Origin of the sequence: Peribacillus sp. TH14 (assembly GCF_016651145.1) — a bacterium.
GTDB lineage: Bacteria > Bacillota > Bacilli > Bacillales > DSM-1321 > Peribacillus > Peribacillus butanolivorans.
The window spans coordinates 5437616-5495286 of the sequence record NZ_JAEKEK010000001.1 but is presented as its reverse complement, the minus strand read 5'-3'; the positions used below and the strand labels follow the sequence as shown (position 1 = coordinate 5495286).

Here is a 57671-nt window from a genome sequence, read left to right as displayed (position 1 = left end):
TTTAACTTTTCTCGTATGGATGATCTGGGTTAATCCTGGTGAATTTACACCAGCTTTTGAAGCGATGATTGCGGTACTTGTAATAGCTTGCCCGTGTGCTTTAGGTTTGGCTACTCCAACATCAATCATGGCCGGGTCAGGGCGTGCCGCAGAGTTCGGTATTTTATTTAAAGGCGGAGAACACCTGGAAACTACTCACCATATTGATACGGTTATTTTAGACAAAACGGGAACTGTTACTAATGGTACACCAGTGTTAACCGATGTCCTCATCGAAAATGGAATGGGTGAACAACACTTTTTATCTCTTATCGGGGCCGCTGAAAAACAATCTGAACACCCACTTGCACAATCAATTGTTCAAGGAATTCAAGAAAGAAAAATATCACTTGGATTGGTTCAGGAGTTCGAAGCTATTCCAGGTTACGGGGTAAAAGCTGTAGTGGATCAAAAAGTGTTACTGGTGGGAACACGGAAATTAATGAAGCAAAATAACGTGGATATTACAAATGCACTACCGGCCATGGAAGACCTTGAAGGGCAAGGTAAAACCGCGATGCTGGCTAGCATTGATGGTGAATATGCAGGTCTTATTGCTGTGGCGGATACCATAAAAGATACTTCTCAAACAGCCATAAAAAGGTTAAAAGAGATGGATATTCTGGTCATCATGATAACGGGTGATAATCAAAGGACTGCTCATGCCATAGGAAACCAAGTTGGCATTGACCAGGTCATTGCGGAAGTACTTCCTGAAGGGAAAGCGGAAGAAGTGAAAAAACTTCAAGCAGCTGGAAAGAAAGTGGCTATGGTTGGAGATGGAATCAATGATGCACCAGCACTTGCCCTAGCTGATATTGGTATGGCTATCGGGACGGGGACAGACGTGGCCATGGAAGCTGCGGATATTACTTTAATTCGTGGGGATTTAAACAGCATTGCAGATGCTATTCACATGAGTAGAAAAACCATGCGAAATATTAAACAAAACCTGTTCTGGGCCTTTGCCTATAACGTAATAGGAATACCGATTGCGGCTATTGGGCTACTTGCCCCTTGGTTAGCAGGTGCTGCCATGGCATTTAGTTCTGTATCCGTTGTAATAAATGCACTTCGACTGCAAAGGGTAAAGCTTAAAAGATAAAATTAATATTTTGGAGAAGCATTGGTACTCGTATCAATGCTTTTTTTAGTCTCTGTTAAATAGTTCTGTTGATATTTATAGTTGCTTGTTTTCCACTAATTTGACTTACAAGACACAGCATACTTACTTAGTGGAGAAGCACCCTTACATCTTATTGAAGGCCTATTGGAGTTAGCGACTCCTGTTCATGCACAAGTATATTCAAGAGTTTATCAAGTTCTTGGCTCAAATATAATGTTTTTGGTGAGGTGAATCCATGTTTCAGGGCTGTATTTATTAATTCTTTCCTCATTGTCTCTATTTTATTATGTAGCAGTTCCATACTTTCCAACGAAAATCCCCTCAAAACCTTTCCTTTATTGTAGTATATTTATTATTACATAAATTAGGATGATTTTAAATATTATAGTAAGTACTTACTTATTAAAAGTAAACAAATTCTGGCGGGAGCAATACAAATCTTCCTCACTATCATTCGATATATGTAATTACAGATAACTATTCATATAAAATTATTACTTCCATACATAACGAGCCGTTAAAAAACATCAGGACTTTAATTTGATATAGCATAAATTTGCAATAAAGAATATAATTTGTATTAGGTAAACTTTTTTTGATTTTATTTTCATATAGTGAATATCTCCATTTTGAGTGAGTTGTATTCGTAAAACTGTATAATTTAGGAGAATTTAATATTTGTTGAATTTTAAAGAGAACCTGTTTATTCTCCTTTTTACTAACTGTATTTCGTTTATTGCTAGATGGATAGGATTAGTAGCTGGGTTTATCAAAAATTACTTAGAGATGAAACTAATAAAGTGTTAAGAAGTAACAAATGGTTTCGACAAAATAATTTTAGGATAGACAAGCTCTATTATTTACTATGAAGATGAAGGAAAATTTCATATAGTATTGGAATGGGTATATTCGTTTAAAAGCGAATATTTAAAAGGGAAGCCGGTGCAAAATCCGGCACGGTCCCGCCGCTGTAATGGTGAGTCCTATGCAAGAAAGTCACTGGATAATATCCGGGAAGACGCATGGAGATGATGAACCTAAGTCAGAAAACCTGCCCGTTCTAAAAATGCTGTTAAACCTACGGGAGATAGGGAGGTGTTAGAGTGCTAGAAGACGAATTTGTTCTTAAACTATAAGCATTTCTGACCGTTAAATCTGGTTGGAAATGCTTTTTTATATTTCGTAATTTTTCAAATAGATAAAATTCCATAATTGAAGGTGGGAAAACATGTTTTTAAAACGGTCTAATTTATTCCATTCTTTTGTTGGACTACTAGTAATTTTCACAATTTTTGTTACTGGTTGCAGCAACACAACAATAGATCAAGAAAATACATCAAATAAAGATAAACAAAAAGTTGTTACTTTTTCATGGCCTGGGGATATAGGTGACTTAAATCCACACACATATTTTCCGAATGAGTTTTTTTCCCAGGCTATGGTATATGAATCCCTAGTTTATTACGGTGAAGGCGGAGAAATTCAGCCTTGGCTTGCAGAGAGCTGGGATATATCGAAAGATGGAAAAGAATATATATTCCATCTGAGGAAAGATGTTAAATTTTCCGATGGTTCCCTCTTTAATGCTGCAATCGTTAAGAAAAACTTTGATACCATTTTAGATAATCGCAAACAACATGAATGGGTGGAATTAATTAACCAAATCAAAGGTACTGAAATAATAGATGAATATACATTTAAACTTATTTTGAACAACGCGTATTATCCAACTCTTCAAGAACTAACTTACATCAGACCGTTGAGATTTGTAGGAGAAGCTGCTTTTCCTGACAGTCAAAACACATTTAAGGACGGACTCAAGTCTCCGATTGGCACAGGACCGTGGGTATTGAGCGAATATAAGAAAAATGAGTTTGCAGTTTTTAAAAGGAATGAACAGTATTGGGGTACTAAACCTAAAGTAGATAAGGTGGTTGTTAAAGTCATTACTGACGGTGAGTCAAGAGTATTAGCTTTTGAGAAAAAAGAACTCGACTTTATTTTTGGAAACGGAGTCATAAGCCAAGATTCATTCCAATTTTTGAAGAATTCAGGGCAATATGAAACCAAATTGTCAGAACCTACAGCTACAAGAACGCTTCTTCTTAATTCAAACAGAGAAGCGACTAAAGACCTTAAAGTTCGGTTAGCTCTCCAACATGCTTTTAATAAACAGGCTGTTATTGATAAGATCTTTTATGGTATGGAAAAAAAGGCTGATACTTTGTTTCCACCTACTTTGCCATACACGAAAATTAATATAAAGCCATATGAATATGATGCAGAAAAAGCAAAACAGTTATTGGATGAAGCCGGATGGAAACAAGTGAAGGGGAAACCATTTAGAGAAAAAGACGGAAAAGAATTGCAATTGGAATTACTGTTTAATAGTACAGACAACATCCAAAAGTCAATCGCAGAATTTACCCAAGGTGATTTTAGAAAGCTAGGAATAGATGTTAAGTTGACTAGTCAAGAAACTAATACTTTTTGGACAAATGCATTTCAAGGTCAATTTGATTTATTATTTACATCTACTTGGGCTGTACCATTTGATCCACATTCCTATTTAGCTTCTATGACGACAAATACGGAAAATGGTGGTCCAGATTATAACGCTCAATTAGGGTTGCCAGTAAAAAAAGAAATAGACCAGAAAATTAAGAAAGTATTATTAACTACAGACGAAGAAGAGAGAAAAATACTGTATTCAGAAATATTAACGACATTGCACGAACAAGCAATTTATTTACCGATATCTTATCAGTCTAATATAGCAGTGTATCAAAAAAACATTAGTGGAGTAGATTTTTTACCTCAAGAAGCTGAGGTCCCTTTAACTTCAATTGACGTTAATTGAAGTGGGGATACTTAAAAACAACTTAAGGAGTGCTACATGAGTTGGTTTATTTTTAAACGTCTCACAAGTTTAATTCCAATTTTATTAGGAATTTCGCTCATCACTTTTATCTTGCTTCACTTAATTCCTGGAGATCCGGCAGTAGCTTACTTAAGGGCGTCACATATACCTCCTACGGATGAGACAGTGGCAGCCCTTCGAGTTGAGCTTGGATTAAACAAGCCTTTATATGTCCAGTATTTTGAGTGGCTGGGAAAAGTGTTGCAATTGGATTTAGGGATGTCTTATGTGTCCAATAACTCTGTATGGGAAGAAATTGTGGTACATTTCTTCCCAACAGTTCAATTAACAATTGCTTCGCTTATCTTTATTGTTTTTATTAGTTTACCCTTAGGAATGATTTCTGCTATTTACAAGGGGAAATTTGTTGATCAGTTTAGCAGAATACTAGCCTTTGTAAGTGTCTCTATGCCAACCTTTTGGCTTGGCTTTCTCTTGATCTATTTTTTATCAGTAAAGTTAGATTTATTTCCTGTATTGGGAAGGGGGACTTTGGCTCATCTAGTGCTTCCTTCCTTGACATTGGCTTTTGCGTATATAGGTACGTATATGCGATTGCTTCGGGCTAGCATGCTGGGAAATTTGAATGAGCCATTTGTTGTTTATGCTAGAGCGAGAGGGTTGCGTCAAAGACTAATCGTTATCAGGCATGTCTTAAAAAAGTCCTTACTACCTGTGGTAACTGGACTTGGCATGAGCTTCGGTAACATGCTAAGCGGAGCGGTTATTGTTGAAACAATTTTTGCTTGGCCCGGCATGGGACAGTTATTTGTCACATCTATATTAAATCAAGATTATCCGATGATTCAGGGGTGTGTATTATTTATGGGCGTGATCTTTGTGGTCTGTAATCTTCTTGTGGATCTTACATATTCTTTCCTGGATCCTCGTATACGCTGGGAGGGAGAGAAATAAGAGTGGTGCAAAACGTGAAACGAAAGCTGATGACACATAAGCTCATGATGATCAGCATCATGATTATTTCCTTCCTGACAGTATTGGCTCTTTTTGCTCCTTTTTTGGCTCCTAATGATCCGAACTTGATTGATATCGTTCAGAAGCTGCAAGGGCCCTCCTCTCAGTTTCCATTGGGGACTGATCATTTAGGGAGATGTATTTTGTCCCGATTAATCTATGGAACACGAACCTCGTTGGGAACAGCTTTCCTTGTCATGGGATTAATGATAATTATTAGTATCCCACTTGGTATTTATGCAGGCTTTATAGGGGGTAAGGTTGATTATCTCTTCATGAGAATGTGTGACATACTCATGGCATTCCCAAGCTTTCTTCTGTCCCTTGCTTTAGTCGGAATTTTAGGACCGAGTCTTGGCAATCTGATTTTGGCGATGGTGCTTGTCCAATGGGTTTTTTATGCACGCGTCATTCGAGGTATGGTACTTAGTGTAAAGGAGCAAAACTTTGTCTTAGCAGCCAAAATATGCGGGACACCAAGGAGTAGCATTATCATCAAACATATCTTACCTGCCATCATCTCTCAAGTTGTTGTATTAATCTTTATGGACATCGGAGGAGTTATTTTGGCAATTTCTGGTCTCTCTTTTCTAGGTCTTGGCATACAGCCTCCAGATGCAGAGTGGGGAATGATGATCAATGATAGTAAGCCATTTTTTAGAGAAACCCCTTCATTGATGCTGTACCCTGGGATGATGATCTTCATCGTTGTGATTGCTTTTAACTTGTTTGGCGAAGCTTTGAGGGATGCTCTAGACCTAAAAAAGGAATAGAAGGGAGGATGGAAGATGGGACAAGACCCCATTCTAACTGTAGACAAATTGAATGTTATTGTAACGACACCGTATGGAGTGACTCAAACTGTCCATGATGTCAGTTTTAAGCTGGAGGCTGGGAAAGTGTTGGGCCTTGTCGGAGAAAGTGGATCAGGGAAAACGATGACATGCATGTCTTTGTTAAATCTTTTACCTGAAAAGGCAAAGGTGGTACAAGGGAGTATCAAGTTTAAAAATATTGATCTTTTAAATGTTTCCACAGAAGACTTAAGGAAAGTACGGGGTAGTGAGATCGCTATGATTATGCAAAACCCTATGATCGCCTTTAATCCTGTGAGGACGATAGGGCGGCATTTTATTGAAACACTTAGAACTCATTTGCCCATAACGAAGCAGCAAGCGCGGAAAATGGCTGTGGAGTATTTAGAAAAAACGGACCTGCCTAATCCAGAGAATGTCTTGAAGCAATATCCGTTTCAGCTAAGCGGCGGGATGCTGCAACGGGTTATGATTGCGATTACCATGTCTTTAAGTCCATCTATCATCATTGCTGATGAGCCGACGACTGCACTTGATTCGACAAACCAACTCCAGGTTTTGAAACAGTTGGATAAGTTAAGGAAAGAATACAATACATGCATTTTATTAGTATCACATGATTTAGGGGTGATTGCTCAGTTAGCTGACGAAGTAGCTGTAATGTATGGCGGCTATATCGTTGAGAAAGCACCAGTGTTGAAGTTGTTAAATCGCCCAATGCACCCGTATACCAAAGTCTTGTTAGAATCCAGACTTGGATTAACAAGAAGAAAGATAAAGATTGAAAAACGTGCCAGCGTTTCGCGCCCCTATTTAATAAATAGTGAAAAAACATGCCCTTTTTTAGAACGATGTGAGGACGCAGATTATACATGTTCTAGTTATAATCTTGAATTTAAAGAGTATGAAAAAGACCATCTAGTACGATGTGTAAAATCAAGATAAAGAGTTAGGTGGATGAAGAGTGAGCTTGCTTGAGTTGAAAGGAATAAAGAAAACATACTTGTTGGGGAACCCTATTTTTGGGAAGCGTAAATCTGTTGAAGCCATTAAGAGCATCTCTCTAACTATGGAAGAAGGAGTATGTTTAGGCCTTGTTGGAGAAAGTGGATCTGGAAAGAGTACCCTGGGCAAAATTATTCTGGGACTGGAAAAGCCGGATCAGGGAGAGGTATGGTTTCAGGGGAAGAGCCTTTATTGTTTAAAGGCAAAAGAATTAAAGGAGTTACGGCGAAATCTGCAAGTTGTCTTTCAAGATTGTTATAGCGCTGTTAACCCAAGACTAACGGTAGGGGAGATCATTGCTGAGCCGTTAAGAAATTACGAAAGGCTTACGTCTGTTCAAGAGAAAAAGAAAGTACAGGAGCTTTTGGAGATCGTTGGGTTATGCCCGGAAGATATTCGTAAATACCCACACCAGTTCAGTGGAGGACAGCTACAAAGAATCAATATCGCAAGAGCGATTGCCTTAAAGCCAAAGTTAATTATTCTTGATGAGGCTGTAAGTGCTTTAGATGTTCTTGTTCAAGTACAAATATTAAATCTTTTGGCACAATTAAAAGAAGAGTTTCAACTTTCATATCTCTTTATTTCCCATGATTTACAGGCAGTCAATTACATCGCAGACCGTCTAGCGGTAATGTACAATGGTGAGGTTGTTGAATGGTTAGATGATTTGGAACAAATTGAACGATTAAAACATCCTGTTTCAAAAAAGTTATTGTCATCTGTGCTGCCTCCATATCCGGGAATATTGTGATGCGTTAATTATAGGTTTGTGATGTGGGAAATTAGGTTAGTAACGGAATATCTGAAAAATCAAGTGTTTAAGCTCCGGTGTAAAGCCATTCCATCTCTTATACTGGTACATCTATATGGGATTCCGTTCTCCGTTGTTTTTATCAATAATATAAGTGCCGATTTATTCTTTAATGGGGTCTAAAGTGAAAAACGCGATAGCGTATAATATCTGTGTTTTGTCGGCAGAATCTATCACCATCAAGTTAAAATTTTATGAAGACTATAAACCAGTACCTTATTCGAATAAAACAAAGCCACCTATCATTAGAAGGTGGCTAGAATTTTTTAGAGTTTTCTCCAATAATAAGTAACCACTATTAACAATCTTTATTCAAAAACAACAGCTTATTCGGTTTGGTATAACGGTACTTCATTAAAAACGTTCAGCAATATACTGTTCAGCTTTTTTTCAGTCTTTATATAAGGGGTCTCGGCAGTTTTTTTGCGGGAAAAATGCGCTAAGCAAATTCTAGAATAAAAAAGTGACATTTATTATACTTTAGGACCATTTTTTATGAAACAAAACTATTTTTCAACGTAATTATTCCTCAAAAACCTTTTTGCCTAAAACAAACCAGACATTATTGACGCCTTGTCCATTTATATCACCGGCCTGCTTATCTTTCACAAAGTAATAAAGTGGATGCCCTTTATAAGTTGTTTGCTTTTGTCCGTCATCTCTTATGATAGTATTAAACTCTTTTTTGTTGAATCCTTTAGCGGAGATAATGTTATCTGCATGGAAAGGTGGCCAAATTTCACTACATTGACCTTTGCAATTACTGACGGTAGAATCATCTTTTGTGAAATAATAAAGGGTCATTCCTTCTTGGTCTGCTAAATATGTCCCTACTTTGTCTGATCTTAGCCTTTTAAGCTTGTACTTTTTTGACTCATTCTGAATTATATCCGTGATGGAGAAGGTCTTAACATTCACACGTGCAATAGAGAGATCCCGATTTAATACATAAGCCCGGTCCCCGTCGTGGCTAAAGACAATTGCTTGTCTGGGTTCATTGAAACCGTCAATTGTTTTAACTACGCGGTGATCAGCGACATTGATTACGTCAATCGTATTGCAGCTTTATTACTTGCAAAAAGGAGCTTGTTATCAGGCGAAAGAGAAGCACCATATGGCTCACGACCCACTTTGATTTCACTCTTTATATTGCCGTCAAGTGTATCAACTGCGGAAATGCTGTTGCGTCCGCTGTTCGCGGCATACAATGTACCTCCATCAGCAGTGATCGAAATTCCGCGAATCATAGAGAAACCTGATATTTCACGAATGATTTTCTGTGTTGCGGCATCAACGATGGATACTTTATCTCCTTGAAAGTTCGTGACAAAGATGTATTTTCCATCTGGAGAGACTTTTATGCCTTGTCTTGGTTGGGCGAAACCGGTAATGACGGCCATCGGTTTTCGTTTTTCCAAATCCACGAAAGTGACAGAATTGTGTGCTTGATTGTTCACATACAATATCTTTCCATCAGGGCTGACAGCAGTCCCGAATGCACCTGGACCAACGACGACTTCATCTTTCAAGGTGAAGTTTTTTGTGCTGTAAAAACGAAGCGTACCGAGCGTGCTGTCTGAGACGACAAACTCGGAGCCGCCATCAATAAACACGATGTTTCTCGGTGAACCAAAGCCGTCGATCTTTTTGCGCAGCTTGCCTTTTGTAAGATCATAGACTAGGACGGATTGTTCACGGCTATCTGAGACAACTGCTATTTGCTCATCCGGACTTACGGCAAGGGAATTGTTGGTGATGTGGGTGTCAAAGCCTGTCTCTGACACTGGAATTTTACTTTTAGTAGAAGAAGCACCAATTACATTTGGTAGAATAACCACAGTTAGTAAGGCTATAATCCATACACTTATAAACTTCATTTTTTTCAACATTTCTTCACCCCGTGAAATTATTTTCTTGATAAATGTTAAAATACGATCCTTTAAGACTTAAGCCAGATTGATAAGCAGGAGAATTAAATATATGTCAATTTGCGACAGATTCTTAACCACCTTCCTTCGAAATTTTTTAATCGAGCTGTAATTTTGCTCCCTTTACTATAAATAAACGTATAGAGGAGGATATTGGTTTGATTATTATTAAAAAATTTATGATTCATGTTTAGAGTGAATTGTATTGGATCCAGTTTAATTGCGATTTTGATATGTTGATAGACTCTTTCAGGAAACGTTTTCTTCTACACTTATCTGGAAGGGGAAAATAAAGTCACGTACATTTGACCTAAAAATGATATGTGAGCCTGCAATTCTGGACATGGACTTAAGTTAATGTCATTAAGCGAAATAAAGAAAAGCAGAAAGCTCAGATTTTGTCGTTTGGGGTGCGAAAATGATTTGCAGATCGAGGGGAATGAAACTTCAAAGACGACAGTATCCTTCGGTTTTTGAGATACGATTATCACATAATATGAAGTATTAATAGATGCAACCTAATCGAACTGAAACCTATTTGTAACGATTAAATAAAGGATTTATAAAGAAAATTAGGAAAAAAGACTGTCAACTTATGTAGAATATTATGGAAATTGATTAATGAATGGTTAAGTCATATTGTTTTTTTGTTTATGGGGTTCCAAAGTCCCGTATCTAAATACCTGATTTAAAAATTAGTGATTTACATTCCTTAATATGTCTTTTAAAAAGTCCCCCTATACTAAAACCAGATTCAAAGAATTATATAGGAGGGGAAAGATCAATGAAGAATGAAAAAGCTATGGATGAATTGATTAAGAATTGGAGCGAAGAAAGCTTAGGCAAAAATATGGACCGCCGGAATTTTATTCAGGGAGCGAGTAAGCTTGCCGGACTTTCATTGGGTCTTGCCCTTGCGCAATCAATGGGAGGGATTGAGGTAAATGCTGCCCCAAAATTCAGCGATTATCCATTTACTCTTGGTGTATCATCTGGTGATCCACTCTCAGATAGTGTTGTTTTATGGACAAGGTTGGCTCCAGATCCGTTGAATGGCGGGGGAATGCCTCATGAAGCTGTTTCAGTTAAATGGGAAATTGCAAAGGATGAGCATTTTAGAAAAATTGTAAAGAATGGCAAGGAAATAGCCAGGCCAGAACTGGGTCACTCTGTCCATGTGGAAGTAAGCGGGTTAAAACCTGACAAGGTTTATTTTTACCGTTTTAAAAGTGGAGGGGAAGTAAGCCAGACAGGGAAAACGAAAACACTTCCGTTATTAGGTTCCAGTGTTTCTAGTCTGACATTCGCTTTTGTTTCATGCCAACAATTTGAACATGGCTATTATACAGCTTATAAACATTTGGCAAAAGAAGATCTTGATCTTGTCTTTCACCTTGGAGATTACATATATGAGTACGGTCCAAATGAATATGTTTCATCTACGGGTAATGTCCGTGTACATAACAGTCCGGAGATTATTACACTTGAGGACTATCGAAACAGATACGCTCAATACCGTTCTGATATACATTTAAAAGCAGCGCATGCTGCATTCCCATGGGTCGTGACATGGGATGACCATGAAGTTGAAAACAACTATGCAAATGTAATTCCGGAAAAGGGACAATCAGTGGAGGCATTTATCAAACGCAGGGCAGCTGCTTATCAGGCTTACTACGAGCATATGCCACTTCGTAAATCGTCATTGCCAAAGGGGGCTGATATGCGTTTATACCGGAATTTCTCATATGGTGACCTGGCTTCTTTCTTTGTACTTGATTCACGTCAATACCGTGATGATCAGGCAAACGGAGATGGTAGCTCACCGCAAACGCCAGAGTCTCTTGATCCGAAGCGTTCATTACTCGGACCAGAGCAGGAGCAGTGGCTAACTGAGAATCTTTCGAATTCAAAAACAAAGTGGAATGTGCTTCCTCAGCAGATATTCTTTGCACAGCGGAATTATGGAACACCTACTGCTCCAAAATATAGTATGGATTCTTGGGATGGTTATCCGGCTGCACGCGACCGTTTGATAGATGTAGTAAAAAGCAAAAACATTGAAAATCTGGTCGTATTGACCGGTGATGTACATGCTAGCTGGGCTTCCAATTTAAAAACTGATTTCAATGATCCAAACTCAAAGACTTTCGGTGTGGAATTTGTCGGTACATCCATCACATCTGGTGGAAACGGGGCAGACAAACGAGCAGATACTGACAAAATATTAAGCCAAAATCCACATATTAAATTCTTCAATGATTACCGTGGGTACGTCCGATGCAAGGTAACACCAGAGCAATGGAGGGCGGATTACCGTGTGGTTCCATTCGTAACAGAGCCTGGGGCAGATATTTCAACAAGAGCATCCTTTGTTTTTGATAAAGATCAAGCTGGACTCAGAAAAGTATCATCAGCCATAGTTGCTGAAGGAGTTCAAAAAACTAATGAAGTCGAAGAAGATCGTACGCGCGCCCATAATCGTGCACATGAAAAACAAAGGGTGAACAAGCGGGGGAAAGTCACTAATTAATAGTTATCCAGAGTGATACTTGAAGGTTAATAATAGTTAACATATATAAAATGGAAAAGTATCTAAAAAGGAGTGGGTCTGAGAATGCTTTCAAATATCGGAATTCCTGGGTTGGTCATCGTGCTCGTTATTGCTCTAATCATTTTTGGACCCTCCAAGCTGCCGGAAATCGGTCGGGCTTTTGGACGCACTTTATCAGAATTCAAAGGTGCAACCAAAGGATTAGTATCTGATTCAGATAAAGAGGAAGAAAAAGAGAATAATTCTGAAGTGACAGCTGTTAAAAAAGAGGGATAAATAGGAATGATGAGATAGCGGGCGGGGAGACTCGTCTGCTTCTTTGTATGTCGTCAATATTGTAATAGTTGTTGCCAATAAGTTCAAAAGAAATTCAGACTAGACGGAGCTTAAATAGTATTTCCGTGTTTTTTTTTCTTCAAGCTATATTATAAAATTCTTGCCACCACTCGGGGGCTATTGGTTTGTACGCAAAGTGACCAAAAAAGGAGGAGCAAATATGGAAAGCAAGGATTCGCACGTTATTGAGCATATGGAGGAACTCCGAAGCAGAATTATAAAAACTCTGATAGGTTTTGTTGCTTTCTTCATATTGAGTTTCATATTCGTACAGGATATATATGAACTGCTTATTAAGGATTTAGAAGGAAAACTTGCAGTTCTCGGTCCAAGTGAGATCCTGTGGGTCTATATGATTATCGCTGCTGTATGTGCAATAGCTGCAACTATTCCGCTAGCTGCATTTCAGGTATGGCGCTTTGTAGCACCTGCATTGAAACCTGAGGAGAGGAAGGTTACATTTCGTTTTATCCCTGGGTTATTCATCTTATTTATCATAGGAATCTCTTTTGGATATTTTGTGTTATTTCCTATTGTTTTAGGGTTTCTGACTTCACTTTCCGCTGGGCAGTTCGAGATGATGTTTACTGCGGAAAAATATTTTCGGTTTATGATTAACTTGATTTTACCATTTGGTATTTTATTTGAAATGCCGCTTGTGGTCATGTTCCTAACAAGATTAGGAATATTAAATCCTACAAGGCTGAAAAAGTCACGTAAGATTTCTTATTTTGCCCTGGTTATCGTATCAATCCTGATTACGCCCCCGGATTTAATTTCGGACATTTTGGTTATTGTCCCTTTGCTTGTTCTTTATGAAGTTAGTGTACAGCTGTCTAATATTGTTTATCGAAAAAGGCTTTTAAGAGAGCAATCAGCGTTTCCTGTTACATGACAGGGAAATTCAGCACGTCCATTATTGAATGGATCATCTTATTCCCATAGTCTCTTAAACCAGCAGGGGAATTCCTAGCTTCTTAGGAAACAGAAGCTAAACCAGAACCTGTTGGTGCAGGTGGCTTGGGCCTGCCTAATATGGAGGAATGGGCAGCATGATGTAAGGCTATTAAGCCATGCATCGGAGAAATAGTTAAGACTAATTCTCCCCGGTTTTTCACTTATTTTGTCAAGTTGTCATGTTAATAATTTATATCAATAGCAAAAACCACTTCCTATCATTATCATTAGGGAGTGGTTTTTTTGTAGGGATCAACTATTTGTTGTGAGTGCATCAACTCTAGTTCTTCAATAAATAAAGATAAAGTAGGATTCTTATTTATTTTCTTCCAAGAAGCCAAAACATCAAATTTAAGATTGTCTCCTTCAATGTCAATAAAACGAAGTGTAGGAGGAGCGTATAGCTGTAGATATTTCGGAAGAATGGTAATGCCGATATCTGAATCCACCATCATGTACACTGCTTCAATCCGTGAAGCTGTGCTAACCAAGTTTGGAGAGAAACCATGATTGGCACATGCAGCCAGCAATAAATCAAAACCTGGAGGAGCTTCATGCCTGTCCAGCATGACAAAAGGTTCATGGGCTAATTCCGAAATGTTGATACTCGCTCTATTCGCAAGGGGGTGGTCTTGATTTAGGATAATACAATGGGATTGAGGCCATAAAGTTTTGTATTCCAGTCCACCAATACTTTGTAACCCAAGTGAAAGTGTGAAAGCTATGTCTAGTTCATCGGATTTTAATTTCTCAATCATTTGCCCAACTTGATAATAGCTCAACCTTATTTTTACATTTGGGTGTTTGCGTCTGAATTTTCGAATCAAAAGGGGCAAAAATTCTCTCACGGGTATGCTCAATAATCCTATATTAAGTGTCCCAATTAACCCTTCCTCAGCTTGCTGGACATTTTCAATCGACTCTTCAAGCTTCTTTATGATCTCCTTTGCATCTTTCAAAAAAACAGCTCCAGCGTTGGTCAATTGAACGGAATGTTTATCTCGAAGGAAAAGTTTTACACCTAATTTTTTTTCTAAAAGGGCGATCTGTTGACTCACAGCAGGTTGTGCTACAAACAATTCCTTTGATGCTACCGTGAAATTTAAGTGTTCAGCAACTGCAATAAAATAACGCAATGGACGAATGTCCATCCCCAATCTCCCCTGTACTACTTGAAAATTCATAAGATTATGAATTTATTATAATTGGAATCTGAAAAATAAACAAACGTTATAAGGAAAAGGTTATTACCATGATTATTTTTTGATATTTCCAAAAATAAGAGGTTTTATATATATTTTAGTTATGGAAGAACAAGACGAAAGCTCGATACCTGAGTATGAAGTGGGAGTAAACATGAAACGAGCAATAAGGCATTCATGGATGCTAGCTTACTTTCCTGAAGATACCCAGAGTGAAGTATGGGAGAAAAATCTTGATGCCACGATTGCTTCTTTTTTTGCTCCGTTTCCAAATTCAAAAAACATGGAAAACCGTTGTGCAAAGGGGAACCGGAAGCATTACATTTTTACTTAAAAATGTATACGTTTCCAAACATCGAACAGTTGATATGGCTGCTCGGGTTGCAGAAGTTTCGGCTTTATTAGCAGCAGTTGAAGCTGTTTTATCGGAAAAGAAAGCGATGTTTAAGTGATTCTCTTTTCAACTAAATCACCGCCTTCGACACCTCTAAGGTGAAGAACTATTAAATGATAGGAGGTTTTACAATGCTAGATAATTTACAAGAAAAAAGTTCAGGCGTTGTTCGTACTGTTCTTGGACTAGTGCCTGCTCAAGAACTAGGTGTTGTGCTTATTCATGAATCACTTCTTTCTGTGATGCCTGGTGCGGAGTATGCACCAGAGATCGATATGGATAGAAGTAAGATATTTGAGGAATTAAAGCGTGAGCTTACTGAATTTCGTAGACTTGGTGGAAAAACAATTGTAGATCGTAGCGGTATGTTCCACGGTCGTGACGTAAAGCTTTATGAAACTCTTTCTAGAACAACAGGTATACATATCGTAGCGTCAACAGGTTTAGGACCTGAGCCGATGTTAAGTGGATACTTTGTTACACCACAAAAGAATCCGCCTACACCATGGTCAGCAGAACAATTTGCTGATTTGTTCGCAAAAGAGGTGACAGAAGGAATCGTTGTACCACGTATTGAACGTTCAAGTTCAGCAGGATTAGTGACGTCAATCGCAAGTCAAAGTGGTATTACAGAAAAAGAAATTAATCTTTTCCGTGGATCTGCACAAGCAGCTCTCGCAACAGGAGTACCTGTATCAGTTCAATACGGCGCGGATGCTGTAAATGATCTAGAAATTTTATTAGGTGAAGGCATTGCACCAAACCGTGTCATCATCGGAGGGCTTGACCGTCTAGATGCTGTCCGCCGTAAAGAAGCATTCGCTGTTGCGCGTTACGGTGCCATGGTGGCATTAGACCATGTTGGTTGGGCTACAAACGAAGGCTACGTGAACGATGAAGAACGTGCAAAGTTAATTTTAGCGTTATTTAAAGAAGGTTTTGGTGATTGTGTCCTAATTTCAACAAATGCAATTGGCGTTGCAAAAGGTCATGATGCAAAAGAGCTTGGTTTCGATTACTTACTAACAAAATTTGTTCCAACCCTACGTAGAGTAGGTGTAACTGATGAACAAATTCGCATTTTATTAGAAGAAAACCCACAACGTGTAATTACTGTTGATGCTTCAGCAGCTACAGAAAAAGAATCTGTTATGGTAACAGAGCAAAACTAAACGTGAGGAGTGAATAAAGGATGGGTAAGGTAAATACGATTTTAGGGCCAATCGCGACGGAAGACTTAGGGATTACGGCAATGCACGAGCATGTTGGATTCGGTCTACCTGGATGTGACCTAGATACACAATGGTGGAAAAAACCTGAAGAAGCGTTTGATGTTACAGTACAAAAGTTACGTCGCTTCCGTGAACACGGCGGTAAAACATTCGTAGACTGTACAGGGATTGGAAACGGACGCGATGTCGAATATTTCCAAGTGCTTTCACGAAAAACAGGGGTCAATATTATTGCTGTTACAGGCTTTGTAGCAGGTGACTCAGCTCTACCATATTTCCGTAACAAACCAGTCGAATATCTTACGGATTTATTCATCCATGAAATTACAGTTGGTATTGACGGCACGAGCGCAAAAGCTGGCGCTATTAAAGTAGGGGTAAGTCGCGGTGGTAAACTAAGCGAACTTGATAAACGCATTTACCGTGCAGCTGCACGTGCAGCATTACAAACGGGTGTCCCAATTATTACACATTTATGCGTAGATGCTGAATCTGCAATTGCAATCTTCGATGAAGAAGGCTTACCACTTGATCGCGTACTTATGGGGCATGCTGATGATGGCGGATATCTCGATGAAGACCGTGATACGATGATTGCAGAATTAGGTGGATGGGTAGGCTTCGATACAATTGGCTATGACAGTGAGATGGAAAGTTCACCATATTGGTCACGTCCTCGTCAAGATCGTGTTGAGCATTTCCTTCGTTTCCTTAATAAAGGTTTTGTTGACCGTGCACTTATTTCAGCTGATGCCAACTGCTGTGCTCTTGGCTGGCCAGGATTAAAAGGACATTCAGTAAACTACCTGTTTGAAGAATTCTTACCAGATCTTCGTAAAGCGGGTGTTGGTGAAGAAATATTTGAACAACTTTTAGTACACAATCCTGCGAAAATCCTAACTATGCAAAAACCTCGTTCATTCGTGAAAACGGTAGTGTTAACACAAAAGGCCTAAGAAGGGCAGTTTCTGCTTCTGATTCTAGAAGCCTACACTCCACTTTAATTACTCGCCTTGATCTGTGAAAAGTGACGAGATATGATTTCGGAAAATAGTTGAACAACATAGCGGGAGGATAACGAATATGAGTATTAAAGGATTGGCCTATATTGCAGGGGCGTTCGAGCACCCACTGCGTAAGGCTCCGAATAAATCCGTTGCTGCTTTACATGCAGAATGTGCGAAAGGTGCATTAGAAGATGCTGGACTAGCATTTGCAGATGTAGACGGATATTTTTGTGCCGGTGACGCTCCGGGTGGTGTGCTGTCTATGGTCGATTATTTAGGTCTCAATGTACGGCATGTAGATGGTACAGACACTGGCGGGTCATCGTACATTGCCCATGTTTCCCATGCTGCACATGCAATCGCAGCTGGAAAATGTAATGTTGCATTAATTACAATGGCGGGTCGTCCACGTTCAGAGGGCAGAAGTGGTGTCAAACAGAAGATCGTTGGTGCAAATGTTCCAGATACACCGTTTGAGCTTCCTTTTGGACCGACTGCTGTCAATGAGTACGCGATGGCTACAATGCGTCATATGCATGAATATGGCACGACGAGTGAACAATTAGCATGGGTCAAAGTCGCAGCTTCACATCATGCCAGGCATAATTCAAACGCAATGCTGCGTGATTTAGTGACGGTTCAGGACGTACTTGAGTCCCCTATAATTGCTGATCCATTACATAAACTGGATTGCTGTGTAGTAAGTGACGGTGGCGGTGCTTTAGTTGTCGTAAAACCCGAGATTGCCAAAAGTCTGAAGCGTCCACTTGTCCGAGTGATGGGTTGTGGCGAAGCACCTAAAGGATTACTTGGCGGCAAAACGGATCTTACGTATACAGGCGCTATTTGGTCAGGGCCTAGAGCCTTTGAGGAGGCTGGGGTTACACCTCAAGATATTAAGTATGCGTCCATTTATGATAGCTTCACAATTACGGTGTTAATGCAACTTGAAGACTTAGGTTTTTGTGAAAAAGGCGAGGGTGGAAAATTCGTCGCTGATGGGAACCTGATTTCAGGAGTAGGTAAGCTCCCAATCAATACGGATGGTGGCGGGTTAAATAACAATCACCCAGCAAGCCGAGGTGGCATCATTAAAGTGATAGAGGCTGTCCGTCAGCTACGTGGCGAAGCACACCCGCAAGTGCAGGTGGAAAATTGTGACATTGCGTTAGCTCATGGTACTGGTGGCGGACTATCAAGCCGTCACGGTAGTGCAACACTGATCATGGAGAGGGTGTAGTAGAATGGGAACTCAATATCAAGATAGAACGATGGCGATCCCTGAGATTCATCCAGAACACAAGGAATATTGGGATGCTGCTGCAGAAGGAAAGCTTCTGATAAAGCAGTGCGATTCTTGTGGTGAGTATCATTATTATCCACGTGTGTTATGCCCATATTGTATGACCGAGAAAACGACATGGAAAGAAGCAAATGGCACTGGTAGTATCTACACTTATAGTGTGATGCGACGAGGAGTGTCATATGCCATCGCCTTCGTTGAGCTCGATGAAGGTCCAAAAATGATGACAAATATCGTCGATTGTGACCTAGATACGGTGCATATCAATCAAAAGGTAAAAGTGGTATTCAAGCAAAGTGGCGATGAAGATAATCCAGGTTCTTTTGTACCGTGCTTCACACCTGCCTGAGGATTTTAATGAATAGGCTTTGCTACTTCGCTTTATTAGAACATAGGCGGATGTAATGAATAATAAAAAATCTGATTATTGTGAACATTTTCAATTTCCTATTGATTGAACTGTCACTATACAGATTCAAAAAATACTTAGAAAGACTAAGAAGAGGAGCGAATTTAAATGATTATCACTAAGGGCGTACGCATTAAAATGCGTGACGGCGTGCATATCGCTGCAGATATTTACCGTCCTGAAGGCACAGAAAAAGTACCAGCATTACTTGCTCTTAGCCCATACGGTAAAGAATTACAAGCGCAAGCGCTAACATTACCTCCACAAGCACGTCCAAGTCATCTATGGAACGGAGCGATTGAAGCAGGTGACATTCGTGAAGTCGTATCACGAGGCTATGCTCATATTATCGCAGACATACGTGGTACAGGTGGTTCTGAAGGTCAAATGTGCGGTAATTATAATTCTGGTGGTCATGGAGATGGAAAAGATATCTATGACATCGTGGAATGGATGGCTGAGCAAGATTGGTGTGACGGAAATATCGGGATGATCGGTATTTCATACTTTGCATCTGTTCAAATTTTAGGTGCAGCGGAGCAACCACCACATTTAAAAGCAATCTTTGCGAACGGTGGTCACTTCGATCTGTATGAGCTTTGTTATCACGGCGGTATCATGTGGTTAATGCCACGTGCTTCTCGTGAAGGACGCGGCGGCGATAGTGGTAATGCATTCAATAACGTTGCAAGTAAGAGCTCGAAAGTATTCACTCCAGGAGAGCTTAAAGAAAAAACGCAAGAACGCTTAAACGATCCAGATATCGCACATTGGTCAGATTTCGTTCACCTTTTACATTATCAAGATCGGCACGAATTGTGGATAGATTACTTATTAAATCCACTTGATGGCCCATTCTGGCAAAAAGATAGCGCATTAGAAGTAGCCCATAAAGTAGAAATCCCAACTTACTTCCAAGCAAAATGGGGTCGCGGTTGGAACGTTGAAGGCACAATCGAATGCTTCCACAAAGTATCAGGCATTAAAAAGCTTGATGTCCAAGCGCTTCCACCAATGTTAGAGCGTCCATTCCATGAAAGCCATGATGAAATGTTCCGCTGGTATGATTACTGGTTAAAAGGCATTGACAATGGCATTATGGACGAACCCACAGTGCAGTTCTCTGTAGAAGGTTCTTACAAATGGCGTAAAGAAGATCACTGGCCATTGCTATATGAAGAAAAGAAAGAGTTCTACTTACGCCCTCGCCATAAAATTAGCGAGAAACCGGAGCCATTAACATCTGAATATGCACATCCAGATGGCTTCTACCAAGCGCCATTAACAGTAACAACAACATCCGAGACGATTAAATGGACGAGTGATAAATTCCTAAAGCCTGCAGAAATGACAGGTACAGGGGCATTATATATCCATGTAGAAATCGATACAGATGATACAAACTTCATTGCGAAGCTTTATGAGGTAGATCCAGGTGGCAAACGTACGTTAATGACATCAGGTTATTTAAAAGCATCTCATCGGGAACTAAATGAAGAAAAATCAACATACGGTGAGCCTTGGCATCCACACAACCGTGTGGTACCAGTACCACCTGGTGAAATTATCGAGTATGCGATTCGGTTATATCCATTCTCATTCTTAATTAAACCAGGACATCGTATTGAACTAGAGCTTGCATGTAACGAACCACTTGATGGAGAAGATGCAAAATTATTACCACCAGATAGCTACCACTTACCGTGTGGACGTGCGACAGCGCACAAAATCTATCGTGATGCAGAGCACCCATCACGTTTAGTATTACCGGTAATTCCTAAAGAATTTGACGTTACAAACAAATTAACGAAATAATGGTGTGCTGAATTGACTGCATCTCCTGCTAAAGAACATCCACAGCACCTCTTCTTAAATATAAGGCGTTGTAGTCATAAACTGAATTATAGGGGTGAAAAACATGACAAATTCAGTACGTGTTATACCGATCGAATGTAAATTTGGTCGAACATCTGCGTATGCCTACTATATCGACGCACCGGAGCCTGCACTTATTGATACAGGAATTGCATCATCAGCTTCACAGGAAATTGAGACAGTTCTTGCCGAGCATGGCCTACGAATTGAGGATATACGCTGGATTCTTCTGACTCACGGGCACGTTGACCATCTTGGTGGTGCCCGAGCGATATGGGAGAAAACAAGGGGGTGCGCAGAAGTTGTGATCCCTCAGAAGGAAGCATATTTACTACGTAATCGTAGTGCACACATTACAGATTACAAACAGCTTCAAGGACAATACTTGGATACGGAAACGCAGGAAAAGCATACAGCCATCCTGCTCAACGATATCGGAGAAGATCTGGAGCCAACAGTAGAGGTTGTTGGTGGCGATCGCTTATTACTTGGTGGTGATGTGTCGATTACGGTAGTGGAAACGCCAGGACACTCTATCGGATCGGTGACATTTGTCCTTGATGGCATGAACTGGGCTTTTGCAGCCGACGCTGTGCAAATGTATGGTGGGGCGCAAAGTAGGATTCCTACAATTGAACACCCTGCTCACTATCGCCAAAGCTTACAGCATCTTCTCGAAGAAGTGCGTCCGAAGCGCTTGTACTTAGGACATCATTTTAGGAACGCAAACGGAGCGATTGTCAATCCACAGGTAGATGGAGATGAGGTTGCTGCTGTGCTTCGAGCAAGTCTAGAAATGGATACGAAGCTGGCTGACGTTGTTCAGCGACATTTATCGATAGATGCACAGTTCACTGGAAATGATGGACTATATGGACCGTTTGGATCTATTGCTGATGAGATTGGCTATACAGGGGATCCACGGAACTTACCTTGCGCGTACTTTGTAACGATGCATGGTTATAAAGAAGAACTTATTGTTGCACATAAATGAGAGGGGGGAAATCTAAATGATCCAGAAGAAGTTTGAAAATGCAGCAAAAGCCGTTGCAGATATGCAGGATGGAGCAACGTTGCTCGTTGGCGGATTTGGGGGAAGCGGATTACCGTCATATCTTGTTGCCGCCCTTGTGGAGCAGGGAGCTAAGGATCTTACGGTAGTATCAAATAATATTGGCGCAGTTAGCGACGGTGTGGCAGCGCTTATTAGCAACAATCAAGTACGAAAAATTATCTGCTCTTTCCCTGTTGGTCCACACGCTGATGATCTGATTGAGCGTCTCAAAAAAGGAACTATAGAATTAGAAATTGCCCCTCAAGGAACATTAGCGGAGCGAATCCGTGCAGGTGGAGCAGGAGTCCCAGCCTTTTACACTCCAACAGGGGCCCACACCGAACTTGGAGAAGGTAAGGAAACGCGTACATTCGATGGCCAAATGCACCTCTTAGAGCATGCAATCAAAGGCGATTACGCTTTTATTAAAGCACATCGGGCTGACCGTTGGGGCAATCTTGTTTACCGGAAGACACAGCGCAACTTTAACCCTGTGATGGCGACAGCGGCAAAAACAACAATTGCTGAAGTAAACGAAATTGTAGAAGTCGGAGAAATCGATCCAGAAACAATCGTAACATCGAGTGTCTTCGTACATCGTTTAGTGCAAGCTGAAGCGCAACATGAAGGGAAGGTGTTAGTGAATGAGTAAAGACCAACAACAAGTAATTGGATGGACAATGCCTGAATTGGCTTCTCGAGTAGCGATGGATCTAGAAGATGGATGGTTCGTGAATTTAGGGATTGGTTTACCGACGCTTGTAGCCGATTTCATTCCTGAAGGTCGAGAAATCATTTTCCATAGTGAGAATGGTCTTCTTGGATTAGGTCCAAAACCTGAACCTGGTGAAGAAGATATGGACCTCGTGAATGCCGGAAAAGAACCAATTACATTAAGACCGGGTGGTTCCTATTTCTCGCAGTCAGAATCATTTGCAATGATCCGTGGCGGTCACCTTGATGCAGCAGTACTTGGGGCATTCCAGGTCTCTAAGTACGGTGATCTTGCGAGTTGGAAACTCCCTAACGCTACTCTTGGACGTGTAGGAGGAGCCATGGACCTGACTGTTGGCAGCAAGCGTGTTTTCCTCTTTATGCAACATACTACAAATAAAGGAGAGGCGAAAATCGTTGAGGAATGTTCGTTTCCACTGACTGCGCCTCGCTGTGTAAATCGTATCTATACAAACCTTGCGGTAATCGATGTGACAGATGATGGCCTTGTCGTACGGGAACTCGCTCCTGGCGTTACATTCGAATACGTGCAGGAATGTACTGCTGCTCCTCTTAAGCTACATGCGTCCAGCGACATGCAATCAGAGGCTCTCGAATTGCAACAATGACTAGGTACACCATAAAACATACAATTGACCGTAGCTAAAAGTAAACAATCCAGGAATGTCAGGTAGCGGATAAACTCTTTGGTTCGGGATGGAATTTTGGAGTTTGTCTTGCTTTAGGAAATTCCAAGCAATTGGGGAGTAGGCCGGTTATTTAAGATTCAAGCGTGTATCTACTATATTATGCTGGGGGTTTGGGATGGCTAAAATAAATATTACCGACGTCGTTAATGAAGGTAAATTTAATCGCTTTCATTTGAGGTTATTGATTTGTTGTTGCATCATTATTGTTTTTGATATGTTCGACCTTGTTATATATGGTTCTGTAATACCTATCCTTATGAAGGAATGGTCCATATCACCTGTTCAAGCAGGAGCCATTGGTAGCTACGGATTTTTCGGAATGATGCTAGGGGCCATATTCTTTGGAGTTTTGGCTGATAAATTTGGAAGAAAAAATATCCTTATTTTAAGTGTGGTCCTATTTAGTATCTTTACGTTTTTATGTGCATTCGCACCTGGTCCATTAATGTTTTCTATTTTCCGATTTATTGCTGGAATCGGGATTGGCGGTGTCCTACCAAATGTGATTGCCATCATGACCGATTACGCACCGAAACACTTGCATAACACCATGGTATCAATCGTGATGTGTGCCTTTTCTGTAGGTGGTATTTTGGCAGGTCTTGTAGGTATTTACTTTATACCTCTTATGGGGTGGAAAAGTGTTTACTGGGTAGCAGCGATTCCACTTTTGCTCATTCCTTTTGTGGTCAAGTATTTTCATGATTCACCTGCTATTCTTTTGGTGAAAGGCCGAATAGACGAACTTCGTTTGGTTCTTTCAAAAGTTAATGACAAAGTATCCTTAACATCAGATATGGAGTTTGTAATAAGTACAGAAACAGAAAAAAATCCTAGTTCTCTTGTGATTGCATTGTTTAAAAATAATCGCGCACTTGGTACGGTAATGATTTGGGTTGCCTTTTTTATGTGTTTGTTAATGATTAATGGGATCAGTACTTGGCTTCCTAATTTGATGTTTAGTGCTGGCTATGCTCTTAGTTCAAGTTTATCCTTTATGATTGTTTTAAATATCGGTGCTATTGTTGGAACGTTAATCCTTGGAGGTCTTGCAGATAAATATGGAGTTAAGAAGGTGCTCGTTCCGATGTTTATAATGGCAGCGGTTTCCTTGACGCTTCTTGGTTTTAAAACTAACATGACTATTCTCTATTTAATAGTTTTTATTGTTGGCGCATGTACAATGGGGGCTCAAAATATTTCATACGCTTTTGTATCACAATACTATCCTTCATTAATTCGCTCAACTGCCATAGGTTTTGCTTCGGGAATTGGAAGAATTGGTGGGATTATAGGGCCGGCATTTGGAGGCTTCCTAGTTTCACTTAATTTATCTGCGCAAATGAATTTTCTTTCGTTTGCAATTCCAGGTATTATAGCGGCTATTGCTTTTTCATTGGTTCCTTTAAGGCATGCTTATGACAAAAAAACAAAAGAAATCGATATTGCATAGGAGGGGAATATTTATGAAATCAAAATCTGAATTAAGAATTGCAATTATTGGCGGCGGTATTGGTGGGGCATCAGCTGCGAATGCATTAAAAGCGAAAGGAATTCGTGCTGACGTGTATGAGCAAGCACCTGTTTTAAAAGAGGTTGGTGCTGGTATCGGTGTCCGTCCGCCAAGTGTAAACTGCTTTAAAAAATGGGGCTTATATGAAGAGTTAGAAAAAGTAACTGCACGAAGTAACCTCATGGAAATTATCCAGGGAGATGACCAAGTATTAATTAGAGAAACTTGGCCAGTATTAACGGGTGACGAAGCAGATGCTTATGCTCGTTTAATTCACCGTGCAGATTTATTAGATTTATTAGTAGCTCATATTCCAGAAGACCAGCTTCACTTAAACCACTGTTTAACTGAAATAATCGACCATGGTAATTATGTAGAAGTGAAATTTGAAAACGGTAAAACAATCGAAGCTGATATCGTAATTGCAGCTGACGGCATTCGTTCACTAGTTCGCAATCAAGTATTAGGCCATGTTGAGCCAGTCTATTCCGGTTACTTAGCACACCGTGTTTTAATTCCTTTCGAAGAGGCTCTTGGTATGGCTTCAGAAGAAAACGTTTTACGTATATACGTAAACGGTGATGATTCATTTTATTTATTACCATTAGAAAGTCGCCGACAAGTATCTGTAGATATCACAGTACCTGGCGAGTTCGCATTGCGTCCTGTTTTTACAAAAGAACAAATTATGGATAGCTTTAGAGGCTTTGGACCTACACTTCAAAAAATTGTTGAGAATATCAAGCTAGAAGATATCGTAACTCGTCCATTAAGTGATCTTGAACCACTCACTAAATGGAGTACAAACACTGTAACATTAGTTGGTGACGCTGCTCACGCAATGCTTCACAACCAAGGCCAAGGTGCAAACATGGCGATCCAGGATGCTGAAGTATTAGCAGAAGCAATTGCTGAAGCAGTTGCTGGAACTATAACACCTGCGGAAAGCTTGCAAAACTATGAAGAGCAGCGTAAACCAATTACAAAGCTTTACCAAGAATTATCTCGTCTATTCCCAACAGACCAAGCAAAGACTGCATTCCCTGAAAAAACTCATTTTTAAAAAAGTGGAGGCTGGTTATTTGCGACAACATCTAATCAGCCTTCTTGTATAATCCACTTACATTACTAGGGAATATATGGTTTTTAGAACGAGGTATGAACTAATATTCAAGTAGGTAATGCTCTGCTATTTAATTATATAATAAAACGGAATAAATGAAAGAAGGAGGTTCTCTAAGATGCCTGTACATCCCGAGATAAAAAAAGTGTTAGATTCTATTCCAGTAACTGATGAGAAACAGAAAATCATTCCAGAAGAACATAGAAAAGTGTTCAATGCACCCGTTTTCCCTGTTGAAAAACGTGTACAAGTTTATTCTGTTGAAGAAAAAACAATTCCGACTTCTGAAGCGGATATACCAGTAAGAATTTATACGCCGAAGGAAGGAGATTCTTATCCACTTCTAATGTATTTCCACGGTGGAGCATTTTTTTCTGGAAATTTAGAAAGTCATGATGAAATCGTACGCCCGGTTTGCATGGAATCCGGATATAAAGTCATTTCTCTTGATTACCGTCTTGCTCCTGAACACCCATATCCTGCTGCATTAGAAGATTGCTATAACGTCACAAAATGGGCAACAGAACATAAGGATGAATTAAAATGGGATGGGAAGAACCTCGCAGTTGCAGGGGATAGTTCTGGTGGTAACTTAGTTGCTGCCGTTTCTCTAATGACCCGTGACAAACAGGAATTTATCATTACGAAGCAAGTATTGTATTATCCATCACTAGACCTTGACTTCAGTGGATTTCGTTACCCATCATTAGTGGAAAATGGAAAGGGCTATTTTGTAGAAAGTGATCAATTAGCTGAACATAATTCCTTCTATTTATTAGGAAATGTAGATACTGATAATCCGCTTGTTTCACCAATCCGAGAAGGAAATTTAGAAAATCTTCCAACAGCACTTGTCATCACAGCAGAATATGATCCAATGCGAGATGAAGGGGAACTATTTGCTGAGAATTTAAAAAAATCTGGTGTACATGTTGAAACAAAAAGATACGAAGGTGCAACTCACGGTTTCTTAGGTAAATTCACGCATCTTGATGAATATAAAGACGTTTACAAACGTACAGGTGATTTTTTAAATAAAGAGATCTAATGTGTTAAAGTATTTTGATAAATAAATAGACTGTCGAGGTTTTCTTGACAGTCTGATGCTACTAACTTATAGTCGCTTTCCTTTTACAATATCGTAGAAGGTGAATTGTAAACTTCCATTGCCGCCACATATCCGTACATATTTATATCAATTGAATTTGAAATAGTTCAAGTCACCCTCTTTCAGAGAAATTAATTGGATTGACCCCATAATAGAACTTTTTGTACATCTATACTGATGCTACGTAAAATAGATAGATAAATTGATTTCTATAACTACAATATTTTTGAAAGCACTTACAAGTGATCGAACACCCAATGAAAACAATGGTTATCTTTATTAACTCTATTTGACTATGATACCTATAAATAAAATTGAAAATACTAATAGGAACTGGGTGATATACGAAGCAGGTCATGGCTCGTAAAATATATTCGTAATATTTCGAACTTTGTTTTTGAAGAAACACCCATCATTGATTATTTCCTATTTCTTGGATTATTAATCGGGAATCAATATCCATCGCTTTCTTTACAGAAGGTTAGGCGACCTCATTAGGCCTTGAAATCCAGATGATTGTAATTTTTACTAATCAACTCGGTATCACCGTATTTTATGATTTATTTTATTAGCTATAACAATACGTGATTTTAAGGAAGGGTGTTTTAATAATGGGAAAACCAAAGTTTTGGACTTATGAGAACAAATTGACCGTAATCTTTTTCTTTCTAATTGGATTCGTATTCTTTGACCGTTTAGCGATTAACTACTTATTCCCAATGATCTCTGTAGATTTAGGACTAAACTACACGCAATTAGGCTTGCTTGGAGCAGCTCTTGCGTTAACTTGGTCAGTTGCTGGTCCATTAGGTGGATTTATTTCAGATAAAGTGAATAATAAGAGAGCAATGTTAGCAATTTTAGTATTCGCATTCTCAGTTATTTCATTATTACATGGTTTAGCACAATCATTCGCTATGTTATTCGTACTACGTCTATTAATGGGTATTGTAGAAGGTCCACTGATTCCGCAAACACAATCGATTTTAGCAATGGAATCTTCGGAGCGTCGTCGCGGATTTAACTTAGGTTTCACAATGAACACAAGTAACGCATTATTCGGTAGCATTTTAGCGCCTGTAGCAATCGTTGCGTTAGCAACTAATTTTGACTGGCATATGGCGTTCTATTTAACGATTATTCCAGGGATTATTTTAAGCTTAGTCATCTTAAAAGCAGTTAAAAATCCAGATCCAGCGAAATACCATACTATGCATGCTACAAAATCGACTGAAAAAATTAAAGTTAAAGATATTCTTAAGCTCCGTAATATTTGGTTATCCATTATTGTTTTCAGCTTAGTGATGACAGTACTTATGGCATTCCAAATTTTCGGACCAACATATTTAGTCCAAGCAAAAGGTATATCAGATACGACAATGAGTTTCGTAATGGCTGCATTCGGTGTCGGTTATGCACTTTTCGGTTTCTTAATCCCAATGCTTTCAGAGCGTACTGGTCGTAAATCGGCTTCTTTAGTATCTGGTTTGTTGTTAATTCTCGTACCATTGACAGTAGTATTCGTCGATTCAGTTCCATTAATGATGGTTCTTTTATTCATCGGTGCCGCAGGTTCAGGTGTAATTGGTATGTCGATGTCAGTTATTCCTGTTGAGTCCGTTCCATTACAGTACTCAGGTCTTGCAGTAGGATTAACAATCGGTATTGGTGAGTTCTTCGGTGGATTCTTAAATCCAATGGTGAATGGAGCTTTAGCAGACATATATGGTATTCAAACACCATTATTGGTAGCTACTGGTGCAGGTGTGCTGGCATTATTATTCTCATTATTCTTCAAAGAAACAGCACCAGCTAAAGTTGATTCAAAGGAAGTACCATCAACTCCAGAGCAAGAAGTCACATCTAGTATCTAATTAAAGAACAAATTAGTCCGCCTCATCTTTGAAAGATGTGGACTAATCTTGTTCTTATTCTAATTTCATAACAGATTAGGGGGGAATGTGTTGTTTAAACAAAATAATATGGAGGTATTTCCCATCATTGTCCCTGCTTCCAATAAACTGAAAAGTTATAACTTTTTCTTAGTGAAACATGGGAATTCCTTAACGTTAATTGACACCGGATTGAACACAGATGATTGCTGGAATTCCTTACAAAAGACTTTAAAGAATCATGATTTCACACTTACTGATATCACGAGGATTCTACTAACACACCATCATCTGGACCATATTGGTTTAGTCAACCGAATTGTATCTACGCATTCCATTCCTGTATACGCTCATCCTTATGCCATACTTGTACTGAAAAGAGATAAAGAATATACGAAAATGAGAATAGAGTTTTTCAGAAAACTATACAAGGAGATGGGATGTGGGGAAATCGGGGATAAACAAGTAGTTAATTTACGCAATCCTATTATTCTAGGTGAGGATAAAAAAATCCATTGCGAAATCCAAGAAATTACCAATAACCAACTTTTTGGCTTTGATATTTTGGAAATCCCAGGGCACGCTCCAGACCAGGTTTCCTTTTATGGAAAAGAGTGTAAGTGGCTATTTGCTGGAGATTTATTAATTGAAAATATTCCAAGCAATGCCTTCATTGAACCAGATTATGATGGAATCCGTACAAAATCTTTGGTCCAACAAAAGCAGTCATTAGAGAAATGTTCGTCATTGAATGTTGAACTCGTTTTTTCAGGTCATGGTATGATCATAGAAAATCCTGTTGATTTATTAAAAGAAAGAATAAAAGAGATTGATGAAAAAGCCAACAAATACATAAGCATTATTAAATCCGGAATTTCAACCGCAAGTGGAATTGCCCAATTACGATATAAAGAAAAGTATGAAAAGCAGTTTTTCAATATTATGTCTGAAATTATTGGTTATCTAGATTATCTTGAATTACAAGGGGAAATTAATAAGGAAATGGAGAAAGGAATTTGGCATTATTATTGCAACTAAATCATTGAAGGGCCTTATAATGCCTTTGATTGATGTTGTAAAACCCGTTTCCGATACATCCAAAACGTGTTTTAGTCATTATGTTTAACCGTTCATACGACCATGATGGTTAATGAATGGGTAGCATGATGTAATAAGGTTTTGAATCCCTTGATATAAAGGAGTTTAACGAGTTTTTAGAAATAAATGCTCACCTATTTGCTCACTTAACATGTATATATCTTTTAAAGTTGAAGGTCTTCCATCAGTTTACTGAACTGATGGGAGGCCTTTTCTTCCATGTTGTCAGTCATATGAGCATAGATGTTCATAGTTGTTTGAATATCTGTATGTCCTAATCGTTGTTGAATTTCTTTCAACCCCACTCCTGCTTCGATCAGTAACGATGTGTGCGTATGCCTGAACGAATGCAACGTTACTTCCTTGTGGATATGCGGTAACTTCTTAAGAAGACGTTGTAAACGTATTGCTGGCAGTTTTTGCACTAATGGATATCCCTCTGGTGAAGTGAAGACAAAGTTTTCATCCATGTAAGTATGTGTGTTTTGTATTTTCATTTTATTTTGCTGTATTAGATGCTTTTTCAATAACTTCATGACCTGATCGTCCATTTTGATTGTACGGATAGAACCTTTTGTTTTTGGTGTAAGCAAAGTGTAATTCACCTTGTTGTTGGTGGGATTGTATAGAGTCTTGGAAATACTTATAGATCCTCGCCTAAAATCGATATCAGACCACTTGAGGGCTAACGATTCACCTATCCGAATTCCTGAATAGGCTAATAGAGAAAACAGCGTATAGTCATTACTAAGACCTTCAGTACGAGCAAGGGATAAGAATCCTATAAGCTCGTTTTTTTCTAGAAATTTCTTTCTGAGATTCTCCTTTTCAACTTCTTCAATAGTAGCTTGTTGTTTAGGAAGGCTATAATTTTCTGTCGGATTCTGTTGTAACCATTCCGACTCTACGGCAAATTTGAACATCATTCGGCCTGTCGTATGAATGCCAATTGTATAGTTCAGTGAATACACTTTGCTAAGTTCATTTAAATATTCTCGATAAACAGAATTATTAATACTTTTTATTGGTGTGTTTTTCCACTGTTTAAGTAATACGTTAGATTCTTTTGTTCTAGCCCGTACACTACTTACTTTAGCTTGTGTTAAATAACTTTCAAGCCACTTTTCTGCTAACGTATGAAAGTTCATATTAGAGTCTTGTACAAATTCTCCTCTAGAAATTTTGAATTCCATTTCTTTAGCTGCATCTTTAGCTGCTGTTTTTGAAGAAAATCCTGATTTTGTAATCTGTTTTCGTTTTTTTGTAATAGTGTCTATACCTAGGTTGACGGTGTAACTCCACTTATCCCCCCGTTTACGGAAGTAAGCCATTATGTGCCTCCTTTAATTGTCATCTTCCAATAACAATTTCAGCATCGTCTTTACTTTTTCTATTTCAGATTTTGATAACACTTTATCTTTATATAAAACATCGTGTACTTCTTGGTTGAGTATATTATCAAGGTTAAATAAATTTCTTTTTAATTCTTCCTCTGTATAGGTAATATAATAGCCGATTCCATTCTCATCTGTTTTTTGATAGACAGATGGTACACTGATTTCTATTATTTCGAGATCACTTTTTGTGTGAGCACCGACGATTGTTGATACAGGCAAAATTTTTATCAATGTTGAAGCTACTAATTCTAGCCAGTCTTCAAAATTTCCAACACCTAATATTTCTCCGAGCTTTTCTCCATATTCTTTTAGAAGTGCTGAATTACTTTTGAGGTTTTCTTCAAGTGACTTATATGTCTTACTATCTGTATCTAAATGTTTAGCCATTTCGGTGATGTCTTTATTCTTATGCAATCTCAATATTTTTAAAAAGTCACCTGCTGTGCCGTGTAACGCAAGGAGAAATATAAATTTGTCATGAACCATGTACTCAAGTTTAGATTGAAATTTCTTTATATCGGATCTAAGGGTCACCTGATTTTCATGTTTATTAATATAAGGTTCGTTATCATCAGGACATGGAATATTTTCTTTCTTTTCAACAATAAATTGTTTTTTATATTCAATGGGTAAAGTAATCAAAAGCTCTGAAATGTCATCTGACTCTTTTCGATCTGGTGTCATGAAACCGGCAATTCTCATTAATGCGAAGTAGTCTACACCTAAGCCGGTTGCTATTTTTTTGATTAATTCTGGTTGTGGTGTATCTCTGTTTCCATTTTCGATTTGAGAGATATAAGAATGAGAAACTCCAGATTTCTCACTTAAAAACCTTATAGACAAGCCTCTCGATTTTCTAATACGCTTTATTTCCTCTCCAAAGGCACTAACCTTTTTCATTTTCACACCTACTTTCACGTCTGTTTTCATTATAATAACACAATTGTGAACGATTTTGTTAAAGTGGTTGCAAAGTTTATGGTAATGATTTACACTGTGGTTGTAAACAATTGCAACCATATTAGTTTCGATTGTAATCAAAATGGACAGGGGGAAAAGAAATGATTAGCTTTGAGATTGATCAGGAACTATTGAAAGAACTATACCTTCAGAAAGTAGAAGAGCATTTACAGGAGATTGAGATGGAAGTGTTTTTCATGGACTCAAAGCAATTGGTAACTTATTTGAACATGTCATGGAATACAATCGTATCGCATCTTTTATATGATGAGAAATTTCCAAAAGTACGATTAGGTTCAAAATGGTTGTTTAATAGAAAAGAAGTTCAAGAGTTTATGAAGAAATATTACGTTGAAGTCCGTAACAATGGCGGTGATATTTTGAAGTATAAACGGAAGCTATAATTTGTGGATGGCTGTGTTTTTGATGGAAGAACGTTCAAAAAAACCTACTAACTCATAGGCGTGAGTTAATAGGCGTAAAAAAACATTACACTCTTATTTTATATTCGAATTTAGGAATAAGCAAATGCAAAAATAAAAGGGGGAAGTGCTATGGATAATGGGAAATCAGTCACTCAATGTGTAGAAAAAGTTCTCCCAGGGGCGAAAATTATTAAATGTCTAGGTTATTTAAATGGGAATACCAACTATAGTGCAGCTAAAAGACCGTTTGAGTCATATAAAAATAAAGAAAGTTTAACTGAAGAGGAAATACAAAAACATCTATCAAAGGGTGGATGGATTGGAGCAGTAATTCCAAGAGGTTTTATTGTAATCGATGTAGATATTCTAGAACATGCTTCTTATCTAGTAGAGTTGCTCAGAAGAGAAAGATTCCATCATCATCTAATCAAAACTCCAAGGGGCTTTCAATTTATTTTTAAGGCAACTTCTAATGAGAACGTTCATGTGAAAATGATTAGTCATTTCTTTTCGTCCATAGGGATTGTAGTAGACACTCGGGTTGGCACAACTAATAGTTTAATAGTGTTTCCGACTTATAACACAGAAGGTAGGTTCATATCCCAAATAACGGATCACCCCAATGAACTGCCTTGGTTCTTAAGACCAGTTTGGAATGCTGAAAAGACAAAAGGTTATGAGTTTTCAATTCCTATGCAAAATGGATCACGTAATCAATCACTCTATGATTTTGGAAGAAGGTTGAAATCAACGGGAGTACCGATGGAGCAAGTTGAGAAAAGCATGCTATTAATCTATAAGTATTTCTGTATTGATAAAGACGCTAGCTACACTATAAATGATGTAAAAGCCTCTATTGCTAGTATTGGAAAACTAGAGTCTACTACAAGAAAAAAGCAGTTGGTACAATCAGAATCAAGCAACAATGACTTTGATAAAGTATCGGGATTTGTCATACCTGAGCCATATCGAATTAAGCATGATTCACTTTATAGAATAGAAGTGAAAAAGGTTTACGGAGAATTTCAAGACATTGAAATCTTTGTGAGCAGGAATGTTCCATTCATAACTAAATACTTGGAACATATTGAAAAAAGCGAGATATATTATGAAATTAGTTGGCGTAACAAAGGAAAGGACTATAAGGAAACTGTTCCTGCGGGTATGTTAGCTTCAAGGCGTGAATTATTGGCACTTGCAGATAAAGGGTTAAGTTGCAATGATTCAAACTCTAAAAACCTTATTGAATACTTTGATTTATTCATAGGACTAAACGAAATACCGACAGTCAAAATGGTAAATCGGCTAGGGGATGTAAAGGGAAACTTCATACATCCCATTTCAACGAAAGATATACATATAGTTCCGGGAGATGGGGGGGAACAACAACTAATAGAATCATTTCAAGTAAAAGGGACTGTTGAAAGCTAGATTGAAGATGTTTTGAACTTAGTGAAGGATCACCCAAAGGCAGTTTTCCCTTTACTAGCTTCCTTTGCTTCGGTTATTTTACATGAGTTTGATATGAAGCCCATAGTTGTAGATGTATCAGGAGAATCTAGCAGTGGTAAAAGTGGTTTACTTCTACTCTGTGCATCGGTATGGGGGAGTCCTAAAGAGTATATTGGATCTTTTAACACAACCAAAGTGGCTGTAGAAAGAAGATCTGCATTCCTGAATTCTTATCCTCAGATACTTGATGATTCTAATGGAGTAAACGACACCAAAATGATTCAAACGATGATCTATCAGTTTGTGAATAACATAGGAAAGCTAAGAGGAAGTATCACAGGCAGCCAACACACCGCATCATGGAGATCCATCATTGTAACATCTGGTGAAAATGAAATCCTAGCCTATGCAGAAGCTCAAGGTGTAGCAGCAAGAGTAATTCCTATTACTAAGTTCTCATTTGAAGGTGAAGACAAAAGCTTTTCAGGAAAACTTTACACCTCATTTACTGATAATCATGGTGCAATTGGAATTGAGTTCTTAAAACGTTGGAAAGATAAACGAACTATTTATTTACAGGAATTTGAAGAGTACAGAAAAATGTATTTGGAAAAATCAGTTGAGAATGATGTTGCTAGAAGAATTTCTCTTCATTACTCCTTTATAGTGTTTATTGGAAAGGTGCTAAATGACCTGTTTAATCGTGAAGGATTAGATGTGGATTTAAACGCCCTGGAGGCACTTTTCTACAAAATATCAAATGAGAACAAGGCAGTTGATAGACCTTTATTAGAGCTTGAACAGTTACTTGAAGAGATTGATTCAAATCGTAACAGATTATATGTAGAATGTGAACCTACACAAACTATTAGTGCTCTATATCACAAGGGGGAATTGTATTTAACCCCAGCTTACATTAAAGAGCGTTTAGGGGTAAATGCAAAACAAATTCGATCCGCCTGGGTGAAGAGAAATGTGACAGTCACATTTAAAAACAAGGACTTGGATGTGGATTACACAACGATTAATAAAAGAGGAAGGGCTCATAAAGGAATTTTAATCAATAAAGATATTATTAAAAAATTGGGATTTGACTTCAGCACAAAAGAGTTTTGAAAAAAAAGAAGGGTTACATGAGGATACATGATTTGTATTCTTTTGTAACCCTTAAAACGTTGATAGAGTAGCCTTTTTAAAGATATAAATACAAGAATACAATAATTACAAGTGTTATTATCTATTTATATAGATTTGTTAATATGAGTCTTTGCTAAATTATAGTATACTACCGTTTCTTTTTTTGCTTGTATTTTTGTAATTTTAGTTAAATATAGCAAATAGCGTTGATATATCAATGTTTTAAATGAATACAAAATAATGAATTTCAGTCTGTTTTTATGTAACTGCAAGTAATTAGCCTCGTGATTTGTATCTTAAAATCAGGAGGTTTTATTATGACGAACAATCCGAATATTGTTGTTTCAGATAATGCTGTGAAAAAAAGATATGACTATACAGTTGTAGTGTATGGATACATCACAGTTTTAAAATTAGGTAGCATTACCGTAAAATAAATAAATCAAGAGAATATTTATCCATAATTACATAATAATGTAGAAAGTAAGAGAAAACCCGGTTACACTTAAAACATATAATTAGGAGGGGTTGATGCTGGAGTGTTAGAGTCTGCTATTTTCTTAGAAAATAATATATTTCAGGAAAGAGCTGAAAAATTAGAAAAAAGTGATATTTTTAATTGGATGTCATTAACTGAAAAAGATAACCAGATTATTAAAAAGCTACTTAATAATTCAACAAAGTTATTGATAGGACCTCGTGGTGCAGGTAAAAGCATGCTAATGAAATGGGCATATTACTCTAGTCTAAGAGAAAGTGAAATACTTCCTATATACGTTAATTTCGAGAAGTATTTACATATTGAGCCACTCCTCTATAATGCTTCTAATGGTAATTCAATATTTATTAATTGGGTTCTTGCCAAGTTAGTGATAGAGACAAAATTTTCCCTATTAGAATGTAATCAATATGATAAAACACAATTTGAAGAGCTGGTTTCTAAATACTTTGGAACTACAACTGACAATTTAAAAAGGTTAGTTTATACATTAGAAGGTGGAGTTCTTGGTCGAGAAAAATTTAATCAAATAGCACAAATTGAAATGAGTGTTGGAAATGTTTTGGAGTTTATTAGTGAATTAATTAAATTAACTGGTAGACAGAGGGCAGTTTTATTATTGGATGATGCAGCACATGCTTTTTCTTCAGAATTACAAAAAGAGTTTTTTGAACTTTTTAGGATTTTAAAAAGTAGGGATGTTACGGCAAAGGCAGCAGTTTATCCTGGTTTAACAACTTATAGTCCTTATTTTAATATTGGTCATGATGCATTGTTCTTGGAAGCCGGATATTCACCTTCACAAAATAGATATGTGGAATTCTGTGATGAACTATTAAGAAAAAGGTTAGGGGAGGAAAAATATAATGTATTAAACAAAAAAGAGATGGCGTACTTATGTTATATTATGCGACAAATGGTATACCTAGAGCTTTAATTGTTATGTCTGAATACTTATTAAATGATGAACAATCAAAGGATTCTATTAATAATATTAAGTATTATGAGGCAGTAAACGAATGGGTAAGTACAGTTGAACATTTCCATTCTTCATTAAAATCAAGAATGCCTAGGTATCAAAATTTTATCAATGCAGGTATAGATTTATTAAATATTATTTTAGAAGAAATTAAACAACTAAATAAAAATAAAGAACCAGACAGGAAATTTGTATATTTTGCACTTTCAGCGCCAATGCCAACAGAACTTGAAAAAGTAATACAAATTTTAGAATATGCGGGCTTAGTAACTCAAGATAAAGATATTAGTAAGGGGACAAAAGGCGTTTTTCAGCGATATATGATACATCTAGGGAAAATTATACAATACAATGCCCTTGCGCAAGGTAAGGTAAAGACATTTGAGTATATAAGTGAATGTCTACAGAAAACTAAAACAAGGCAATTTAAAAGGTTTGTTTCTAAATCGTTGTTTACTGAAGAGATGGTTGCGAAATGCAAGTTTGAATTACCACCCTGCTCATCTTGTGGAAACCAAAGAACTTTTGATGAAGCCAAGTTTTGTGCTTATTGTGGGGCAAAATTGGAGAGTGCTTCGCTTTTTCTTGAATTAATAGAACAAGATATTTCTGCCTTACCTTTAACATCTAAAAGGGTTGAAATGATTAAAACAGGTTCGAATATTGTCATTATTAAGGATATTTTAATGGATGATAATGGAGTTGAACTGAAAAAAGTAAAAGGTATTCAGGGTTATTGGGCTCAAAAAATAAAAGACTATGCTGAAGAGTTTATAGGGGGTTAATAATATGCTACCACCTCTAATGAATAAAAGTGAAGAAACAGTAATCCTTGAAAGTAAGAAGTTCTTTCAAGAATGTTCTCCGATAATAAAGAGTCCAATTGATAATTTTTACGAAATTTGTACTAAGTATGTTAAATTAACAAAACCTGAAATAGTTGGGGAGTACCCGGATATAACTAGGTTATTGATTATGGGGTATGTTTCGGCTGTAGAAGAATATTTAAGAAACGTTTTTTGCTACGTAATTAATATCTGCCCACAAGCAAGGGACAAAGCATCTGATAAAATGATCAAATTTGGCTCAGTAGACTATTACGATTTATCTAAGATTGCTGAAGGATTATTTGATGCAAGTTCTTTTGCTTCTGGAAAAGAGATTAAAAGTAAGACTAGAGAATTGTTAGATATTGATATAAAAGAGAATTCTTCGTTAGATGTAGCTATGAAAGAATTTAATAAGATTTGTCATCTTAGACACTGTGCCGTACATAGTGGTGGAATTTTAAATGGTCATAATGCAAAAGAATTAGGTTTAAGTAGGGACGACGTTAAAAGTGTGTTAAAACCTGATTTAATAGCTGTACAAGAAGCTTTGTTAGTTTGTTATTCATTTGTAAGAGCTTTTAATCAGCATGTATTTGAGAAGACTTTAGAAAGATGGAAAAACAAATTGAGTTTAATTACAGGGAATTGGGCTGCTGAGAACGAGCTCTTTACTAAGTTTGTAAATATATTTTGGTCAACTACAGATAATGGTGAAATAGCAAATTATAAAAAAATATTTAGAAAAGTTATGCCGATAGTGGCTGCAAAAGAGGTTTATCCCGATGACACTGCACACCATAGAACCATTAAAGAAATATTTGAGAATCATAGGGAACTAAGTGAAATACCAACATATATAAATAAGTTTTACGAATTAACTTTCGATGAAATCGAAACTGTGATTGAAAAAATATTATATTATGATAAAGAAGATGCAGAACAAATACTACAGTTACTTACACAAAATCATCCGAATGTTACTGACAAGCTAAAAATCATCGCTTATATTTTTGAGAATCCAATTGAAGTAAGAGATTTAGAACGAAATGTTATTGCAATGTTTGATGACCTTACTGAAGATTTGGATATTTATGAAGCAATTAGAATTTTAATTGAACACTGTAAATATAAATTTCATCATGTATACGGAAAATTATTTAAGGTTTCTGATACGGAATTAATAGATAGATTAATTTCTATTTTCGGTTCTATTTCAAATAAAATTGACTCAGAAATTGATAATGAAACATTAGCAGAGAAAGTAACTTCTTGCTGTCAGATAGAAGGAACTAAAGATTTTGAATTACATTTTTATGAAGTTAAATTAGTTAATACTGATATTCAAATTAAAGCCAATGTAGAAGCGGAGGTAGAAGAAAAGGACGATAAAATCTCACTGGAACTAGATATATTGTTGGATAAGGACTTTAATCTAACATTGAGTAATGTTAGACAACTTCAAACCAATTAGTATAGCAAGGGCCCTTAATGGTAAGAGTCTCTTTAGTTATTTCTTACAGTAAGTAATGAGAAAGTTCCGAAATTATTTCACCTTGCCTAACCAATGGAATAAATTAACAAAGTGTAAAATGCGTTGAATAGCGCAACCCTAGCCCTTTATCTATTGGGGTAAGGTTGTTAAAATTGGTCTAAAATCTCTTCTAATTGTGGTAATGTATTTACTGTTTAACAGTAGCTCACTTATACCTAAAATAAAATTCTCAATTGCTTTGAATAATTTTGTCCTACAAAATTATTGTTGGTGTTACTGTATATAACAAAGGAGCGAAATAATGGAAATAAATCAATATGATAATAACGATAAAATAATAAATGATATAATTGACGATTATAATAAAAGGCTCCTGGATCTGATTGAAAATCCAGATATTCAAAACAAGGATAAATATTATTATGAAATAGCTAAGAAGGCCGGCAATTTTGCGTGTGCGTACTATTATGAAACAAGTGGTTCTGTACGGAAATATATAGCCTATAGTGGATTTAACCATTCTAAAAAGTTTAAGTACCTTAAGTTTTTTGAAGATAAATATACCATTGGTTACCGTCCAGAACTAATAGGTCGTAAAAACATATTTAATACAAAGACCTATGATAACGATTGTACTAAACATTCGGAAAAATGGGATCGTTGGGATGATTCAGAATCAAAAATATTGGAACAAGTGGCTTTTGAAAACAATAAAGTATTTAAAAATAATATTGTACTTTGGACTCGTAGATATCCCTGTCCAAGTTTGCAGGTGCGTTATTAAAAATTTTGAAGATAAATACAATGTAAATGTAACGGTGTATTTTCAAAATCGAATAGAAGACAATCCATGTGACAAAGGAGTTGGTTGCGATGCCTATTATTGAATTTCCAGGGAACTTAGAAAATATATATGAGAAATTTGTATTCTTAGTAGATGACATATATCAAGAATGCTTGGATAGCGGTTATACAGAAAGCGGCGCGACTGGTAAAATCAAATATGAATTAGAACCTATGGCAGAAGATAAATATAGCAAAAAGATATTATATTTAGAATTGAGTTATTATTTTGCTGACAAGGAACTTAAAGAATCATTTCGTGATGTATTCGAAAAATTTAGAAATGTAATAGAATCAGGAAGTGTACGCGAATTTCCTAATGAAATAGCTGTAGGTGATAAATATAGAAGGGAGATTGATGTAAAAGTAAGAAAAATTATTAGATTTTATGAACAAAATTTTCAGGATAGACATTTCGGATAATGTACCTTTCAATGATTGAGAATGATAGGTGTATACCAAGGCGACGGCTTTAAAGAGAAATGTATAATAATGAAACATAAAAATATACCAACCACAAGAGGGATTTATCTGTTTTTATTGTTAAATACATGAATTGGATGAATAGGGAAATAAAGTTATGATTGTTTTAAGAGGGCACAATTATGGATAAAAATGCTTGGACTGGTTTAGTGGAGTGGTTATTAAACATTTAGACGTCATTGCCTTATTCCTTTTGTAAGATGTTTGTATGGTTCTCCCTTGCCTTTTAATTTCAGAAGCATTTTTGTAACTTTAGAATAAATTGCGATTAAAAGTGTCACTTGAAGCCTTAGTTTTCTACAAATGAAAAGAAACCATTTTTTGAATAAAGATTGATCAAAAAAGGTTTTTTTTATTATCCAGTTTTTATAAAAAAGTTCATTATTCTTAATGATCCTTATAGAAATTAAACTGCTAATCCCTAACCTTTCACATAGATAGTACTACTTTTTGTATTTCTGTAGTCTTATAAGCGACGCTAAAAGAAAACAAAGGGGACACTTTAATTAGTGATCGTCAATTTCTATATTAATTTTAAAATTAGGGTAGGAACAAACATAATAGATACATTTATTAAATGAGGGAAAAATATGATATTTGAATCAGAGATGGAACTAATGCGATTTACCGAAAGTATAAGAGGAAAAACTTTTGGTGAAATAGATAAGCTAAAGTTGTTAGAGGACGGAAGTACGGGTAGTGGAAATCTTTTAAGGAAAGTAGTGGAGACTGGCTTTTACGGGTACAAACTTAATGATGAAACAAATCTTAACTCTATAGGAATTGAACTGAAAGTCGTACCCTTCATAAGGAATAATGACGGAAAGGCCACCTCCAAAGAGAGATTATTAATGAGTCGTATAAATTATTTTGATATTGTTAATGAGGAATTCGAATCTAGTCAATTACTACGTGAAAATAGAAAGGTATTAATTATTTGGTACGAGTATGTGAGTTACAAAAAACGTACCGACATGGAAATTCAATACTGTCAGCTATATGACATGTTACAAGACCAACAGGTTATTAAAAATGATTTCGAGTTAATACAGCGCAAAGTGAAAAATGGTGAGGCACATCTTCTTTCAGAAGGGGATACTATTTATCTTGGAGCGTGTATTAGACCCATAAAAGGGAACGGTACCATTAACCAACCTAATTCAAATATATCAGCTAAACCAAGGTTTTTTTCATTAAAAAGAAGCTATATGACAGGTTTATTAATGAGTATAAATAGTGAAACTTCTTTTAAAGAAACTGTTAGTCTAAATGGCGAGGGTGGGATAAATGATCATAATAGTGAAACTTCTTTTAAAGAAACTGTCAGTCCAAATGGCGAGGGTGGGATAAATGATCATGTTACTGCTAGAGACTTATTAGGACGTAGTTTTCTAGTTAAGGAACTCGGCGATTTTTATATTGAATACAGTGAGAAGAATTCTTCTCCATTTTATTTCGGCATATTTGCAAGATGGGGAATGGGTAAAAGCTCAGTTATTCAGATGTTAATGGAACATATAAATAAACAAAAATCAAAAAAAATGTGTACATAATATGTAAAGTGGACTGTTCATTATTCGATAAAAAAGAAAAGCTATGGATTACTATATTAAACCAACTACTAGATACCCTTTCAACAACAAAGGAAATCTCTGATGTTAATTTTTTTTCTTTTAAAAAGCAATTTCTATTCTATAATATTTGGGATTGGTGTAAGAGTAGATGGTTGTTATTTGCTTGGTATGGAGTGTTACTCATTATCATAATGTATTTTAATTTTACCTCTTCTTTGCCAAGTAAGCTGATACCCAAAGATTATAAAGAATCAGCGGCAATGATAACCGTAATAACATTAATTATTACAATGTTTAAAACTGGAGCATCAATATTTAAACAAAACGTCTTATTAGGTGATAATAGAAACGAAGACAGCAGACTTTATTCAAAGTGTCAAAGAGTATCAACAGCTAATAACTTTGATGAATAAAACTAAAAAGAGAAAAAATTTAAAGGTATTATTGATATTAGACGAACTGGATCGTATACATAGAGAGTTGTTGCCAGACATCATAGAATTTATTCAGTTATTTAAAGGAATTGGAATGAACGACAAGCAAATAAATCAAGAGGAAATGAAAGTAAAAGTAAATGAATCGGTTATTTCATTTTCATTTTCATTTAATCATGATTTATTGTTTCCCATAATAGGTAAAAATGTGTCGTTAGATGATCAGAAACTTTTTTAAGTAGCTATCATAGTTATATTGAAGGGGAAGGAAAAGATGCTTATATAAATTATTACAAACTAGGTAAGGAGTATATGGACAAATATCTAGATTTGACCTTGTATCTTGAAGAAGAGCTTGATTATACAGAATTAATAGACAAATTATTTATAGGAATTGATGAGCATAAAGCTTATGAATTGAATAGTTCACCATCACGTACGATTGAACAAGACAGTGAAGAGGAAGCCAGTAGTATATTGAGCCTAAATAAAAATGAAAAAATGGAACAGGAGGATCAAAGTATATCCTCAAGTATAACAAGGGAAAACTTCCCTTCTTTTACAAAATCAGAAAAAGAGGTCATTAAAGACACAATTAAGAATTATACTTCTGGTGTGGAACCAAGAAAAGTTATTAGACTTAATAACGCCCTAATCCTGTTAAAGAAGTTAAATAATAAAATAGATACAGATAGTAATGATTATAAGGAAGAGTTAAAAGACTTTATTATTAATTTTCTTGAAGTTAACAACTATGAGAATAACGGTACTGATTCGTTATCCTATACTGAAAGAATTGCAAACCCTAATAACCCCAAAACTGATAATTTGAACAAATTAAAGGATGAGTCAAATGAAAGCGAATTAGATAAAACAGGATATAAGTCAGGCAAATATCTTAAGTTTACAGAGTATTTTATTCATAATAAAAGACAGCTAAAAGAAAGTACACGGAAGGTATAAAGTTTTGTGAAGATAATTTTCAATATTTCACATATACATATATGGATTTGAGTCAATATTTTGGACACTAATAAGTTAAATCCTAAGCTGTATTCCTAATACGATTTTCAATTTCTTGTGGGGTTTGATAGCCCAAGTCGCTGTGAATTCTTTTTCGGTTATACCAACCTTCAATAAATTGGAACATTGCTAATTTAGCTGTTTGATAGTCTAGATATTGTACGTGGTTGACTTCTTCCTTTTTTAATAGCGCATGAAAGGATTCAATACAGGCATTATCGTACGGGCAACCTTTCTGACTAAAGGATTGCTTAATATAATGGTTTTGGATATGTTGAGTAAACTCACTGCTTGTATATTGTGAGCCAAGATCCGTATGAAGAACTAAGCCCTCCGAGGGCTTTTGTGATAAGTGTGCGTTATTGAAAGCTTTTATGACCAGTTCTGTCGTCATTGAACGAGAAAATGAATACCCTACTATTTTCTTAGTATGAAGGTCCAATACCGAAGCTAAATAACACCATCCGTCTTTTAACGTGTGGATATACGTAATATCTGCTACCCATTTCTCCTTAATGGTCTGAGTAGTAAAGTCTCGTTTTAGCAAATTATCCAACTGAATAACCTTTTCTTTAGATGGATAGGGACGGTATTTTTTCTTAGTAATAGAACGAATTCTCGCTTTGCTCATTAAACGTTGAACACGCTTAATACTTAGGGGAAAACCCTTGGTTAATAAGCTTTCATGAATCTTTGGAGCCCCATACCGTCCCTTGCTTTCCAAGTAAATGAGATGAATTTCCTTTGTTAGTTCTTTGTTTTCCTGTTCGCGATTTGATACGGCTATTTGAAGGGACTGATAATGGCTGCTTCTTGGGATTTCTAATAGTTCACACATCTTCTGTACGGGATATTGTTTCTTGTGTTCCTCAATAAATTCGGTAAGATCTGTCTCGGTTACTTTTTCGCGAATATGGCCATAGCTTTTTTTAAGATTTCAACTTCTTGCTTTAACCGAAGGTTTTCCTTATGTATGGCTGCTAATTCCTTTGGAGTCATGGAATCTTCCCCTAAACCTATAGGAGTAAATTCCTTAACCCATTTATAAATGGTAACCTCTGATACGCCATATTCGCCGCTTAATTCTTTGACCGAATTACCCGAGTGATATAGATCTACAATAGTCTTCTTGAATTCATTATTATATTTTTTACCTGTATTCTTACGTTCCAAGACGGACACATGAATAAGCGAGTATTCGTGAGCATTATCTATTAAACTGAGGGAGTTCATTAAGGTTCTAATTTTATAAAAACTGTATATATACCCAAGAAAAGAATCCATTTTGATCAATCTTTTTTCAAAATGGATTCTTTTTATTTAGGCTAATATGGGGGCTCAGGAGACCTTTTAATCAATCATTAATTATTTAATTAAACAACAAAGTACATTTTGGGAAATATGGTATATTTAATAATATAAAAAGCTAATGAAAGCAGGATAGTATGAAAATTCTTAAACGTACTTATAAGTGGTTTTTTATGAATAGTAAAGAAAAGGACATAAGTGATTTGTTATCGTTTATTACCATAATAATAGCTCTAAACTTGTTTTATTATCCTATTTTTAAAGAGAACGTTCTAACTATTATTTTATTTTTAATTATTATCTGCGTTATATTCCGACTATTGGCTGATTGTTTTAGATATATTCTTAAAATGATAATTAAGCACGGACAAAGGGGAGAAATAAATAATAAACATATCAGATTTAAAAATGGTATGACACGCTTTTACAAAAGAATAAAAGACCTATGGTATATTAATCTTTTATTTTTAGTTATAGTGCTTTTATCACTCATATTTGAAAGATATTTCAGCTGGTTTGAATTCCAAGCTTTTATAGTAAATGTGCTTAGTTTAATAGTAACGGTATATGTTTTAGATTTTCTTTATTCTGAAGAGTCTAGAAAGTCTTCTGCTAATAAAAGGTACCTAACTGATCATGCATTTGGCGATCTAATTAATTTATTAGAGAGTGCCTTGGCTGAAATGCTTATAGATGAAAAATTTGTTGAATTCAATTGTAAAATTGTTCAGTTAAATGAGTATAATTTTCTTAGTGAAGAAGATAAAAATCATTTTCCCCAGGCAACTGAGGTCTTCTATCCTTGGAAAATTTACGAGTATACCCCTGAAGATATACAATTAAAAATTGAACAATCAGGTTTTTGGACAACGAGTATTAAAATTAATAACTTTTTCTATTCTGATAAAGAGACTCTTCCAAGGTTGGAATTTCTTAAGATTGTTATAAACAAAACAAAAAAAGAAATAAATAGTCATCTCACTCGATATTCTCATTTCATGATGTATGGGGATTTCAAAATTATATTTGAACTTGATAGAGGACTACAAGATTATTATTTGCGAGAAGGAATAAATTTTGAAACTACCAATCAGGAAATGCTATCGCATACCTTACACGATCTTATTATAAACCTTGACGAAGCACGAAGAGTTTTTTATAAATGGAAGTAATTCGAATTGGACAAAACTCTTAATTATTGCACTTTACTACCGGTAAGGTGCTTTATTTGTATGTTGTAAACAAGAGCTTTATGAAAAGTGCGCATACTTGGAGTTTGATTCCAAGTATCTAAGTATTAAGTATAACAAAGATATAAAGTTTTTTAGAATTGATGCCATTGGTGATATTAAAACAACTTCAAAGATAAAGACCGATAAAGATATGAAGTTATAGCATCACGTTTCGTAAGATAAATAAGACAAGTGAAATATCTCAATAATATGGTAGAATAGGATCATAGTTTTATAAAGTAGCGAGTTCGATCGATGTTAGGATTAAAATCATTTCGTACAGCTACTTACATATTAAGTAGTATAGAAGCGATGCATATGATTAAAAAGAAGTAGGTTCATCCAGGGGTGAAGTCTGCCCAAATCCATAAAATGCTCTAAGGGGCCTTAGATGATATTGGATAGGTATGGGAGGAAATCGGCTAATTTTGTAGAATTATAACAATAGAAAAAATGAGGAAACGTTTCCAAAAGGATGTGATCATGATGGCAACTATAAAGGATGTCGCTAGGGAAGCTAAAGTTTCAATTTCTACTGTATCGAGAGTACTAAATATGAGTGGGTATACTAGTGAAAAAACGAAAGAAAAAGTTCTTAATGCAGTTAAAAAACTTGATTATAAAGGGAGTCTACTTGCTGCTGCAATGATCAAGAAACAAACATTAACCCTTGGTTTAATCATACCCGATATTAAAAATATTTTTCATTCGGATCTGACTAGAGCAGTAGAAGATGGAGCAAATAGTCATGGGTTTAACATTTTTTTATGTAATACTGATAACAATTTACAAAAAGAAGCAGAGTATATACACCTATTGATTGCAAAGGGAGTCGATGGGATCATTTTTTCATCTCCAGAAGTTAAGGATAAAAATATAAAAGAAGTGAAGGAAAAATTTCCCGAGCTTCCTATTGTTATTTTAGGAAGCAAATTCCACACCTTAACTGTTAATGAAATATTAGTTGATAATTTTGATGGTGGATATAATGCGACGAGTCATCTTCTGGAATTAGGGCATAAGGATATTGCATTTATTTCTGGGGGAATTGATTCTTATTCATCAATTCAAAGGCATAAAGGATACAAATTTGCATTGAATGAAAGTGGAATTCCTATAAATGACGATTTTGTTATTTTTGACAGGTTTTATATTGAAAGTGGGTACAAAAATGCATTGAAATTGTTACAAAAAAGCAAAAGACCTACAGCAATATTTGCTGGAAGCGACAGTATTGCTGTGGGGATCTATAAAGCTGCAAGGGAGCTTAATATTAAAATTCCCGAACAATTGTCAATTGTTGGTTTTGATGATTCTCAATATGCAGAAATTTTGTCTCCTATGTTGACAACTATTCACATACCTATTAAAGAAATGGGACAAAGGGCAATAGAAATCATTGTTAAATCAATTAAGGAAAAGCAAATATTTAAAGAAACGCTTGTACTTTATCCAACTTTTATCGAAAGAGAGTCAACTATGGCGGTTCATAGTAAGTAATGAGTTAAAGAATCTGTAAATAGATGGTTCAGAATAATTTTTCATAGAACTGATTTGGAATTTCTATAAATATATTTATGTGAATTTTCAAAAAATTCTTGAAAAAGATTTGCTACGTATGTATAATTTGTTTTAGATAATGGAAACGTTTCCACTTAGTTTAATAATCTTACCCACGTATTTGCTTAATTTTTTTATGAAAGCCAATTACAATGTGAAATATTAAACCAAATGAAGAATCACGGCATATGTGCAGTTCAAAAAACCTTGAATATAATTAGCTAAGTATGAATAATTTGTTGTAAATGTGGAAACGTTTCCAGTAGTTTTAATAATCTTAACCATGTATTTGCTTAAGAAGCCTATAATGTAACAGACCTTCATGAAGCTACAGCAAAACAGTATTTCATTGTTTCTCGATTAAATGTAAATGCAAATCGGGAAACAATGAAAAATTGATTGGAGGTGAGTTGCATTTTTTGTTCAGGATTTAAAGTAACAAAACCTCGTACTCTCCATTTAGTTTGAAGATGGCTCTTTAAAATTGATTAATCAGCTAAAACTCCCATTTTATGAAGAAATATGGGGGACATGCCCTATCCGTCATTTGGAATGCTTTTGAACAAGGAAAGTAAATTCATGACTATATATGTGAAACTAGGCCATATTTGCAGGTAGCTAGAATTACCGCATTAGAACAAAAAGTTTGGTATTCCTCATACTTTAATTACGAATGGCATGTCAGGTTTTTTCATGAACAAAGGGTGTCATTTAAGAGTTATTTTCTGAAAATTCATATAATTCCAATATTTATGAAATAAGAATAGGGTAAAAATTTAGTACTAAGGTGAAAGGGGATAGTAATGTTTGACTACAACATATTTATCCAAGGATTTCCCGGAAAGTCTTCAACCCATGGAGGGCTTGGATGGAGTACGGTTACCTTGTTGTCCCAAAATGACCAGAATATTATTATTGATGTCGGCAGTTTTGGTGTCAGGCCACTTTTATTAAGGAGGCTACGTGACAAAGGTTTATCTCCAAATGATATATCAATGGTTTTATTGACCCATACACATTGGGACCATTGTGTAAATTGGACTTTGTTTCCTAACGCGACCATTGTAGTGGGTCGAGTGGATATGAATTGGGCATTAAATGAACCACCTGGGGGATGGCATGTACCTGAACTGTATATTAAGGAATTAAATTGTTCCTCACAAATAAGGTTAGTCGACAATCTCGAAGAAGTTGTTCCTGGTATTGTTGCTCATCAAACTAAAGGACATACACCAGGTCACATGGCATACAGTGTAGACAATGGTGATTATGATTTGTTATTTAGTGGGGATGCAGCTAAAAATATGGCTGAACTTTTATCATGCAATGTAGACATGACGTTAAATTTATTAGAAAGTCAAAGTTCAATTGATTATTTATGGAGTTTATGGAAAAGAAAGACAGGTAGTATTTTGGTGCCTGGACACGATATACCTATGAAACTTGTTAACGGGAAGCCAATGTATCTCAATAAAAGGGAAGCCGATTTACAATATTGGTTTTCTGATACGTTGGATGATTATACCACTATAACATTGGAGTAGGGATTAGAATTCACTATATATGACAAATGGTAATAACTGGTTATTTGAAGATATAAGGAGCTGGTGAAACATTGGATATTTAAAGATATTAAGGGAGGTGATTCAAATGGTGTTTAATTCAATTCAAAGAACAGGATCGAAAGGTTTTTGATGAAAGTCGACTTTTCTTGTAACCAATTGAAGAAGCATATCGACCAGAAATGAATTGATTAAGCCTTGTATTAAAGGGGAATGAAAAACCTAGAAAATTTAATTTCCTATATTCTCTAATCAAGGTAATGAAAAGGCTTACATACTAGAATCTCATAAGTTAGCAGATTAGCGTTTTTATTAGAGTGAAAGTGGAAGAAATCATGGTGAAACAAGTAAGTCGTTTGTCAACCGAACTTTGCCCAAACACATTAATAACTGAAATTAGATGGGGTGTGAATAAAATTGAGTAATAGACTAAAGCAGCGTGTTATCGTGACCGGTGGTTCAAAGGGACTCGGCCGAGGTATCGCCCTAACTTTCGCTGAGATTGGTGCGTCGGTAGTCATCGCTGATGTTGACGCTGACGCGGGTGAGCGATGTGTGCAGGAGATCGTCGATTTGGGGGGGGAAGGCCTATTCGTATATACGGATGTCTCGTCAAGCGACGATGTGAAAAGACTCTTTGAGGAAGCCCACCATTTCCAAGGCGGTATAGATGTGCTCGTTAACAATGCAGGCATTGGTCACGGCCCACTCTCGGAAAGACACTTTCTAAAAACAGACTACGGTATGTGGGAGAACCTAATGAATATACACATTAATGGTCTTTACCACTGTAGCCAAATGGCGGCAAAAGTCATGGTTCACCAAGGTGAAGGCGGGGTCATTATCAATATGAGTTCTGGAGGAGCTACACGCGCACATCGAAATCGTGTCGCTTACGACGCGACGAAAGGTGCGATCGAGGCTGCTACCCGAGCAATGGCACTTGATCTGGCTCCATGGAAAATCCGGGTTAATGCCGTGATGCCGGGTGCCATCTGGGTTGAAAACCGAACCGCTGTAGGGGAAGAGTCCTCGCCCGACCATCTCATTCCACTTGGTAGGCTCGGAATGCCTCAAGACGTTGGTCAGGGTGTTCGTTTCCTGGCGTCACCGGAAGCTTCTTACATCACAGGCCATGTCCTAGCCATCGATGGTGGACTCACAGCGCAGCTTCGGGCGCCAAGTATGGATGCGGATGTTGCACTGCCTATCGACGAGATCGAATTAGGTGTGGCTTCAACTGGCATCAAAGAATAAATGCGTGCCCGTATGAAACTCAACATGCATCAGTAGAAGATTCATAGGAATGTGCAAATGATTGGGATATTGGGATCTCAATCAGTATGACCAGAAGTCAACCATGATAAATACATGAAAAAATATAAGATAAAAATAATAAGGAGGAATTTGTTATGAGAACGTCATTTACTAATATTTTCGGTGTAGAAAAACCAGTATTGGGAATGGTTCATTTAGGACCTCTACCTGGGTCACCACTATACGATGGAAAAATCGATCAAGTTTTAGAAGCCGCGATCCGCGATGCGAAAAGTCTGGAAAAGGGCGGAGCCAGTTCCGTTATGGTAGAAAATTTCAACGATTATCCGTTTTACCCTGAAACGGAGGAACCTGAAACAGTGGCAGCGATGACAATGATTGCCCACGAAATTCGTCGCGAAGTGAAACTTCCAATGGGTATTAATATACTAAGAAACTCTTGGAAATCTGCGCTAGCGGTCGCTGGAACAGTCGGAGCAGATTTTATCAGACTCAATGTCCTAACCGATGCGTACGTGACCGACCAAGGTCTTATCAATGGTACAGCCCACTTAGTAGCGAGATATCGCAAATATCTTGGTTTGGAGAATAAAGTCAAGATTTTCGCTGACATTCAGACAAAACATGCGGCTCCTTTGGCGGCTCGACCTATAGATGTCTTGGCTCGGGATACGGCCTATCGTGGGATGGCGGACGCAATTATTCTTGCGGGTGAGGAATCGGCACAACCTCCTTCAGTTGAGAATTTAGAGGCGGTAAGGCGTGCAGTCCCTGATGTTCCTATCATTATCGGCAGTGGAATGAAAGTCGAGACCGCAAATCTTCTCAAATATGCAGATGGTGCGGTCTTTGGATATGGCGCCAAGATTGACGATATCATGACGAATCCGGTTGACGAGGAGAAAACACGTCGCTTTTGCGAGGGTGTAGAAAGGGAAAGAATATCTCTATTGATTAAGTAGTAAGAATATACTCGTAATTTAAACATTACCAGAGTATCGAATGCCTCGGGTCTCATTTATCAAATTTAAAAATAATAAGGAGGAGTTTGTTATGAAAACTTCATTTACTAATATTTTCGGAGTAGAAAAACCAGTATTGGGTATGGTTCATTTAGGACCATTACCTGGATCACCCCTTTACGATGGAAAGATCGATCAAGTTTTAGAAGCTGCGATCCGCGATGCGAAAAGTCTGGAAAAGGGCGGAGCCAGTTCCGTTATGGTAGAAAATTTCAACGATTATCCGTTTTACCCTGAAACGGAGGAACCTGAAACAGTGGCAGCGATGACAATGATTGCCCACGAAATTCGTCGCGAAGTGAAACTTCCAATGGGTATTAATATACTAAGAAACTCTTGGAAATCTGCGCTAGCGGTCGCTGGAACAGTCGGAGCAGATTTTATCAGACTCAATGTCCTAACCGATGCGTACGTGACCGACCAAGGTCTTATCAATGGTACAGCCCACTTAGTAGCGAGATATCGCAAATATCTTGGTTTGGAGAATAAAGTCAAGATTTTTGCTGACATTCAGACAAAACATGCGGCTCCTTTGGCGGCTCGACCTATAGATGTCTTGGCTCGGGATACGGCCTATCGTGGGATGGCGGACGCAATTATTCTTGCCGGTGAGGAATCGGCACAACCTCCTTCAGTTGAGAATTTAAAGGCGGTAAGGCGTGCAGTCCCTGATGTTCCTATCATTATCGGTAGTGGAATGAAAGTCGAGACTGCGAATCTTCTCAAATATGCGGATGGTGCGGTCTTTGGATATGGCGCCAAGATTGACGATATCATGACGAACCCGGTTGACGAGGAGAAAACACGTCGCTTTTGCGAGGGTGTAGACAGAGAAAGAAACCCTCAATTGGTATAGTAGCACGAATGTACTCGCAATTTTAATAGAATCAGAGTATCGAAGGCTTTTGGGGGGCCAAGTAGGCCCCTTTTATATACCGAAACCTCATTCAAATGAGGGGTTGGTGCTAATGCATCTCACGATATTTTTTCTATAAAAGGCGTTGTAAATTTAAATTTAAGATACAAGGAGGATTAGAAATTATGGTGGAACGAGTAATTATCGACACTGATCCGGGTGTCGACGACCTTGCGGCAATCTATCTTGCGCTCGCGTCCCCGGAGCTCCAAGTTGAAGCTTTGACGACAGTATATGGGAATATCGAGGTTGAAACCTCGACACGCAACACACTGTCATTACTTGAACTAGCCGGTAGAACAGATATTCCTGTTTACCGGGGAGCTGGCAAACCCATCTTACGTCAACCGTACTTTGCCAAGCACATTCACGGAAACAATGGTTTCGGTGGCGTCGAGGCCCCCAACCCCACCGTATCAGAGGCCAAGGGGTATGCCGCGATGGAGATCGTGAGGCGCTGTAACGAGGCCCCGAACGAAATTACCATTATAGCATTAGGTCCTGTAACCAACGTGGCACTCGCCCTCTCCATCGACCCCGGTCTCGCACATAAGGTGAAAAAAATCATCGTCATGGGCGGCGCAGTCCGTGTTGCCGGAAACATATCCCCTGTGGCGTCCTTTAATCTAGCTAGTGATCCGGAGGCTGCACGAGTGATGTACGAGTCGGGTGCGCCAATCGTTCAGGTGGGTCTCGATGTATGTACAAAGGTGCGGATATCACAAGAAAATCTTGATCGCATTAGGGTATCGGGTACTCGTCCCGGAGCTTTTCTCCTAGAGGCGACCGAATTCCGTCGTAAGGCATACATCGTCTCGCTGCAAACCCCAGAAACAGAGACAGGCGTCTATTACAACGACGTGCCAGCCGTGGCCTATGCGCTGTGGCCCGAACTCTTTGAGGTGCAGCAAGCCTTTGTTTCGATTGAGACGACGGGGGAGCTGACAGCTGGTCAGACCATCGCAGAATTTACGGGGCAGTGGGGTAATCCAGAACCCAATACCTCGATCCTCATGGGAGTTGACGGGGAGAGAGTGGCAAAACGGTTTGCCGATTGTATTTCTACCTTAGAAGCACAATAGGTCATGTCTTTTAAAAACAGGAGATGATTCTAGAACAATTAAAGAAGCGAGTAGGAATATACTATTTTTATTCGTCTTTTTTTATTTTTTAGATATTTAGTCCGCAAAGGAGTGGCATTAGGTTGTCACTAATTAAAAGTGCCACTATTATCACGATGGACGATAAAGTAGGTACTATCCAGGGCAGTGTATTGGTGGAAGATGGAGTCATAAAAGAAGTTATTCCACATTACCCTGAGAGTGAACCACCAATTCGAAATTCGCAAGCAACTGGGGGCAAAATCTCTGTAAAACCATGTAAAAAGGAGGAAGATGTATGAAAAGGATAAAAAAAGATTTTACACTTATTGCAATTTTGCTCATTCCTATTGGTGTAGCCGTCAATGTAGTTGCTGGAGAACTGGTCGAATTGTTAAAGATACCTCTCTTCTTAAATCAAATTGGTACGATGATTGTCGCGATGGTAGCTGGCCCATGGGTTGGAGCGATAACAGGAGGGGTCTCAAAACTAATTTTTGGGATATTTAACCCTACTCAATTGGCGTTTATGCCGGTTTCCATGGCTTCAGGAGTTGTAGTAGGTCTCCTAGCTAAGAAGGGAATGACAACAAAAGCTTGGAAGGTTGCGGTTACTGGTTTTATTGTGGCACTTGTTGCGATACTAATCGCGACTCCGACAACAGTTATTGTATTTGGAGGAGCATCCGGAACTGGATCAGATCTACTTACTGCCATTGTTTTAACTTCAGGAAAAGAAATATGGACAGCCGTCTTTACTCAAAAGATATTTGTCGAAAGTATCGATAAAATACTTTCTATATTTGTTGCCTATATGCTTGTTCGGAAGATGTCAGATCAATACCTTTCTAAACAAAACTATGGACACCTATATATTAAAAATAAGAAGGCATCTTAAAAGAATATAGTAATACGTCAAAGAGTGAAACTGTTTGCCACTCATTAACGGATTTTCACCCAATTTTTTAGCCTTGGTGGTGCGAAAAAAATGAACCTTTAAATGAAAGGGGAGATACACATTTGGAAAAGCTAAGAACCTTTATTCTAAATCTATACCCAACAACGAAATTTTTTATCGCACTATTTTTGATGATAACACCGTTACTTTTACCAGGATATTTATATTCATATTTGGTCCCCGTGTTGTGCTTATTCATCGCTATGATAGCTGGAAAAACAAAGCTATTTGTAGACATCGTCTTTAAGGGTTTGCTTTCTATCGTTTTCATGATTTTTCTTTTGCAAGCATTCTTCTATCCGGGAGATACAATATTATGGTCATGGAATATATTCTCAATTAAACAAGAAGGAATTGATTTTAGTTTACAATTAACATCCAAAATTTTAGCGATAGGATCATCAGTTGTTTTATTTTTCCAGATCACAAAAATAAATGATTTAACGCGGTCTTTAGAAATATTAGGGATTTCTCCAAAAGCTACCTATGTGCTTTCATCCGCACTTAATATTATTCCGGAGATGAGACAACATTTGTTAAGAATTATGGATGCACAAAGAACTCGCGGTGTGGAAACGGAAGGAAATTTTAGAATACGAATGAAAGCATTTATACCAGCATTAACCCCTTTGATTTTATCGTCATTTTCAAGCACAGATGAGAAAGCTATCACTTTAGAATCAAGGGCTTTTACAGCCCGGACCAAAAAGACAAGTTTACATCAATTGGAAAAGACTAAGAGTGACACATTAACTATTGCCATACTATTGTTTCTATTAGTTTACATCTTGATCTGGAGGTTTTTCTTATGAGTGGAATACAGATAAGAAATCTATCATACAAGTACCCTACTAGTAGTGATGAGGTTTTGCATAATATTAATCTTGAAATTGAGAGCGGAAAGCTTTATGCCGTAATTGGTGTCAATGGCGGAGGAAAGACCACACTTTGTAATGTCATTAGAGGATTTATTCCACACTTTTTTAAGGGAGATATTAGTGGTGAAGTGCTGATAGACGGAAAGGATGTTCGTGATTGGGATACAAGTGATCTTGCGCAAAAGGTGGGTTTCGTCTTCCAAAATCCTTTTACTCAAATCAGTGGAGTGAAAGAAACCGTTTTTGATGAGATTGCTTTTGGCCTTGAGAATTTAGGGGTTGAAGTAAGTATTATTAAGGAGAAAGTTCAAGACATAATAATGTTGTTTGGCATAGAGTATATACAACACAAAAATCCGAATGAACTCTCAGGCGGACAAAAACAAAGAGTGGCTCTAGCATCTATTATGGTTATGGAGCCGGAGATTCTAATTTTTGATGAACCGACATCACAATTGGATCCGAAGGGTACGGAGGAAATATTTAAGGCAATAGATATTATGAAGAAAAAAGGGAAAACAATTATTTTAGTAGAGCATAAAATAGAATTAATTGCTGAGTATGCAGACTATGTTATCGTTCTTCAGGATGGACGGATTAAGAAACAAGGAAGAACGGAAGATGTACTATCTAACGAAGATACACAGTACTATGGCGTAGGATTAACTCAGTTTACACTATTAGATTTACAAATGCGGCAACACAATATGAATACCGAAAGAATTCCCATTACTGAAAGTGACTCCATTAAAGTGATGAAAGAATGGATGGCATTACAAGGGGTGAAATCATGAGCTTTTTAACGTTAAATGACGTTACCTATTGTTATCCCAATGGTTTTACGGCTGTTGAAAATGTAAGCATGTCTTTCGAAAAGGGTGAATCGGTAGCCATAATTGGACAAAATGGTGCCGGGAAAACAACAACAGTGAAAATGATGAATGGATTATTAAAGCCGACACAAGGTGATGTCATTATTGGAGGCTTAAATACAAAAGAATATACAACGGCTCAGATAGCTAAAAAGGTAGGATATGTATTTCAAAACCCTGATGATCAAATTTTTCATGAAAATGTAAAAAGCGAAATAAGGTTTGGCCCTAAAAACCTTGGATTTTCGGAGGAAAAGATTGAAGAAAACGTAATGAAGGCAGCAGAATTAACGGGAATTGTGCCTTTTTTAGATATACATCCGTATAATTTGCCTTATTCCCTGAAAAAATTTGTAACAATTGCCTCGGTGATTGCAATGGATACAGAGACGATTATCTTAGATGAGCCAACAGCTGGTCAAGACTCTCTTGCAATTAAAAGATTAGGTTCTATTATTAATTCATTAATTCAAGAAGGGAAAACCATTATTACCATTACACATGATATGGAATTTGTCGTTGAAAATTTTGACCGTGTCATAGTAATGGCAAATAAGAGAGTAGTCGCGGATAGTAATAAGCAAGAAATATTCTGGGATTTAGACATCTTGGAAGAAGCAATGCTAAAACAGCCCCATATCAGTCGATTAAGCCATACACTAAATTTTAAAGAAAAAATATTAAATATTGATCAAATGATAGATACTCTAAAAAACATCAGATGAATTAAACTCTATTACTACTAAAATATGAGGAGAATAGATATGAAAATTGGTATTATTCATGCAACCTGTAATGCTGTACCACCATTAAATGCAGCATTCAAAAAGCTAGCCCCGGAAGTAACTGTATTAAATTTTGTTGATGAAAATATTCAGTACTATGCAAACCAAATTAATGGGATCGATGATAAATCATATCGAGATTTTATAGATATTACAGTTAAAGCACAGGACGCAGGTGTTGATGCAATCATTGTAGCATGCACCGTGCTGACACCTATTGTAGATTCTGTGAAGCCATTTATCAAAGTACCGATCTTTGCGGTTGATCGTCCGATGTTAGAAAAGGCAGTCAATCATTATAAAAAAATAGGCGTTGTTGCAACGACTGCACCATCTGGACCAGCAACAAAAGCCCAATTGGAGAGGATTGCCAAAGTGTTGGGTAAAGAAGTTGAAGTAGATACACAAATTAATACGCAGGCTATGACTGAATTGAAAGCCGGAAATGAGGAAGAACATAATCGTCTTAATTGTCTTGCTGCAGCGGAATTGAAAGAAAGAGGATGTGAAGTGATCGTTCTTGCACAGATCACACAGGCATCTGCAGAAAAGGAAACCAATATCTTAGG

General features: G+C 37.1%; 52 protein-coding genes, 2 pseudogenes and 1 riboswitch (2 of these 55 running past the window's edge). Of the genes and pseudogenes, 47 read left to right on the top strand and 7 right to left on the bottom strand.

Annotated features, from left to right (window positions below; all coding sequences use genetic code 11):
- Nucleotides 1–1144, top strand: partial view of a heavy metal translocating P-type ATPase gene (locus JFU50_RS26395; protein ID WP_201225196.1) — the 3' portion only. The gene continues 1250 nt to the left of window position 1, outside the view; 1144 of the gene's 2394 nt are visible here — the last part of the coding sequence; its start codon lies off the left edge, out of view; its stop codon occupies nt 1142–1144.
- Nucleotides 1145–1295: 151 nt separating this feature from the next.
- Here JFU50_RS26395 and JFU50_RS26390 read toward each other — a convergent pair whose 3' ends face one another.
- Nucleotides 1296–1466: an aspartyl-phosphate phosphatase Spo0E family protein gene (locus JFU50_RS26390; protein WP_201225195.1), complete on the bottom strand. Its 171-nt coding sequence runs from the start codon at nt 1464–1466 to the stop codon at nt 1296–1298.
- 583 nt (nt 1467–2049) lie between these two features.
- Nucleotides 2050–2238, top strand: a riboswitch (cobalamin riboswitch).
- Between the two features lie 155 nt (nt 2239–2393).
- Between JFU50_RS26390 and nikA the strand changes: the two genes are divergently transcribed.
- From nikA to nikE, 5 genes are read left to right on the top strand one after another with little or no spacing between them, the layout of a single operon-like run.
- On the top strand, nt 2394–4025 hold the full coding sequence (nikA, locus tag JFU50_RS26385; RefSeq protein WP_201224828.1) for a nickel ABC transporter substrate-binding protein: 1632 nt from the start codon (nt 2394–2396) through the stop codon (nt 4023–4025).
- A gap of 36 nt (nt 4026–4061) precedes the next feature.
- Nucleotides 4062–5000 (top strand): nickel ABC transporter permease, encoded by a 939-nt coding sequence (gene nikB / locus JFU50_RS26380; protein ID WP_201180925.1) that lies wholly within the window; start codon nt 4062–4064, stop codon nt 4998–5000.
- 2 nt (nt 5001–5002) lie between these two features.
- Entirely contained in the window at nt 5003–5833 is an 831-nt protein-coding gene (nikC, locus tag JFU50_RS26375) for a nickel transporter permease (RefSeq protein WP_201224827.1), read from the top strand.
- A 15-nt stretch (nt 5834–5848) separates the two neighbouring features.
- Nucleotides 5849–6820 carry an ABC transporter ATP-binding protein gene (locus JFU50_RS26370; RefSeq protein ID WP_201224826.1) on the top strand — a complete coding sequence of 324 codons (972 nt, stop codon included), beginning with the start codon at nt 5849–5851 and terminating at the stop codon, nt 6818–6820.
- A 19-nt stretch (nt 6821–6839) separates the two neighbouring features.
- On the top strand, nt 6840–7634 hold the full coding sequence (gene nikE, locus JFU50_RS26365; RefSeq protein WP_201224825.1) for a nickel import ATP-binding protein NikE: 795 nt from the start codon (nt 6840–6842) through the stop codon (nt 7632–7634).
- Between the two features lie 582 nt (nt 7635–8216).
- Here the strand turns inward: nikE and JFU50_RS26360 are convergent.
- Both JFU50_RS26360 and JFU50_RS26355 read right to left on the bottom strand, forming a co-directional pair.
- Nucleotides 8217–8612, bottom strand: a complete 396-nt coding sequence (locus tag JFU50_RS26360; protein ID WP_342366328.1) for a COG4315 family predicted lipoprotein — start codon at nt 8610–8612, stop codon at nt 8217–8219.
- Between the two features lie 125 nt (nt 8613–8737).
- Nucleotides 8738–9583, bottom strand: coding sequence for a beta-propeller fold lactonase family protein (locus JFU50_RS26355; RefSeq protein WP_242489106.1), 846 nt, complete (start codon nt 9581–9583; stop codon nt 8738–8740).
- Nucleotides 9584–10406: 823 nt separating this feature from the next.
- Between JFU50_RS26355 and JFU50_RS26350 the strand changes: the two genes are divergently transcribed.
- From JFU50_RS26350 to tatC, 3 genes are all read left to right on the top strand, one after another.
- Nucleotides 10407–12155, top strand: a complete 1749-nt coding sequence (locus tag JFU50_RS26350; RefSeq protein ID WP_201224824.1) for an alkaline phosphatase D family protein — start codon at nt 10407–10409, stop codon at nt 12153–12155.
- Nucleotides 12156–12239: 84 nt separating this feature from the next.
- Nucleotides 12240–12452: a twin-arginine translocase TatA/TatE family subunit gene (locus JFU50_RS26345; RefSeq protein ID WP_201224823.1), complete on the top strand. Its 213-nt coding sequence runs from the start codon at nt 12240–12242 to the stop codon at nt 12450–12452.
- A 220-nt stretch (nt 12453–12672) separates the two neighbouring features.
- A complete protein-coding gene (gene tatC / locus JFU50_RS26340; RefSeq protein ID WP_201224822.1) occupies nt 12673–13407 on the top strand; it encodes a twin-arginine translocase subunit TatC in 735 nt (244 codons plus the stop codon).
- Nucleotides 13408–13696: 289 nt separating this feature from the next.
- Here the strand turns inward: tatC and JFU50_RS26335 are convergent, their stop codons facing one another.
- On the bottom strand, nt 13697–14620 hold the full coding sequence (locus JFU50_RS26335) for a LysR family transcriptional regulator (RefSeq protein WP_201224821.1): 924 nt from the start codon (nt 14618–14620) through the stop codon (nt 13697–13699).
- A 287-nt stretch (nt 14621–14907) separates the two neighbouring features.
- On the opposite strand from JFU50_RS26335, the gene JFU50_RS26330 reads away from it, so the two are divergent.
- The 14 genes from JFU50_RS26330 to JFU50_RS26265 all read left to right on the top strand — a co-directional run bounded on the left by JFU50_RS26330 (nt 14908) and on the right by JFU50_RS26265 (nt 30043).
- Nucleotides 14908–15123: a hypothetical protein gene (locus JFU50_RS26330; RefSeq protein WP_201224820.1), complete on the top strand. Its 216-nt coding sequence runs from the start codon at nt 14908–14910 to the stop codon at nt 15121–15123.
- A 73-nt stretch (nt 15124–15196) separates the two neighbouring features.
- The gene (locus tag JFU50_RS26325) at nt 15197–16237 is read left to right on the top strand and encodes a phosphotriesterase family protein (RefSeq protein ID WP_201224819.1); all 1041 of its coding nucleotides are present in this window, start codon (nt 15197–15199) and stop codon (nt 16235–16237) included.
- A gap of 20 nt (nt 16238–16257) precedes the next feature.
- Nucleotides 16258–17253 (top strand): phosphotriesterase family protein, encoded by a 996-nt coding sequence (locus JFU50_RS26320; RefSeq protein WP_201224818.1) that lies wholly within the window; start codon nt 16258–16260, stop codon nt 17251–17253.
- A gap of 127 nt (nt 17254–17380) precedes the next feature.
- Nucleotides 17381–18544, top strand: coding sequence for a thiolase domain-containing protein (locus tag JFU50_RS26315; protein WP_201224817.1), 1164 nt, complete (start codon nt 17381–17383; stop codon nt 18542–18544).
- A 31-nt stretch (nt 18545–18575) separates the two neighbouring features.
- Nucleotides 18576–18956 carry a Zn-ribbon domain-containing OB-fold protein gene (locus JFU50_RS26310; RefSeq protein WP_236694892.1) on the top strand — a complete coding sequence of 127 codons (381 nt, stop codon included), beginning with the start codon at nt 18576–18578 and terminating at the stop codon, nt 18954–18956.
- Nucleotides 18957–19124: 168 nt separating this feature from the next.
- On the top strand, nt 19125–20831 hold the full coding sequence (locus JFU50_RS26305; protein ID WP_201224816.1) for a CocE/NonD family hydrolase: 1707 nt from the start codon (nt 19125–19127) through the stop codon (nt 20829–20831).
- 103 nt (nt 20832–20934) lie between these two features.
- Nucleotides 20935–21885 (top strand): MBL fold metallo-hydrolase, encoded by a 951-nt coding sequence (locus JFU50_RS26300; protein WP_201224815.1) that lies wholly within the window; start codon nt 20935–20937, stop codon nt 21883–21885.
- Between the two features lie 16 nt (nt 21886–21901).
- On the top strand, nt 21902–22597 hold the full coding sequence (locus tag JFU50_RS26295; RefSeq protein WP_201224814.1) for a 3-oxoacid CoA-transferase subunit A: 696 nt from the start codon (nt 21902–21904) through the stop codon (nt 22595–22597).
- Complete coding sequence (locus JFU50_RS26290; RefSeq protein ID WP_201224813.1) at nt 22590–23288, top strand: 3-oxoacid CoA-transferase subunit B; 699 nt, start codon at nt 22590–22592, stop codon at nt 23286–23288. Before JFU50_RS26295 ends, JFU50_RS26290 begins: the two co-directional genes overlap by 8 nt.
- Nucleotides 23289–23484: 196 nt before the next feature.
- The gene (locus JFU50_RS26285; RefSeq protein ID WP_201224812.1) at nt 23485–24822 is read left to right on the top strand and encodes an MFS transporter; all 1338 of its coding nucleotides are present in this window, start codon (nt 23485–23487) and stop codon (nt 24820–24822) included.
- A 13-nt stretch (nt 24823–24835) separates the two neighbouring features.
- Nucleotides 24836–25945: an FAD-dependent oxidoreductase gene (locus tag JFU50_RS26280; RefSeq protein ID WP_201224811.1), complete on the top strand. Its 1110-nt coding sequence runs from the start codon at nt 24836–24838 to the stop codon at nt 25943–25945.
- Nucleotides 25946–26123: 178 nt separating this feature from the next.
- The gene (locus JFU50_RS26275) at nt 26124–27053 is read left to right on the top strand and encodes an alpha/beta hydrolase (protein ID WP_201224810.1); all 930 of its coding nucleotides are present in this window, start codon (nt 26124–26126) and stop codon (nt 27051–27053) included.
- Nucleotides 27054–27724: 671 nt separating this feature from the next.
- A complete protein-coding gene (locus tag JFU50_RS26270; protein WP_201224809.1) occupies nt 27725–28987 on the top strand; it encodes an MFS transporter in 1263 nt (420 codons plus the stop codon).
- A 90-nt stretch (nt 28988–29077) separates the two neighbouring features.
- Complete coding sequence (locus tag JFU50_RS26265; RefSeq protein WP_201224808.1) at nt 29078–30043, top strand: MBL fold metallo-hydrolase; 966 nt, start codon at nt 29078–29080, stop codon at nt 30041–30043.
- A gap of 224 nt (nt 30044–30267) precedes the next feature.
- On the opposite strand, the gene JFU50_RS26260 is transcribed toward JFU50_RS26265, so the two are convergent.
- A complete protein-coding gene (locus JFU50_RS26260) occupies nt 30268–31434 on the bottom strand; it encodes a site-specific integrase (RefSeq protein WP_201224807.1) in 1167 nt (388 codons plus the stop codon).
- 12 nt (nt 31435–31446) lie between these two features.
- Complete coding sequence (locus JFU50_RS26255; protein WP_201224806.1) at nt 31447–32430, bottom strand: helix-turn-helix domain-containing protein; 984 nt, start codon at nt 32428–32430, stop codon at nt 31447–31449.
- Nucleotides 32431–32561: 131 nt separating this feature from the next.
- On the opposite strand from JFU50_RS26255, the gene JFU50_RS26250 reads away from it, so the two are divergent.
- From JFU50_RS26250 to JFU50_RS26200, 10 genes and pseudogenes are all read left to right on the top strand, one after another.
- Nucleotides 32562–32864, top strand: coding sequence for a helix-turn-helix domain-containing protein (locus tag JFU50_RS26250; protein ID WP_201224805.1), 303 nt, complete (start codon nt 32562–32564; stop codon nt 32862–32864).
- A 150-nt stretch (nt 32865–33014) separates the two neighbouring features.
- Nucleotides 33015–35453: pseudogene (locus JFU50_RS31145) on the top strand (DUF927 domain-containing protein).
- A 560-nt stretch (nt 35454–36013) separates the two neighbouring features.
- On the top strand, nt 36014–36910 hold the full coding sequence (locus JFU50_RS26235; RefSeq protein WP_201224802.1) for an ORC-CDC6 family AAA ATPase: 897 nt from the start codon (nt 36014–36016) through the stop codon (nt 36908–36910).
- 5 nt (nt 36911–36915) lie between these two features.
- Entirely contained in the window at nt 36916–37737 is an 822-nt protein-coding gene (locus tag JFU50_RS26230) for a zinc ribbon domain-containing protein (RefSeq protein ID WP_207198835.1), read from the top strand.
- 4 nt (nt 37738–37741) lie between these two features.
- Complete coding sequence (locus tag JFU50_RS26225; RefSeq protein WP_201224800.1) at nt 37742–39253, top strand: hypothetical protein; 1512 nt, start codon at nt 37742–37744, stop codon at nt 39251–39253.
- A gap of 322 nt (nt 39254–39575) precedes the next feature.
- The gene (locus tag JFU50_RS26220; RefSeq protein WP_201224799.1) at nt 39576–40058 is read left to right on the top strand and encodes a deaminase domain-containing protein; all 483 of its coding nucleotides are present in this window, start codon (nt 39576–39578) and stop codon (nt 40056–40058) included.
- An 89-nt stretch (nt 40059–40147) separates the two neighbouring features.
- Entirely contained in the window at nt 40148–40540 is a 393-nt protein-coding gene (locus JFU50_RS26215; RefSeq protein ID WP_201224798.1) for a hypothetical protein, read from the top strand.
- A 650-nt stretch (nt 40541–41190) separates the two neighbouring features.
- Complete coding sequence (locus JFU50_RS26210; RefSeq protein ID WP_201224797.1) at nt 41191–42153, top strand: MutH/Sau3AI family endonuclease; 963 nt, start codon at nt 41191–41193, stop codon at nt 42151–42153.
- A 357-nt stretch (nt 42154–42510) separates the two neighbouring features.
- Nucleotides 42511–42846 carry a hypothetical protein gene (locus tag JFU50_RS26205; protein WP_201225222.1) on the top strand — a complete coding sequence of 112 codons (336 nt, stop codon included), beginning with the start codon at nt 42511–42513 and terminating at the stop codon, nt 42844–42846.
- A 74-nt stretch (nt 42847–42920) separates the two neighbouring features.
- Complete coding sequence (locus tag JFU50_RS26200; RefSeq protein ID WP_201224796.1) at nt 42921–43571, top strand: hypothetical protein; 651 nt, start codon at nt 42921–42923, stop codon at nt 43569–43571.
- Nucleotides 43572–43653: 82 nt separating this feature from the next.
- Here the strand turns inward: JFU50_RS26200 and JFU50_RS26195 are convergent.
- Nucleotides 43654–44804 (bottom strand): IS3 family transposase gene (locus tag JFU50_RS26195; RefSeq protein ID WP_446728149.1). Its coding sequence is split into 2 segments (ribosomal slippage): nt 43654–44567 and nt 44567–44804, totalling 1152 coding nucleotides; the frame shifts between segments, so codons are not numbered across the junction.
- 308 nt (nt 44805–45112) lie between these two features.
- On the opposite strand from JFU50_RS26195, the gene JFU50_RS26190 reads away from it, so the two are divergent.
- From JFU50_RS26190 to JFU50_RS26125, 14 genes and pseudogenes are all read left to right on the top strand, one after another.
- Complete coding sequence (locus JFU50_RS26190) at nt 45113–46111, top strand: hypothetical protein (RefSeq protein WP_207198834.1); 999 nt, start codon at nt 45113–45115, stop codon at nt 46109–46111.
- A gap of 243 nt (nt 46112–46354) precedes the next feature.
- A pseudogene (locus JFU50_RS26185) lies at nt 46355–46507 on the top strand (DDE-type integrase/transposase/recombinase); the annotation flags it as partial.
- A 150-nt stretch (nt 46508–46657) separates the two neighbouring features.
- Nucleotides 46658–47671 carry a LacI family DNA-binding transcriptional regulator gene (locus JFU50_RS26180; protein ID WP_201224794.1) on the top strand — a complete coding sequence of 338 codons (1014 nt, stop codon included), beginning with the start codon at nt 46658–46660 and terminating at the stop codon, nt 47669–47671.
- 863 nt (nt 47672–48534) lie between these two features.
- Nucleotides 48535–49275, top strand: coding sequence for an MBL fold metallo-hydrolase (locus tag JFU50_RS26175; protein WP_201224793.1), 741 nt, complete (start codon nt 48535–48537; stop codon nt 49273–49275).
- A gap of 435 nt (nt 49276–49710) precedes the next feature.
- Nucleotides 49711–50550, top strand: a complete 840-nt coding sequence (locus tag JFU50_RS26170; RefSeq protein ID WP_201224792.1) for an SDR family NAD(P)-dependent oxidoreductase — start codon at nt 49711–49713, stop codon at nt 50548–50550.
- A 155-nt stretch (nt 50551–50705) separates the two neighbouring features.
- Nucleotides 50706–51533 carry a BtpA/SgcQ family protein gene (locus tag JFU50_RS26165; RefSeq protein ID WP_201224791.1) on the top strand — a complete coding sequence of 276 codons (828 nt, stop codon included), beginning with the start codon at nt 50706–50708 and terminating at the stop codon, nt 51531–51533.
- A gap of 91 nt (nt 51534–51624) precedes the next feature.
- Complete coding sequence (locus JFU50_RS26160) at nt 51625–52449, top strand: BtpA/SgcQ family protein (RefSeq protein ID WP_201224790.1); 825 nt, start codon at nt 51625–51627, stop codon at nt 52447–52449.
- 185 nt (nt 52450–52634) lie between these two features.
- Nucleotides 52635–53591 (top strand): nucleoside hydrolase, encoded by a 957-nt coding sequence (locus tag JFU50_RS26155; RefSeq protein WP_201224789.1) that lies wholly within the window; start codon nt 52635–52637, stop codon nt 53589–53591.
- A 122-nt stretch (nt 53592–53713) separates the two neighbouring features.
- Nucleotides 53714–53911 carry a hypothetical protein gene (locus JFU50_RS26150; protein WP_201224788.1) on the top strand — a complete coding sequence of 66 codons (198 nt, stop codon included), beginning with the start codon at nt 53714–53716 and terminating at the stop codon, nt 53909–53911.
- Nucleotides 53908–54507: an ECF transporter S component gene (locus JFU50_RS26145; protein ID WP_201224787.1), complete on the top strand. Its 600-nt coding sequence runs from the start codon at nt 53908–53910 to the stop codon at nt 54505–54507. The genes JFU50_RS26150 and JFU50_RS26145 overlap by 4 nt, the downstream gene beginning before the upstream one ends.
- A 122-nt stretch (nt 54508–54629) precedes the next feature.
- Entirely contained in the window at nt 54630–55379 is a 750-nt protein-coding gene (locus JFU50_RS26140) for an energy-coupling factor transporter transmembrane component T (RefSeq protein ID WP_201224786.1), read from the top strand.
- Entirely contained in the window at nt 55376–56239 is an 864-nt protein-coding gene (locus JFU50_RS26135) for an energy-coupling factor ABC transporter ATP-binding protein (RefSeq protein WP_201224785.1), read from the top strand. The genes JFU50_RS26140 and JFU50_RS26135 overlap by 4 nt, the downstream gene beginning before the upstream one ends.
- Nucleotides 56236–57042 (top strand): energy-coupling factor ABC transporter ATP-binding protein, encoded by an 807-nt coding sequence (locus tag JFU50_RS26130; RefSeq protein ID WP_201225192.1) that lies wholly within the window; start codon nt 56236–56238, stop codon nt 57040–57042. The genes JFU50_RS26135 and JFU50_RS26130 overlap by 4 nt, the downstream gene beginning before the upstream one ends.
- Nucleotides 57043–57081: 39 nt before the next feature.
- A protein-coding gene (locus tag JFU50_RS26125; RefSeq protein WP_201224784.1) for an aspartate/glutamate racemase family protein crosses the window boundary here: on the top strand, nt 57082–57671 show its 5' portion. Its footprint extends 82 nt past the window's final position; 590 of the gene's 672 nt are visible here — the first part of the coding sequence; it begins with the start codon at nt 57082–57084; its stop codon lies off the right edge, out of view.

What these genes read in the sequence shown, in the direction of transcription:
- JFU50_RS26390 (WP_201225195.1), bottom strand. Translation starts at nt 1,466, where the DNA reads ATGGAACTGCTACATAATAAAATAGAGACAATGAGGAAAGAATTAATA.
- nikA (WP_201224828.1), top strand. Translation starts at nt 2,394, where the DNA reads ATGTTTTTAAAACGGTCTAATTTATTCCATTCTTTTGTTGGACTACTA.
- nikB (WP_201180925.1), top strand. Translation starts at nt 4,062, where the DNA reads ATGAGTTGGTTTATTTTTAAACGTCTCACAAGTTTAATTCCAATTTTA.
- JFU50_RS26370 (WP_201224826.1), top strand. Translation starts at nt 5,849, where the DNA reads ATGGGACAAGACCCCATTCTAACTGTAGACAAATTGAATGTTATTGTA.
- JFU50_RS26355 (WP_242489106.1), bottom strand. Translation starts at nt 9,583, where the DNA reads ATGTTGAAAAAAATGAAGTTTATAAGTGTATGGATTATAGCCTTACTA.
- JFU50_RS26350 (WP_201224824.1), top strand. Translation starts at nt 10,407, where the DNA reads ATGAAGAATGAAAAAGCTATGGATGAATTGATTAAGAATTGGAGCGAA.
- JFU50_RS26345 (WP_201224823.1), top strand. Translation starts at nt 12,240, where the DNA reads ATGCTTTCAAATATCGGAATTCCTGGGTTGGTCATCGTGCTCGTTATT.
- tatC (WP_201224822.1), top strand. Translation starts at nt 12,673, where the DNA reads ATGGAAAGCAAGGATTCGCACGTTATTGAGCATATGGAGGAACTCCGA.
- JFU50_RS26335 (WP_201224821.1), bottom strand. Translation starts at nt 14,620, where the DNA reads ATGGACATTCGTCCATTGCGTTATTTTATTGCAGTTGCTGAACACTTA.
- JFU50_RS26330 (WP_201224820.1), top strand. Translation starts at nt 14,908, where the DNA reads ATGCCACGATTGCTTCTTTTTTTGCTCCGTTTCCAAATTCAAAAAACA.
- JFU50_RS26325 (WP_201224819.1), top strand. Translation starts at nt 15,197, where the DNA reads ATGCTAGATAATTTACAAGAAAAAAGTTCAGGCGTTGTTCGTACTGTT.
- JFU50_RS26320 (WP_201224818.1), top strand. Translation starts at nt 16,258, where the DNA reads ATGGGTAAGGTAAATACGATTTTAGGGCCAATCGCGACGGAAGACTTA.
- JFU50_RS26315 (WP_201224817.1), top strand. Translation starts at nt 17,381, where the DNA reads ATGAGTATTAAAGGATTGGCCTATATTGCAGGGGCGTTCGAGCACCCA.
- JFU50_RS26310 (WP_236694892.1), top strand. Translation starts at nt 18,576, where the DNA reads ATGGCGATCCCTGAGATTCATCCAGAACACAAGGAATATTGGGATGCT.
- JFU50_RS26305 (WP_201224816.1), top strand. Translation starts at nt 19,125, where the DNA reads ATGATTATCACTAAGGGCGTACGCATTAAAATGCGTGACGGCGTGCAT.
- JFU50_RS26300 (WP_201224815.1), top strand. Translation starts at nt 20,935, where the DNA reads ATGACAAATTCAGTACGTGTTATACCGATCGAATGTAAATTTGGTCGA.
- JFU50_RS26295 (WP_201224814.1), top strand. Translation starts at nt 21,902, where the DNA reads ATGATCCAGAAGAAGTTTGAAAATGCAGCAAAAGCCGTTGCAGATATG.
- JFU50_RS26290 (WP_201224813.1), top strand. Translation starts at nt 22,590, where the DNA reads ATGAGTAAAGACCAACAACAAGTAATTGGATGGACAATGCCTGAATTG.
- JFU50_RS26285 (WP_201224812.1), top strand. Translation starts at nt 23,485, where the DNA reads ATGGCTAAAATAAATATTACCGACGTCGTTAATGAAGGTAAATTTAAT.
- JFU50_RS26280 (WP_201224811.1), top strand. Translation starts at nt 24,836, where the DNA reads ATGAAATCAAAATCTGAATTAAGAATTGCAATTATTGGCGGCGGTATT.
- JFU50_RS26275 (WP_201224810.1), top strand. Translation starts at nt 26,124, where the DNA reads ATGCCTGTACATCCCGAGATAAAAAAAGTGTTAGATTCTATTCCAGTA.
- JFU50_RS26270 (WP_201224809.1), top strand. Translation starts at nt 27,725, where the DNA reads ATGGGAAAACCAAAGTTTTGGACTTATGAGAACAAATTGACCGTAATC.
- JFU50_RS26260 (WP_201224807.1), bottom strand. Translation starts at nt 31,434, where the DNA reads ATGGCTTACTTCCGTAAACGGGGGGATAAGTGGAGTTACACCGTCAAC.
- JFU50_RS26255 (WP_201224806.1), bottom strand. Translation starts at nt 32,430, where the DNA reads ATGAAAACAGACGTGAAAGTAGGTGTGAAAATGAAAAAGGTTAGTGCC.
- JFU50_RS26250 (WP_201224805.1), top strand. Translation starts at nt 32,562, where the DNA reads ATGATTAGCTTTGAGATTGATCAGGAACTATTGAAAGAACTATACCTT.
- JFU50_RS26230 (WP_207198835.1), top strand. Translation starts at nt 36,916, where the DNA reads ATGTCTGAATACTTATTAAATGATGAACAATCAAAGGATTCTATTAAT.
- JFU50_RS26225 (WP_201224800.1), top strand. Translation starts at nt 37,742, where the DNA reads ATGCTACCACCTCTAATGAATAAAAGTGAAGAAACAGTAATCCTTGAA.
- JFU50_RS26220 (WP_201224799.1), top strand. Translation starts at nt 39,576, where the DNA reads ATGGAAATAAATCAATATGATAATAACGATAAAATAATAAATGATATA.
- JFU50_RS26215 (WP_201224798.1), top strand. Translation starts at nt 40,148, where the DNA reads ATGCCTATTATTGAATTTCCAGGGAACTTAGAAAATATATATGAGAAA.
- JFU50_RS26210 (WP_201224797.1), top strand. Translation starts at nt 41,191, where the DNA reads ATGATATTTGAATCAGAGATGGAACTAATGCGATTTACCGAAAGTATA.
- JFU50_RS26200 (WP_201224796.1), top strand. Translation starts at nt 42,921, where the DNA reads ATGGACAAATATCTAGATTTGACCTTGTATCTTGAAGAAGAGCTTGAT.
- JFU50_RS26190 (WP_207198834.1), top strand. Translation starts at nt 45,113, where the DNA reads ATGAATAGTAAAGAAAAGGACATAAGTGATTTGTTATCGTTTATTACC.
- JFU50_RS26180 (WP_201224794.1), top strand. Translation starts at nt 46,658, where the DNA reads ATGGCAACTATAAAGGATGTCGCTAGGGAAGCTAAAGTTTCAATTTCT.
- JFU50_RS26175 (WP_201224793.1), top strand. Translation starts at nt 48,535, where the DNA reads ATGTTTGACTACAACATATTTATCCAAGGATTTCCCGGAAAGTCTTCA.
- JFU50_RS26165 (WP_201224791.1), top strand. Translation starts at nt 50,706, where the DNA reads ATGAGAACGTCATTTACTAATATTTTCGGTGTAGAAAAACCAGTATTG.
- JFU50_RS26160 (WP_201224790.1), top strand. Translation starts at nt 51,625, where the DNA reads ATGAAAACTTCATTTACTAATATTTTCGGAGTAGAAAAACCAGTATTG.
- JFU50_RS26155 (WP_201224789.1), top strand. Translation starts at nt 52,635, where the DNA reads ATGGTGGAACGAGTAATTATCGACACTGATCCGGGTGTCGACGACCTT.
- JFU50_RS26145 (WP_201224787.1), top strand. Translation starts at nt 53,908, where the DNA reads ATGAAAAGGATAAAAAAAGATTTTACACTTATTGCAATTTTGCTCATT.
- JFU50_RS26135 (WP_201224785.1), top strand. Translation starts at nt 55,376, where the DNA reads ATGAGTGGAATACAGATAAGAAATCTATCATACAAGTACCCTACTAGT.
- JFU50_RS26130 (WP_201225192.1), top strand. Translation starts at nt 56,236, where the DNA reads ATGAGCTTTTTAACGTTAAATGACGTTACCTATTGTTATCCCAATGGT.